Here is a 57,671-nt window from a genome sequence, read left to right as displayed (position 1 = left end):
ACCATGTGCCGGCCCCAGCAGCGCTCGGAGGAGTGGCCGAAGGGCAGGTAGCCGGGGGCGGTGTCGGGATCGAGGGTCTCCCAGCGCTCCGGACGGAACGTGTCCGGGTCCTCCCACAGCTTCGGGTCCCGGTGCGAGAGGAGCGGCAGCAGCAGGACGTCGTCGCCCGCGCCGATGCGCTCGTCGATCCCGGGGTACTCGGGAGAGGCGTTGCGCAGGATGTTCCAGGACGGCGGCAGCAGCCGCATGGCCTCGTACAGGATGTGCCGGTTCGGCGTCTCGGGGTCGAACGGCGAGCCGAGCCACAGCGCGTTCGCGACCAGGGTGGAGACCGTGAAGCACACCGGGGCCGCCGCTCGCCGGTACATGCCCATCGCGTAGCGGCGATCCTGGTACCCCTTCGCGTCGGCGGTCAGGCCCGCGATCGCGGTCAGCGGGGTTCCCCGCCACCCGACCCGCCCCGGGAGCGCGGCGCCCGCCGCGATGACGGTCCAGGTGAGCTTCGGCGTCAGTTCGAGGTTGCGGCTCATCAGGACCCGCAGGCGGTACGGGTCCTGGCCGAGGATCAGGTCCCGCAGGAACAGATGCCCTCGCAGCGGCCAGACCCCCGACAGTTCGACGTCCTCGGGGCGGGGGCGGGTCCGCTTCAGGGCCTCGCGCACATCGGCGCCGATGGTGCGGATCACCGAACCGGCCTCGCTGCGCGGGATCGAGCGCCCGTGCAGCGGTTTGAACGTGGGCCGCTCCACCTCCGTGGCCCGGCGGGCGGCGAGAATCCGGTCGGCCACGTCGTGTCCGGCGATCCCGATGGTGTCGGGTTCGAGCCGGAAGAGGTCCTGGCCGAGGTGGTCCCGGAACAGGGCGGCGAGTCGTGGGTGGAACACCGTGGCGCGCATGCGGGTCTCCAGGAAGGCCGAGCGGGGCAGGCGGCATCGTCCCCGCCTCGCGGCGGGGACGACCTGGCGGCCTAGTACCAGAAGTACCAGGCGCTGGCCTTCAGGCTCTTCTGCGCGGACACCTTGTTACGAATGGCGAAGAGAAGCTTCATCATTGCACCCCCTTTCCGGGTGGAGATGTCACGCACTTCCTCTCGTGAAGGTCGTGCGTGGTTCGCCCGACGAAAGTACACGAGAAAGAGGGGTGAATGGTAGGGGCACCTTCCGGCCCGGGCGATTCACCCCTTCCGGCCCCCGGCCGCACGACCGATGGACCGAACACGTCGTCCATCAGGACCGGTTGGGGATGGTGGCCGCCCCGGCGCGCCCGCGCTCCGCGGATCGCGTAAAGCACCTGTTCGGAGCCGGTGATTTCATTTCGGTGACGAGCGGAGGTGTAAGGGAATTTCCAGCGGGGTAGAACCAGAATTTCACCCGGTCGCTTTCTCCCCGGCCGAAGAACGCGTTCCCCGGACGTCGTTCGCTTCGCGTTCGCCGCGGATACGGATATGTCGGGGCGGCCGGATTTCCGCGTGTCGCGGCGCCGGGGTGCGCCTCGGGGGAGCGCCGCCGAGCGCACTGGGCGGGCGCCCGTGGCCCGGCACGCCCGCGGGATCACCCGGCCACCGGGGCCGTCCGGACCATCGTCCAGGACACGGGCGGGAGTTCCACGGACAGGCCCTTCGGGCCGGCCGAGTGCCGGGTGCTGGAGCGCGGCTCCACCCGGCGCGGCGCCGCCTTGGAGTTGGTCGCCAGCAGGTCCCGGCCGCCCAGCACGACGTGTTCCACGACGGTGTGCTCCTCGCCGGCCATCGCCAACCGCAAGGTGGCGGCCTGGCTCTCGTCCCGGTTCACGGCGAAGACCGTCGTCTCGCCGGTCTCGGCGTCCCGGGTCGCGGTCACGTCGACCGCCGCCACGTCGCCGAGGGTCTCGGAGTGCAGCACCGGCGAGTTCGGCTCGACGCGCAGCACCTCGCCACGCGCGTGCCGGGCGGTGAGGGCGAAGGGGTGGAAGATGGTCTGCCGCCAGGCGCCGGCGTCGGGTTCGGTGCGGATCGGCGCGATGACGTTGACGAGTTGGGCGAGGCAGGCGATGGTCACCCGGTCGCTGTGCCGCAGCAGGCTCATCAGCAGGTTGCCCAGGACGACGGCGTCCTCGACGGTGTACTCGTCCTCGATCAGCCGGGGCGCCCGCGCCCAGTCGAGACGGTCCTGGCCGGCGAACCGGCTCTCGTACCAGAGGTTCCACTCGTCGAAGGAGAGCTTCAGCCTGCGCCGGGAGCGCTTCTTGGCCGCGATGTGGTCGCAGGTGGCGACGACGCCGTCGATGAAGTCGTCCATCACCTGCGCGGAGGCCAGGAAGCCGACCCGGTCCTCGCCGTGCTGCTCGAAGTAGGCGTGCAGCGAGATGGAGTCGACGACGTCGAACGCCTCGTCCAGGACGTCGGCCTCCCAGGACCCGAAGGTCGGCATCCGCTCGTTGGAGCTGCCGCAGGCGACGAGTTCGATGGACGGGTCGATCCGCCGCATGGCCTTGCCGGTCTCGGCGGCCAGCCGGCCGTACTCGGTGCCGGTCTTCCGGCCGATCTGCCAGGGGCCGTCCATCTCGTTGCCCAGGCACCAGGTCCTGATGCGGTGCGGGTCGCGCACGCCGTGCGCGATGCGCAGGTCGGAGTAGCGGGTGCCGGCCGGGAAGTTGGCGTATTCGAGCAGGTTGCAGGCGTCCTCGACGCCGCGGGTGCCGAGGTTGACGGCCATGATCGGTTCGACGCCGGCCTGCCTCGCCCACGACATGAACTCGTTGAGCCCGAAGGTGTTGGGCTCCAGCGAGCGCCAGGCCAGGTCGAGGGCGACCGGGCGGTCCTCGCGGGGGCCGACGCCGTCCTCCCAGCGGTAGCCGGAGACGAAGTTGCCGCCGGGGTAGCGGACGGCGCTCACGCCGAGTTCGCGGGTCAGCTCGATGACATCGGCCCGCAGGCCCTCGACGTCGGCTTCGGGGTGGCCGGGCTCGTACACGCCGCCGTAGACGCAGCGGCCCATGTGCTCGACGAACGACCCGAACAGCCGCGGGGGCACCGGCGCGATGACGAAGGCGGGGTCGAGGGTGGCAGTGCAGGTCAGCACACCGGTCTCCGGTTTCTCTGCGAACGGTCTGAAGTCGAGCGGGGGAGTCGGGCGCCTTGGGATGCGGGCGCCTGAGCGTCGGGGACCTGGGATACGGGCATCTGGGATCGCGCGCCTGGGATCGGGCACTTGGGCGGGAGTCGCTTGATGCCGGCGGTCGCCGCGCCCTGAGCCGGTGCCGCCCGCTCAGCCGGGATGGCTTCCGCAGGACTCGCGGATCACGAGTTCGAACGGCAGCACCGTGTGGACCGGGTCGGGCGCCGTCCCGTCCACGAGGTCGAAGAGGATCGCCGCGGCCTTGCGGCCCAGCGACTCGGCCGGGACGCGGACGGTGGTGATCCCGGGTGTGGTGAGCCGGGAGACGCCGAAGTCGTCGTATCCGGCCAGGGCGATGTCCTCCGGGATGCGCAGCCCGCGGGAGCGGATCTCCAGCATCGCGCCGTAGGCCATCTCGTCGTTGGCGGCGAAGATCGCCTGGACGTCGGACATGCTGTCCAGCACCTGCCGCGCGGCGAGCGTCCCCGACTCCTCGCTGAAGTCGCCCACGGCGAGGGTGTGGGTGCACGGCCGCCGCGACGCGGCGAGCGTGGCGCGGAAGCCCTCGTAACGGTCCACCGCGGTCTGGTGGTCGAGCGGGCCGCTGATGTAGCCGATCCGGGTCAGCCCGTGGTCCTCCACGAGGTGGTGGGCGACCGCCGCGGCGCCCGCGATCTCGTCGATGCCGACGCTCGCCGCGTGCGGCAGGCGCACGAACCGCCCGATCAGCACCACCGGCAACGCGGCGTCCACCATGCGGTTGACGTTGGGGTCGCCGATCGAGGCCGAGGCGACGATCGCGCCCGACGCCGCCTGCGAGCGCAGCACCCGCTCGTAGGCCGCGACGCCGTGGGACTCGTCGGGGTTGGTCGACACCATCAGCGCGGCGTCGTGGGCGTTGGCCTCGGCGGTGACCCCCACCAGCAGATGCATGAAGTAGGGGTGGCCGAAGACATGCCGGCCGGTCTGGGGCACGACGACCGCGATCGACGTCGAACGGCCCGCGCGCAGCGCCCGCCCCGCGGAGTTCGGGACGTAGCCGAGCTTCGCCGCGGCGGCCCTGACGGCATCCTTGGTCGCCGCGCTGATCCGCGGATGGTCCGCGAGCGCCATGGACGCGGCGCTCTGCGAGATCCCGACGGCCGTCGCGACGTCCTTGAGCGTGACGGTGCCGCGCCTGCCGGCCGGCGCCGAGCGTCCGCGGCTCCGGCCGCCGCCGTCACCACCTCCGGCCGGCGGGTCGGCGTCGTCCCTCTTCTCCGGGCCGCCCCGCCCCAGCGGGACGGCCTCGCTGTCCTCGCGTCGGTCACCGCGGCTGCGGTCGCGTTCGGCCGCCGTCATCCCGCCACCCCGGAGGGGTCAATGCGGTTGAAGCGCGTCATGCGGTGCTCCCAGGGGTGTGCTTCAACGATTCAGCACCCCGGACGCTAAGTGGCCGTGAACATCGCGTCAAGAGTCGTCCGCGAGATCATCGGACAACAGGGGCGCCTGGCCCAGGGGTTGACGGGCTCGACGCGCCACCTCTAGCTTCGACTGCGCTGAATCGTATGAGCATCGCGCACGGGGTATCCGCACCAGGTGACGCACGGCGCTTCCCACCGGGCGCCCGCGCACCGCCATCCGCGACATCACCCGACGGAGAAAGGTCGACGATGACCGCTCACGCTCACCGACCACATCTGCGGCACGCGCTGAGACGCCTGCGCGGCGTCCTTCTCTCGATGGGCGCGACCATGGTCCTGGCCCTCGGCCTGCTGGTCGGCGTCACCGGTCCCGCGCACGCCGCCACGGACCAGCCCTGCGACATCTACGGCAACGCCGGAACCCCCTGCGTCGGCGCCTTCAGCACCGTCCGCGCGCTCTACGGCTCCTACAGCGGCAACCTCTACCAGGTCACCCGGGTGCAGGACGGCGCGACGCTCGACATCGGCCTGCTCGCCCCCGGCGGCATCGCCGACGCCGGGCCGCAGAACGTCTTCTGCGCCGCCGGCCCGTGCGTCATCTCCAAGATCTACGACCAGTCGCCGCGGCACAACGACCTGACCATCGCGGGCGCCGGCACCGCGGGCGCCGCCAACTCCGGTGCGATGGCGGACGCGTTGCACGTCACCGTGGGCGGCCACTCGGTGTACGGCGTCTACGTGCCGCCGGGCGTCGGGTACCGCCACGCCGTCGGGTCGGGGGTCGCCACCGGGGGCCAGCCCGAGGGCATGTACATGGTGGCCAGCGGCACCCACACCATCCACGACTGCTGCTTCGACTTCGGCAATGTCGAGGCGGCCGAGGACGACACCGGCGCCGGCCACATGGACGCGCTCAACATCTCCCCGGCGAGGGCCTGCGACCCGTGCCAGGGCAACGGGCCCTGGGTGCAGGCCGACCTGGAGAACGGCATCTACCAGGCCGACACCAACGCCCACAGCGTCAACGGCGGCAACTCCAGCCCGTTCGTCACGGCCGTGCTGAAGAACAACGGCCAGACGAGCTTCGCGCTCAAGGGCGGCGACTCCCGGTCGGGCGCCCTCACCACCTGGTGGAACGGCGCCCTGCCACCCGGCTACGCGCCCATGCAGCAGGAGGGCTCCATCGTCATGGGCACCGGCGGCGACAACAGCAACCGCGCCGGCGGCTCCTTCTTCGAAGGCGTGATGACCTCCGGCTACCCGTCGGACGCCGCGGACGACGCCGTGCAGGCGAACATCGTGTCGGCCGGCTACGCGGGCGACACCGCGGGGGTGGCACCGGCCACGATCGCCGGACCCGGCGGCACCTGTGTGGACGTCACCGGCGACGACGTCGCGGGCCGGTCCGCGGCCGTCCAGCTCTGGGGCTGCCAGAGCGCCGCCGCCGACCAGCACTGGACCCACGACGCCGACGGCTCGCTGCGCACGCTCGGCCGCTGCCTGGACATCGTCGGCAACAGCACCGCCCAGAACGCCCAGGTCCAGCTCTACGACTGCAACGGGGTCGGCGGGCAGAAGTGGGTGCAGCGCGCCGACGGCTCGCTCTTCAACCCGCAGTCCGGGCGCTGCCTGGACTCCCCGAACGACGCCACCGCCAACGGCACCCGCCTGCAGATCCACGACTGCAACGGCACCGACGCCCAGCGGTTCACGGTCAACGGCGGAGCGCCGGTCAACGCCCCCGGCGGAAAGTGCGTGGACATCGACGGCGACGACAACGGCGGCAACCTCAGCGCCGCGCAACTGTGGGACTGCCAGCCCTACGCGCTGGACCAGCACTGGGTGCACGCCGCCGACGGCTCGCTGCGCACCCTCGGCCGCTGCCTCGACATCGACGGCAACGGCACCGCCCAGGACACCCAGGTGGAGCTCTACGACTGCGACGGCGTCGGCGGCCAGGTCTGGCAGCAGCAGTCCGACGGCTCGCTGCTCAACCCGCAGTCCGGCCGCTGCCTGGACGACCCGAACGGTGCCGGCGCCAACGGCACCCGCCTGCAGATCCACGACTGCAACGGCACCGCCGCCCAGAAGTTCGCGCTGAACTGACCCGCTCCGGCCGACCCCGGTGGTGCGGAGGCGACAGGCCCTCCGCACCACCGGTTCGGCGCCCCCGGCGCGTCAGCCGTTGCCGGTGAGACCGCGGAGATCGGCCCGGTCGCGGGTGTTGAAGTTCTCCACCGACGCCTTCGCGGTCGCGGGGTCCTTGAGCCACTCGTTGTAGGCGCGCCGCTGTCCGGCGGTGGCGTTCGCGACGAGGTGGCCGTCGCCGGTGAGGAACGGCTTGCCGTGGCTGTACTCGTTCGCGTACTTCCGGGGGTCGCCGACGTGGGGGTTGTCCACGTAGGCGTGGTGGGCGGCGTCCTGCCAGTCGTCCTGCCAGGTGGTGCTCGTCGGCGGCGAGCCGATGTCCGCGTGCTTGCCCGTGGTCGTGATCAGTTTGATGAGTTCGTCCTCGCCCTTGCTCAGCGCCGCCTTGCCGATCGTGGCGGCCGCCTCGCCGGGGTCCAGCGCGACGTCGACTCCGGTGTGCACGGCGAAGGCGAAGGCGTCGGACAGGTGATCCGCCCACGCCTTCTGCTTCGCCGCCGTGTCGGCGGACAGCTGTTTGCTGACCGCCCGGGCTTCGTAGTCGAAGACGCCGTCGATGGTGCCGGCGCCGTTCTCGTGGATCGGGTTGTCCGGGTCGTTGTCGGCCATCTCCTGCGCCTGCTTGCGGCCGAACGCGAGCACCCGTCCGGCGGAGGTGCCGTCCTGCATGGCCTGGTCGATGAACGCCGCCCACGCGGCACCGTCGGCGTCGACGTGCCCCGGGCCCTGGACCGGCGCCGGGTCGGTCAGGCTCGCCTGGAGGTCCGGCCAGTACGCCTCGATGATGTCGGCGTAGACCGCGCAGTACTCCGATGACGGGTGGGCGTCGGGGTGACGGGCGTAGTAGGTGACGAACGCCGTGGTGTTGGCCGCGGAGGTCTTCGGGTCCACGCCGGGCGCGGGCAGCGTGCCGGCGCGCAGCACCGCGGCGAACGCCTTGGACTCCGCCGGGTTGATGGTGGCGTTGCCCTGGCCGCTCGGCCCGATGAGCCCGGGCAGTTCCTTGGCGTGGTCGTGCACGAACGCGGTGGCCGCGACGGGGTCGGCGGCGAGCGCGGGCCACACGTACCTGCCCAGTTGCCCGGAGTTGTCGCTCAGCGCGTCGTCGCCGAGGCTGACCAGCACCGCGGGCGGGAAGTTCGCGAAGCGGAGCAGCGGCGCCAGCTCGGACGGAATCGCGCCGAGCTCGTTCTTCAGCGACGCGCCGCCGCGCAGGGCGGTGGCCAGGAAGTCGGCCATCAGGGCCTGCCCGGCGTCGGGGTTGCCCTCTTCGTAGAGGTGGTCATCGGTGACGAGTTTCATGGCGGCCTTCGTGCCGAGCGCGTCCAACGCGGCTTTGCAGTAGTCCGGGTCCGTGTCGTGTGCCCGCACGAGTTCGAGGTACCGCGCGGCGCTGATCTTCCCGTCCTTGTACGCCTTGGCGTCCTTCCTCGCCGCGTTCACCGCCGCGGCCTGCGTGGCGAACCCGTCGAGGTCGGCGCCGGCGGCGGTCGCCGCCAGCCCCTTCCCGCCGCCCAGTTCCTTCGCCTGCCTGGCGGCATCCGCGGCCAGGCTGTGCCGGCGCCGCAGCATCGGCAACTGCCCCCGGGCCCAGGACAGATGGCGGTTGATCGCGGTCAGTCGGGACGTGTCGAGGCTCATGCCCCGCGCCGTCGTCATCCACTTGTCCACCAGCGGCTGCGCGCTGGTGTGGCCGCCGGCGGCCGTACGGCGGTCGATCGAGTTGATCAGGTCCCACAGTCGCGCGGGGTCGAGCCCGCTGAAGTCCCCGTCCGGATCTTGGTGGCCCATGGCCGTGCCCCCGTGTGCTCGTCGTCCGCCGCCGCGCGTTTCCCGCGGTCGTGCGCCCCGTTGTGTGCACGAGGATGGGCGCGTGCGTTCACGGGTGAACAGGGATTTTCCGCACCGGGAAAACGGCACGTGGTTCGCGCGGCCGGAGCGGGCCGGCCGGGCGTCGGCGTGGGAGTGGGCGCCCGCGGTGCGGAGTCGCGCACGTTCGCCGACCCGATGATGGCCGACCTGCGGCAGCGCGCTGAACCCGGCCGGGCCGCCGGACCCACCAGACGCGCCGGGCCCGCCAGAATCAACGTATCGGCGATAAAAATCGACGGAGTGTAGACTTTTGGGGTGGAGGGCGATCCGGCTCCCCGCGAACCCTTCCTGGAGAAGCGATGCAGCAGCGGAACTGGCTCATCACCGGCGTCAGTACGGGCCTCGGGCGGTTCTTCGCCCAGGCCGCCCTGGCCGCCGGGCACACCGTCGTCGGCACGGTCCGCTCGGAGCAGGACCTGCGGGCTTTCGAAGCACTCGACCCCGAGCGCGCGCACGGCCGCGTCCTGGACGTGACGGACGACGAGGCCGTCCCGCGTGTCATCACGGAGGTGGAGCAGGCCGTCGGCCCCCTGGACGTCGTCATCGCCAACGCCGGATACGGCCTGGAGGGCACCTTGGAGGAGACCCCGCTGCCCGAGGTGCGGCGGCAGTTCGAGGTCAACGTGTTCGGAGCGGTGGCCACCTTGCGGGCGGCGCTGCCCCACATGCGCCGGCGCCGCCGCGGGCACCTGATGGCCGTCACCTCCATGGGCGGGCTGATGGCGGTGCCCGGCATGTCCGCCTACTGCGGCAGCAAGTTCGCCCTGGAGGGCATCCTCGAAGCACTGGGCAAGGAGGTCGCACAGTTCGGCATCCACGTGACGGCGATCGAGCCCGGCTCCTTCCGCACCGACTGGGCCGGGCGCTCCATGACCCGCGTCGCGCGCTCCATCGAGGACTACGACGAACTGTTCGCCCCCATCCGCGCGGCACGGCAGAAGGCCAGCGGGAACCAGCTGGGCGATCCGGCCAAGGCCGGGGACGCCGTCGTGCACATCACGTCGGTGGAGCACCCGCCGGCCCACCTCGTGCTGGGCTCGGACGCGCTGCGCCTGGTGGCCGCCGCGCGCACGGCCGTGGACGAGGACATCCGTACCTGGGAGACCCTCTCCCGTACGACCGACTTCGCCGAGGGCGCTCAGCTGTGACGCCCGGGCACGACCCCGCGCGCGGCCGGCGCACCGCCGAACGCAAGGGCGACCTGCGGGAGCGGGCCATCCTGGACACCTGCGAGGCGCTGCTGGCGAGCAAGGGCTACGACGCCATGACCGTCGGCGACATCGCCCAGGGGGCCGGGATCACCCGCGGCGCCCTGTACTTCTACTTCGGCTCCAAGCAGGAAGTGGTCACCGCGCTGGTGGCCCGGACCGTGGAGCACCTGTGGGAACGCTCCCGGGCCACCGCGAAGGCCGACGACCCGCGCCGGGCCGTCGACGCGGCCATGCGGCGCACCGTCGAGCTGTGGAACGAGCACGGCCTGGTGATGCGCACGGCGATCGACCTGTCGCTGACCGTCCCGGAGATCGGCGAACTGTGGAGCCGTACCGCCGACTTGTTCATCGCGGCCATCACCGCGGTCCTGGAACGCGCCGGCGTCCAGGCCGGCAGCGGACCGGAACAGGCACCGGCGATGGCGCGCGCCCTGTGCTGGATGATCGAGCGGACCTTCTACCACGCCTCGCAGGAGTCCCGCGGGGCGTTGGGCGAGGCATCCGCGACCTGCGCGCACATCTGGCTGACCAGCGCCGGCCTGCCCGGCTGACGTTGTGGGTGAGTTGGACGGGCCGGCAGACCGCACGCCCCGAACGCGCCGCTTCGGTACTCGCCGTCGTGGGGGGCGGCCGGGCGGGCACGTGGGGGCCGGCGGGTGACGGGCGGTCGCCGGACGGCCCGGCTCACCTGGGGTTCACCTGGGCGTCGGTCGGAGCCGTTACCGTCACCCGCCATGGACAACCAGCGCAATGGCTTGACGGCGGACATCACTCGCCGCGGACTCATCGTGGGCGCGGTGGCCGCCGGGCTCGCCGCGACCGGCGGCACGGCGGTCGCCGACTCCGGGCGGCGGACAGGTGGCGGGCCGGTCGGGACGGTGCCCGGCCCCCCGGCCCCGGCCGCGGACCTCACGAAGTTCAAAGCACCCACGTACCAGTTGACGGTGGACGGGGAGTCGGTCGTGAGCGACCGGGTGGACCGCCCGGTCGCTCCCGGGATCGTACTCACCTCCTTCGACACCTTCGGCCGTACCGGCTGGCTGCGGGTGCACGTGCTCAACGCCGACCTGGGCGAGGCGTCCGTCGGCGTGGACCTGATCGCGGGCGAGGTGAGCCAGGCGCGCCCGCTGGCCCAGGCGACCGACGCGCAGCACGCCGTCGCCGCGGTCAACGGCGACTACTTCGACATCACCGAGACCTACGCGGCCGAGGGCCCGGAGATCCAGAACGGGCAGCTGCGCAAGGGTACTTCGCAGGCGTCGACGGTCGCCACCGTCGGCGCCGACCGGGTCGCGCGGCTCGCCGACCTGATGATCACCGGCACCGCCACGGTGGCCGGCGTCCGGCGCCCGCTGGCGGCGCTGAACTCCGCGGGCGTGCCCGCCGACGGCATCTGCGTGTTCACCCCGCTGTGGGGGACCGCGGACCGCACCCTGATCCAGGGCGCCGGTCCGTACACCGAACTCGTGGTGGCCGGCGGCAAGGTGACCGCGGTCCACCCGCAGATCACCGCGACGGCGGTGCCGGACGGCGGGCTGATCGTGCTCGGCCGCGGCGCCGCGGCCACCGCGCTCGCCGCGACCGGGATCGGGGACTCCGTCGACGTGGCGTTCGCGCCGCAGAGCGACGCGCCCGGCGCGCTGCACATGGCGCTGGGCAGCGGGGCGGTGCTGGCCACCGGCGGCAAGCCGGTCGACTTCCCGCCGAGCACCGGCAACGACGAGGCCAAGCCGCGTACGGCCGCCGGCTGGCCGGAAGGCGGCCACCGGCTGCTGCTGGTCGCCGTCGACGGCTCCGCCAACTTCTCCGCCGGGCTCAGCTTCGATGACATGGCCGCGCTGATGGTACGGCTCGGCGCCCACGAGGCGTTCATGTTGGACGGCGGCGGCTCCACCGAACTGGTCGCCCGCCGCCCCGGCGACGGCACCGTCAGCGTCGTCAACACCCCGTCGGACGGCAGCGAGCGGCCGGTGCCCGACGGCGTCGGCCTGTTCGGCCGCAAGGGTTCGGGTCGGCTGCGGGGGCTGGACGTGCGTCCGCAGGCCGACCGGGTGGTGCCGGGCCTGACCCTGGACGTCGCCGTCGCCGGCTACGACGAGAGCTGGGCGCCGGCCGCGGCCGACGCGCACCGGGTGTCCTGGAGCGCGCAACCGGGTTCGCTGGGCAAGGCGGACGACGGGGTCTTCCGCGCCCGGCAGCCCGGCGCCGGGGTGCTGCGGGCCCGCTCCGGCTCCGCCGAGGGCGAGGTGGAGCTGCGGGTGGTCGGCGAGCTGCACCGGCTGGCGTTCAGCCGCAGCAGCGTCACCCTCGACGCCGGTGCGACGGTGAACGTGCAGCTCACCGGCGTGGACGCGGACGGCTTCGACGCGCCGGTGGCGCCCCGGGACGCGACCTTCGACTACGACCGGAGCCTGCTCACCGTGGCGGCAGGCGCGGGCGGCGGCCTCGACATCACCGGCAGCAAGGACGCGGCAGGCACGTCCACCACGCTCACCGCCACCGTGCAGGGCGTCACCGCGAAACTGCCCGTCACCGTCGGTCTGGTCAACGTGTCGCTGGCGGAGTTCGAGCCGGGCGAGGCGTGGACTGCGACCGCGGCGCGCGGCACGGCGTCGGTCTCCACCGTCGCCGCCCCCGACCGCCCCGGAGCCGCGGCCGGCAACCACGCGCTGCGGCTGACCTACGACTTCACCGGCCAGAGCGGCACCTCGGCGGCGTACGCGGTGGCCGGCGACGGCCCGCTCACGCTGCCCGCGGGCACCAAGAAGCTCGCGCTGTGGGTGAACGGCGACGGCCAGAACCACTGGCTGCGGGCGATGATCACCTCGCAGGGCACCACGAACGTGCCCTTCACCTTCGCCACCACCGTCGACTGGACCGGCTGGCGGCTGGTGACCGGCGACATGCCCGACGGCTTCTCCGACCCCGTCACCCTGCAGCGGCTCTACCTCGCCGAGACGCTGCAGACCAACAAGAACGCCGGCCAACTCGACTTCGACGTGCTGGACGCCCAGATCGGGCAGCAGCCGGACCGGACGGACCCGCCCCGGCCCGACCCGTACGTGGTCGAGCAGGGCGGGCTGCCGGACCGTCGCTGGACCTTCGCGATCCTGTCCGACCTGCACATCAGCGCGGCGGCCGGGCTCGACTCGTTCTCCGGGCGGCAGGCGGTCGCCGCCCTGGGTCAGGTCGTGGCGAGCAAGCCGGACTTCATCCTGATCAACGGTGACTTCGTCGACGACAACAACGTGGCCGACTTCGAACTCGCCGTCGGGCTGCTGAAGGACCACGTGCCCGGCAACCTCCCGGTGTACTGGACCCCCGGCAACCACGAGGCCGGCCTGTCGGCGACCGGCGGCCTGGACGCCTTCCTGTCCGTGACCGGCCGGCCCAACCGGCAGGTCATGGACCACAAGGGCACCCGCTTCATCCTGCTGGACTCACACACCGGCGACATGCGCACCTCCGACTGGGACCAGGTGCCGCTGCTGCAGGACGAGTTGGCGAAGGCCGCGAAGGACCCGTCGGTCAGGAGCGTCGTGCTCTCCTTCCACCACCCGCTCAAGGACCCGTCGGGGGCCGGCGCCTCGCAGCTGTCCGACCAGTTGGAGGCCGACCTGCTGCAGCGCTGGCTCGCGGACTTCCGCGAGCGGTCGGGCAAGCCGGTCGCCCTGTTCACCGGCCACGCGCACACCGCGGCGGTCACCCGCACCGACGGGGTGCTCGAAGTCACCACCCCGGCGGTCGGCAAGACCCCGTACAGCTCGCCCGACCAGGGCGGGTTCTTCGGCTGGATGCACATCGGCGTCGACCCGAGACCCGCCCGGGTACGAGCCGGGCAGCCCAGCCCGGAGACCCGCGAGTGGCTGCGGGCCGAGAGCAGGCCGCTGATCGACGGCATCGAGCTGTCCGCGCCGCCGCGGATCGCGGTGGGCGACTCGGCGGTGCTCGCCGCGACCGGCATCACCAGCGAGTTCGGCCTGCGGTTCCCGCTGCGCTTCCCCGCCAGCGTCACCTGGAGCGGCAGCCGCGGGCTGGTGATCGCCGGTTTCGCGGCCGACGCGAAGGCCGCCCGGCGGCGCGCGGGGACCGTCGCGGTGCTCGACCTGTCGTCGGCGACGCTCAGCGCGGTGCGCGCCGGCAAGGTCACCATCACGGTGGCCTCGGGCGGTCTGACCGCCTCCTCGACGGTCACGCTCGGCTGAGCACCGGCTCCCCGGCGTGCCGCGGTGCGCGGCACGCCGGGGGAGTCACCCTTCCACCCACGCGAGTCGGGCCCCCTGCGGGTGACGGCCGCGCGGGGCGCCGGCGCTTCCCGTCCCGTCGGCGGCCGGCGCCGTCCGTCGGTCGATGCCGTCCGGCGATCGGCCGTCCTCAGGCGCTCCTCAAGTGACCTCGCCGAGATCGTCGTTGAGCCGTGCCGCGGCCTCGACGCTCGACGGCCGGCCCGCGACTACCCGGGCCAAGTGCGCTTCGAGGAGCTCCAGTTGCCCGGGCCCCAGCTGCGCCGCCCAGCGTTCGCGCACCTCGTCGAAGAGCGAGGCGCCGAGCGTCATCATGGCGTGGCCGCGGTCGGTGACCCGCAGCCGTTTGAGGCGGCCGTCGCTCGGGTCGGGCTCGCGCGCGAGGTATCCGAGCTTCTCCAGCGCGCCGATCGTCCTGGCGGCGCCCTGCTTGGAGACCGAGAGCCGGCGGCCGAGTGCCGATGCCGTGTCGGCGCCCTCGTCGACGGCGCGCAGGGCGAACTCGTGCGAGGCGCGCACGCCCGGGTGCCCGCGGTGCGCCAGTTCGCCGTGCACGTCGTCCACCATCGACTGGAAGCCGCCGAGAAGCAGCAGCGCGAGGTCAGCGCCGGGTGAACGTGCCATGCGGGGAAGCATACGAGAGACGGATGTCGACAACCGTGTTGTCGACCGCTAGATTGACAACCATGTTGTCGATCCGATCCAGGAGAACGATGGACTCCCTCACCGGCGGCGCCACCATCCCGGGCGTCGCACACCACCACGTCAGCCTCAACGGAACCGAACTGCACTACGTCTCGGCCGGCACGACCGGCTCTCCCGTCCTGCTGGTCCACGGCTTCCCCGAGACCTGGTGGGTCTTCCGCAAGCTGATCCCCCTGCTCAGCGCGCACCACCGGGTGTTCGCCCCCGACCTTCGCGGCTTCGGCGACTCCGCCCCCGCGACCACGGCGCACGACAGTACGACCGCGGCCCAGGACCTCGGCGAACTCATCACCCGGCTCGACGTGGGCCCCGTCCACCTCACGGGCCAGGACGTCAGCGGCCCCACCACGTTCCGCGTCGCCGCCACACGCCCCGACCTCGTGCGCAGTTACGCCGCGATCGAGACCGGGCTGCCCGGGTACGGCGTCGAGAAGCTCGCCGACGTCGCCCACGGCGGCGCCTGGCACATCGGCGTGCTCGCCGCCCCGGGCATCCCCGACCTGCTGCTCGCCGGACGGGAACGGGCGTTCCTCGCGCAGTACGCGATCCCGTCGCTCTGCGGGACCCCCGACGCCTTCACCGACGGCGACATCGACGAACTCGCCCGCTCCTACGCGCGACCCGACGGGTTCAACGGCGCGGCCGGACTGTATCGCTCGATGCTCCGCGAAGGCGACGAGATCCGCCGGCTGGCGGCCCGGAAGCTCACCATGCCCGTGCTCGCCGCCGGCGGCAGATCGGGCGACTTCACCCCGGCGACCCTGCGTCAGGTCGCCGAGGACGTCAGCGCCCTCTCCCTCGACGGGATCGGCCACTACGCGGCGATGGAGGCCCCCGACCGGCTCGCCGAGGGCCTCCTGTCCTTCTACCGGAAACTCGACCGCCTCGGGTGACGCGCGAACCGGTCGGGGTCAGCGGTGGTCGTCGAGCCGGGCGCGGAGCAGGTTGGGGTCGGTGTGGGTGGTGTAGGCGGCGCTGAACACGTCGACCTGGTGGCCGTGCAGGGCGATCGAGGTGGGGTTCTGGAGTCCGTCGGCGGCGTCCAGGAGGACGGTGTGGGTGCCGTCGGGCTCGATGCGGACGACCTGGTCGGGTCCGTTGAGTGCGGCGAGTGCCTGGTCGCCGTGGCCGGTGAAGGTGAAGTCGTCGATGCCGACCAGGCCGGACGCCTTGACCTGCGGTGCTCCCGCGCGGTTGCCGGGCAGGATCGGGATGCGCAGCAGGGTGCCCTGGTCGAGGTTGGTCACCCACAGGGCGCCGTCGTGCACCTTCGCGCCGTTGGCGCCGAGGAAGTCGATCGGGGCGAGCGCGGGATCGGTGGACCACGGGGTGGGGGTGCCGCCGCTGGTCGGGACGGTCCACACGGTGCCGAGCGCCGAGTCGGTGATGTAGAGCCGATCGCCGCGGGGGTCCAGGGCCAGGCCGTTGGGCAGGCCGTCGGCGGGCAGTGCGGCGATGCGCTGCGGCGCGTGGCCGGGGCGTATCCGCCACAGCCCGGTCAGGTCGGCGGTGCCGGTCGCGTACAGCACGTAGAGGGTGCCGTCGGAGGTGCGGACGATGCCGGTGGTCAGGGGGAAGTTGAGGACGGGCGTGCCGGTTCCGCCGTCGGCGGGTGCGGGCAGCGTCGCCAGGACACGGGTGGTGCCCCGGGGGCTGATCTGGGCGACCTGGCGGGCGCCGGCGAAGGTGACGTCCGCGGTGCCGTCGGGCAGCAGGGCGACGTTCTCGGGCATCTGGCCCGCGTTCAGGTCGAAGTGGGTGGCGATCCGCACGTCGCTGAGCGGCTTCGCGGCCGGCGGTGTCGCGCCGGCCGGCCCGGCGCCGGTCAGGACGGTCGCGGCAAGGGCGGCCGCGGCCGTCACGACGGCGGACACGGTGATCTTGGTGCTTCGCTGGGACATGATTCCTTCACTCGTTCGGTGTGCTGAGAGGTGTTTCGGGCATGCGGGGGCCGCGGCTCGGCGCCGTGGCCAGGACGGGGGTTGCGGGAGAGGTCGGGTCAGGTGGCGGGGGTGCCGGCGTCGCGCACGGGCCGGGCCGGGCGGCGTTCCTCGGGTGCGGTGGCGTGGGCGAGCAGGGTCAGGGCCGTGGCGGAGGGGGAGCCCGGGGTGGCGGTGGCCACCACGAGGGCCGGACCGTCGCCTTGCGGGCTCTGCAGGGTCTGCTGGGTGACGGTCAGCGTTCCGACCAGGGGGTGGCGCATCGCGTAGTCGGCGACATCGCAGGCCACGATCCGGTGGTCGGCCCACATGGTGGCGAACTCCTCGCTGCGCATGGTCAGTTCGCCGATCAGCGCGGCCAGCAGCGGATCGTCGGGGTGGCGGCCGGCGGCCAGGCGCAGGTTGCCCACCACGGCCTTCGCCTTGGCGGGCCAGTCGGCGTACAGGTCGCGGGTGTGCGCGTCGAGGAACACCAGCCGGGCCATGTTCGGCCGCCGCGGCGGATCATCGGGGGCGGCCGGGTCGAGATGCCCGGCGAACAGCGCGTGGCCCTGGGCGTTCCAGGCCAGCACGTCGCTGCGGCGGCCGATGACGATGGCGGGGGTGTCCGCGATCGCCGCCAGCAGGGCGCGGGTCGCGCCGCTGACGCGTTCGGGCCGGGGCCGGGTCGCGGCCCGGCTCTTCCTGGGTGCGCGGGCCAGCGCGTGCAGATGGGCCCGCTCGGACTCGTCCAGCCGCAGGGCGCCCGCCAGCGCGTCCAGTACCTCGGGCGAGGCGTTGTGCGACTGGCCCTGCTCCAGCCGCGCGTAGTAGGGCGCGCTGATGCCCGCGAGCATCGCCAGCTCCTCGCGTCGCAGGCCCGGCACCCGGCGCCGTTCGCCGTAGGTCCGCAACCCGACGTCCTCGGGCTGCAACTGGCCCCGGCGTGCCTGCAGGAAGTCCGCGAGCTGCCCGTACTTGTCCATGCCCCCGAGTATGCGCACCGCCGGGCAACCGTGCCTCACCCTGCTGGGGTGAGGATGCGCAGGGTCGGGCTCACGCCAACCCCGGGCGCCGGGAGGAGCCGGTCGGGACCCTGCCCGGGGCTCAGGTCTGCAGGTAGGCCAGGACGGCCAGCACTCTCCGGTTGTTCTCCTCGGACTGCTGGAGCCCGAGCTTGCCGAAGATGCTGTTGCTGTGTTTGCTCACGGCCTTCTCGGTCACGAACATGCGCGCGGCGATGGCGGCGTTGGAGCGGCCCTCGGCCATCAAGGACAGCACCTCGCGCTCGCGGGGGGTCAGCGTGCGCAGCGGTTCGTCGTCCTCGTGCCGGGCCAGCAGCGAGGCGACCACGTCCGGGTCCATGACGGTGGCACCCGCGGCGACCTGGCGCACGGTGTCGATGAACCGGCCGACGTTCGACACCCGGTCCTTGAGCAGGTAGCCGACCGCGCCGGCCCGGTCGGACATCAACTCGCGGGCGTAGAGCTGCTCCACGTACTGCGAGAGCATCAGCACCGGCAGGCCGGGGACCCGCGCGCGGACGTCGATCACGGCGCGCAGTCCCTCGTCGGTGAAGGTCGGCGGCAGCCGCACGTCGACGACGGCCACGTCCGGGCGGTGGGTGTCCAGCGCCCGCACCAGGGACGGGCCGTTGTCGACCGCCTCGACGACGTCGAACCCGTAGGCGTCGAAGATCCGGATCAGCCCGTCGCGCAGCAGGGCCAGATCCTCGGCTATGACAACGCGCATGGCAGGGACATCCTCACGTCGGTGGGTCCGCCGACCGGACTGTCGACGCTCAGCGTCCCGTCGAACGCGCCCAGACGCCGTTCGATGCCCCGCAGCCCGGTCCCGCCCGCGAGGGAGGCGCCGCCGCGGCCGTCGTCGCTGACGACCATGCTCAGCAGGCCGCCGCCGGCACGGGTGTACTCGATGAAGACGGAGATGCGGCGCGCCCCCGCGTGCTTGATCGCGTTGGCCAGGGCCTCGGCGACCGTGAAGTAGGCGGCGGACTCCACCGCGGCGGGCAGCCGGCCGGGAATGCGGAGGGTGACCGTGGTCGGCACCGGATTGGCCAGGGCCAGCGCCTGGATCGCGCCGTCCAGGCCCCGGTCGGCGAGCACCGGCGGATGGATGCCGCGCACCAGATCCCGCAGTTCGACCAGGGCGGTCGAGGTCGACTCGCGGGCCTCGGACAGCAGCCGGGCCGCCGCCTGCGGATCGTCCGCCAGCAACTGCTCGGCCAGGCCGAGGCTCATCCCCAGCGCCGCCAGGCGGGCCTGGGCGCCGTCGTGCAGGTCCCGTTCGATCCGGCGCAGTTCGCCGGCCTGGGAGTCGACGGACTCCGCCCGCGAGGAGGCCAGTTGTGCCACCCGCGCCCGCAGTTCGGCCTGCTCGGTCGGGGCCAGCAAGGAGCGGATCAGCCACGCGTTCAGCCGGGCGAACGGCACCGCGACGGCGTACCAGAGCGCCAGCAGCACCACGCCGAGCGGGACCATGACGAACGATCCGGCGAGCGTCTGCACGTGGAAGAGCGGGCCCAACGGGGTGCGGAACACCTGAGCCGGGGTCACGGCGAAGACCAGCGGATACGTCAGGGAGAACAGCCCGGCCGCGAAGACCAGGAACGGACCGCCGGCGGTGAACCACCCGGCCACCGAGTCGACCGCCAGCCAGGCGCAGTCCCGCCAGGTCGCCGGGTCCCGCAGGATCGCCCGCAGCCGGGTCAGCCAGTTCCCCTCCGGGAGCGGTACGTACGGGCGGGCGACCGGCTTTCCGCCCCATCGCTCCGCCCACGTACGGTGCCGGTCGGCGAACCGGCGGACCAGCACCGTCGCCAGCAACGTCACCGGCAGGCCGGCACCCATCAGGACCAGGCAGGCCGCCATGCTCCACAGCAGCAGCAGGGCGAACGCCGCCGCCGAGGCCGGCAGCAGCGCCACCGACCAGCCGAGCAACTCCGTCCGGAGCGCGAGGCCCGCGCGAAAGCCACGCACGGAACGCGGATCGGGGCCCGGGGCGGGCGGTGAGGAGGGCTGCGGATCGGGCGCGGTCATGAGGGGCACATCCTGGCACACCAACCTGGTGCCGTCCGACGCCACCAAGCCCGTGCCGTCCGACGCCGCCGGCCGGCCGCGACCCGAGCAGCCGGCGTGCCGTCCTGCGGTGGCGCGGTTTGTCCGTCTTGATCATCGGCGAGCCTGCTGGCTAGGTTGGCCGGCATGACCGACCTGAGAGCCCTCCCCTGGCCGACCGCCCCGATCACCACCGAGCGGCTGGTGCTCCGCCAGACCGAGGCGCGGGACCGTGCGGGCGTCATCGAGCTGAACGCCTCGCCGGAGGTGGGCACTTACCTCGGCGGGCCGCAACCGCGTGACGAGCTCGAACGCATGGTGCCCGAGGTGCCCGGGCAGCGCCCCGGCTTCTTCGTGGCCGAACTCGACGGCGCGCTGATCGGCACGGTCCAGCTCGACCCGCACGACCGCGAGCGGGTGGGCGAGCACCGTGCGGAGGCCGGGGGGACCGAGCTCGGTTACCTGTTCCTGCCGGCGGCGTGGGGACGCGGGTACGCCACCGAGGCCTGCACCGCGGCGCTCGGCTGGTTCGCAGACGCGCTGCCCGGCGAGCCGGTGGTGCTCTACACCCAGACCGCCAACGCCCGCTCGATGCGCCTGGCCGCGAAGCTGGGGTTCACCGAGCGGGAGCGGTTCGAGAAGTACGACGCCGAGCAGTGGCTCGGCGTGTGGTCCCCGGTCGCACCGCCCGCGTGAGCCGGTGACCGGCGGCACGGCCGAGCGACGAGGAGCGGCGTCGCCGGCCGTGATCCGGAACTCCGGCGCGCCGGCCGGGAGTTGGGCTCACACGGCGGCGGGCTCGGGGTCGCGGTGGTCCGGGAAGAGGGTCGCCGCCACGTGCCGGGTGTCCGCGTACTCGACGACGGAGGTGATCCGGCCGTCGCGGACCGTGTAGATGCCGATGCAGCGGTTGTCGTAGGCGCCGCCGTACACGGTCCGCGCCTTCGCGGTCCACTCGGCGACCACGCGGTCGCCCTCGGCGATCGTGCCGACCAGCTCGATCCGCATCGTGCCGGGAACGAAGACCGTCCCCATGCCGCCCAGGAAGTCGTTGACGATCGCGTCGCGGCCCTGCCACACCTTCGAGGTCGGCAGATCGCCCGGGTAGTGCCAGGTCGCGTCCTCCGCGAAGCTCTCGCGGATGACGTCGGCGTCGCCGTCGCGGACGGCCTCGACGTAGCGGATGACGACGGCCCTGGGTTCGGTGATGGCCTTCATGAGGGGACTCCTTCGGCTGGTGGTACCGGACGTTGGGGATGCGGGGGCGGGCCTGCTCAAGATGATCAGGAGAGGGTGAGCACGGCCTTGCCGCGGATGCGGCGGTCGCGCAGGTCGGTGAGGGTGGTCGCGGTGTCGGTCCAGTCCGCGACGCGGCCGATCTCGGGGTGCAGGCGGCCCTCGGCGGTCAGCCGGACGAGCGCCGCCAGGTCGTCGCCGAGGGCGGTGTCCGCGTCGAGGTAGTGGAAGTGGCGGATGACGGCCGACTCGGGACCGTCGAAGAAGGCGAAGAAGTCGAGCGTCACCGGGGTCCGGCTGGCCTGCCCGAACCAGATGAGCGTGCCCCGCCTCGCGAGCCGCGCGAGGGCGACGGGAAGGGCGGCACCGCCGGTCGACTCCAGCACCAGGTCGTACGGTCCGCGTGCGTCGGCCGGGTGGTGGACGATCTCGGCCGCACCGAGTTCGGTGAGCCCGGCCCCGCGTTCCGCGTCCCGGGTCACGGCGGTGACCTCCGCCCCGGCGGCGGCCGCGAGTTCGGTCACGTAGTGCCCGACGCCCCCCGACGCGCCGGTCAGCAGCACGCGCCGCCCCAGCACGGGCCCGGCCGTACGCAGCAGCCGCAGCGCGGTGAGCCCGGCGAGCGGCAGCGCCGCGCCCTGGAGCGCGGAGACGCCGTCCGGCAGGACCGCGAGGGAGTGGGTCGGCACCGCGGCGAACTCCGCCCAGCCGCCCGCCATGGGGTGGCCGACGACGCGCGTGATGCCGGCCGGCCCGCTCCCGTCGGCGGCCGGCTGGACCACGAGCCCGGCGATGTCCTTGCCGGGCCGTTCGCCGGATCGTTCGGCGTCCACGGGCGCTTCCAGTTTGAACGTCTCACCCCGGTTGACCGAGAACGCCTCCACCCGCACCAGCGCCTCGTCGGCGCGCGGCGTGGGCTCGGGGACGTCGGCGAGTACGACCGGTTCGGCCGGATCTCCGGTCGGTACGAGCGCTTTCATGGTGTCTGCCTCCTTGGCTGCGGCTGAACACATCTCACCGCTCGCGCCGTGGGCCGGGCCAACAACGCGGCGCCCCGACCGACAACGCGCGGTTGTCGGATAAGGTCAGCGGCATGGACCTCGACCTCGCCCTGGTCCGTGCGTTCGTCGCGACCGCCGAGACGCTGCACTTCGGGCGCGCTGCCGAGCAGCTGAACACCAGCCAGCAGGCGCTGTCGAAACGCGTCGCGCGCCTGGAGTCGCTGCTCGCCGTCCGCCTCTTCGAACGGCAGGGCGGCACGCGGTTGACCGAAGCCGGCGAGCGGTTCGCGCCCGCCGCGCGGGAGGCCCTCGCGGCGGGGGAGCGTGCGATCGCCGCGGCGCTGGGCGCCGGGCCAGTGGTACGGATCGACGTGTGGGGCCATCTCTTCGCGCCGATGCGCACCGTCGCGCAGGCCGTGGAAGCGCTCGGTGCGGTGCGTTTGGAGCCCGGCCCGGCCCGTGACTGGCCGTCGGTCGCGGAGGCACTCCTGCGCGGTGACACCGACGTGGGTTTCGGCCGGGTGCACCCGCTGCCCGGCGGCCGCGACAAGGGACTGGCCCAGCGGCTCGTCCGCCTGGAACCGGTCGACGTGGTGGTCAGCGCGGACCACGCGCTGGCCGGCGCGGCCGAACTGCGCCCGGCCGACCTGCGCGACAGCACCCTGTGGTGCCCGGCCGAGCTGACCCGCCTGGACTTCCTGCGGCGCTTCGCCGACGAGTTCGGGCTCACCCGGCGCCAGGACGGCCCCAACCTGGGCCTGGACCACCTCGTCCAGCACGTACGCGGCGACGCCACGTGCTTCACGCTCTTCCCCAGCGACGCGCCGCTTCCCGACCACGCGGATCTGCGCTCGATCCCGCTCACCGCTCCGACCCCGCTGTACGCGTGGTCGCTCGCCTGGCGCGAGTCCCACCGCCACGCGCGGCTCGACGCCCTGCTGCGCGGTTTCACCGAAGCGGGGCGCACCCGGCGCTGGCTGGACTACGCCCCCGAGCGGGACTGGCTGCCGGACGCGGACCACGCGAAACTCGCGGTTCCGGCGGGGGCCTGACCCGCGCGGTCCGCCTCCCGAAGACCGCGGCGAGCCGCGCGGGCGAACGCGCCCAAGTGCCCGCGGATCGCGGGCATCCCTGGCCCCACGATCATCCCGCGGCGGGTTTCCGGCGTATCGAGATCGGCACACCGGTCGTTCCGCGCATCGGTGTTGCTACGGCCCCGGGAACCTCGCGCCCCAGGGCTCCTCCTCGATGAGCAACCCGTTGGCCAGGTAGCTGATGGTTCGGTACCAGCCGGTCAGCACGAGGAGTTCGAGCATTTGGGCGTACTCGTAGTGGACGCGCAGAGCATCCCAGGCGGGCTGCGAGAGCCGGGCCGTGTCGTGCAGTTCGTCGACGGCGTGGAGCAGTGCCGCGTGGTGCGGCTGCCACGCGGAAGACAGCGGGGTACGGCGCTCGGTGGTCGCCCGGAGCTGTTCCGGGCTGAGGCCGGCCCGCTGCGCGAGGGTCGCGGCGTGCACGCCCCACTCGTAGGCGCAGCCGCTGCGGGCGGTCACGCGGGCGATGACGATCTCGCGGTCGATGGCGGGGAGGAGGCCGTGGCCCAGCAGGCCGGCGCCCAGGGCGAACATGCGTGAGGCCAGTTCCGGGTTGCGGTGGAGCACCCGGAACAGGGTCAGCGGCTCGTGCGGCACGTCCGGAGGCATCCATCGGCGCAACGCCCGGTCGACGGAGGCGGGGTAGGGCGGGTTGAGGGGTTCGATGCGCGGCACGCGGCACCTCCTGCATCGATTTTCGCATCACTATGATGCTTCGAGAACCGAAGCGCAAGGAGTGGGCATGGAAGCCAGAGCACCGCGGCCGGGTGTACCGGTACGAGGGTCCGGGTCGGGGCGTCCGGTCATGGCCGTACTCGATTTGCTCGGACGACGCTGGACGATGCGCATCCTGTGGGAGCTGAGCCAGGCGCCGGCGGGCTTCCGCGAACTGCAACGCCGCTGCGAGCGGATGTCCTCCAGCGTGCTGAGCACGCGGCTCGACGAGCTGACCGGCGCCCTCCTGCTCACCGTGCGGGACGACGGCTACCACCTCACCCGGCTCGGGCAGGAACTCGTCGAGGCGCTGAGCCCGTTGGACGCCTGGAGCCGCCGGTGGGCGAGGGAGACGGGCGCCGCCACGCCAGGAGAACCCGGGCCGAAGTGATCGCGGAACGGCCGGTGCGAGCACGGTGCGGAGCGCGGCGTCGGAGCCGTCCCGGCAAGTCCCGCTCGCCGGCAGGCCGCCACTATGGGCGGCGGTGCGAGGGTGAACGCCCAGGCCCCGCGGCCTTCGACGCGCCCCCGCCCAACGCGTGCGAACTCGTCGCGCCTGTCCCGCACTTGACGCCGGCGTACGGGCTCAGCCTCGCGGTCCGCTCCACCCGGCGCAGGAGACGACCTCGAACCCCCGGCTGGGAAAGACGGCGTCCATGAAGAAGTCGTGCATCGCCGTGTCGCCGTCGGCGCAACCGTCGCGCAGCACGGTCACGCCGTAGCCGCGGTCTGCCGCGTCGTAGCAGGTCGCGGCCACCATCGCGCTGGTCGCGACGCCCGCGATCGCGAGCGTGTCGACGCCGCCGGCGCGGAGGACGAGGTCGAGGTCCGTGCCGGCGAACGCGCTGGCGCGCCGTTTCACCACGACGACGTCCTCCTCGGAGACCGGCAGGGCGATCCCGGTCCCGGCCGATCCCTCGTGGAAGGTGTCGCCGGCTTCGTGGAACGACCTGAACAGCGCGTTGCCCGGCGGCAGATCGGCCCCGTTGCCGCGGAGGGCGAAGTGCACGAACACCACGAGGGCGCCGGCCGCGCGGGCGCGCGGGATCAGTTCGGTGAGCGGCGGCACGACACGTCGGGCGAACGGGTAACTGCCGGTGATGCCCTGCTGGACGTCGCCGATGATCAGTGCGGTGGCCATGGCAGGCTCTCGTCCAGCCCTTCCGGGTAGCGCTCCGTGGTCAGCATGACGGTCGTGCCGGTGCGGCCCGATCATACGATGGCCGGCGGCGGCTGGGTGGAACGTTTCCCCGCTGCTCCTTCTCCGTTCGTCTTGCCCGGCTCCTCTCCCCACGCCCCGTCGGGCACAGGAGGGGCGCGTCGATGAGCACCTCGGCCCAGCGCACACCAGCACGGCCGCCCGGGGCGGGCCTGACGACGAGCCGGCAGCGCCAGGACCGGAGGGAGCCGGGCGGGGAGCCTGTCCGGCAACCCGGCGGAACGCGCTCTGCTCGCGGTGCAGTCCAGCGCGGGCAACCGGGCCGCGGCCGCGATGGTGCAGCGCGCCAGGAGCAGGGCGCGGAGGGGGAGGCGCCGGGGAGGGCGCCGGGGAACCGCAACGCGTCGGCCGGGGGGCAGGTTGTCGCGACCGGATCGCCGCCGTCCTCGACCGGCTGAAGAAGAACTTCGAACTCGTCGACACCTTCAACAACCCGGCGAAGACGGCCGTGTGGGTGAAGGAGATAGCGGAACAACTCTCCTCGGCGTGACCGCGGTGCCCGGCGTGACCGGGGTGCCCGGGGTGGTCAACGCGCCCACCTCTCCCACGAAGTGCCCCGACGGCCCGCCCGCGCACCGCCAGCGCGCGCTGCCGTCCGCCGCTGCCGGGCGTACGCCCAGGCCGTGTTCGCGGCAGACCGGCCAGACCAGCCGGAACCGGGCGGCCACCTCGTCCTGTACCTCCGCCGCGACCTCGACCAGGGCGTGTACGGGATCGTCTCCCGCCGAAGGGGCCAGGCCGTTGCCACTGCTCAGCAGCGTGCCGTCGCCCAGCGCGAGCAGCGCGCGCGGGCCGGCCTCGTCCGCCTGCACGAGGTGCAGGCCGTCGACGACCGTGCAGCCGGCGAAGTCCGCCGCCACTCTCCGCACCGCCCGTTCCAGGACGGGCAGCCGCTCGGGGGCGAGCGCGAACCCCGGGTCGAAGCCGCAGACCCGGAGCAGTTCCGCCGCCAACCGGGCCATCTCCGGCGCGGGGACCTGCGCCGGATCGCGCGTGACGAGCTCGCGGACGACCTCGGCGTCGTGCCCCCAGTCGAGCAGCAGGCAGGCCAGTTGTACGGCCTCGGCGTCCACCCGGGTGCCGGCCCGCAGGCCGCGGTGAATCCGGGCACTCCACTGCTCGACGCTCCGCAGGGCCGCTGCCGAGGAGTCGCCTTCTCCGACCACAGGTGGGCCCCCTTCGATGTGTTGCCGCCGCGAGAGCACTCCGTGCCCATCATCGGTCGTGACACGCGCGAGTGGTCGCTCTTCCGTTGCCGGAGACATCCTGGCAGGTCATGTCTGGTCTCGGCGTCTCGGCGTCTCGGCGTCGTGGCGCCGCCGGCGGTAGGTCTGCCTCCCCCTGCCGTGGGAGATCACGCTCGACAACCGGGGCCTCGGCCCGGAGCCGGCCGCCCCCGGCTCGTTCACCCTCGCCGACATGGTCGCCGACGTCGCGGGGCTGATCGAGCACCTCGGCGCCGGGCCGTGCCGGCTGGTCGGGCACTCGCTGGGCGCGATCATCGTCCAGGAACTCGTCGTCGCCCGGCCCGAACTCGTCGACCGGGCCGTCCTGATGGCCGGCAGCGGGCGCACGGACGCGCTGATCGCCGCCGGGACCGCGGCGGACCTCGCACTCGCCGACAGCGGTGTGCGGCTTCCGCCCAAGGTCGCGGCCCACCGCCACGCCCTCCAGAACCTCTCGCCCCGAACCCTGGAGGACGCCGGCCGGCTCACGGACTGGCTGAGCCTGTTCGAGCTCGCCCTCCTCGACACCGTCGCCGCCCGCGCGCAACTCGACCTCGCCCTGATCCCCGACCGGCTCGCCGCCTACCGCCGCGTCAGCCGCCCCTGCCTCGTCGTCGCCTTCGCCGACGACCTCGTCGTCCGCCCCCGCCTCACCCGCGAACTCGCCGCGGCCCTCCCCGGCTCCCGCTACGTCGAGATCACCGACTGCGGCCACATCGGCTACCTCGAACGCCCCGACGCGGTCAACGCGGAACTGCTCGGCTACCTCCCCGCGCCGTCCATGTGACCGTGCACGTCATGCCCTGCGAGCCGACGATGTCGACGCCCGGCGCCGTGCCCGCCGGCGAACCCGGGCCGAGGAGGCCAACACCCGCCCCGCGACGGCCCCTTCGACCGGTTGTGCTCACTTTGTACGGAAGGCTCCGGACGGTTGCGCCACCTTTCCCCCAAAGAATCTTTGAAAGGTCCACTGTGGCCAGTCCATCGTCTTGACTTATGTCTAGAGCCAGCTGAACATGTGTGCTGCGCCACTGGAGACGCCGCCTTTTGCCACAACACTGCGCAGAATCCGGCGATCTCCGACCGCGCCCGACGATGAGCGCGGCCGCGATCCGGCTCAACGCCACGGGCGGAATGGCACCATCACATTTCCGGAGGCATTTGTGCTGGTCTTACTCACACTCCGACGCCGGACGCGGCTGCTGATCGCGTTCCTGCTCGCGGTGGCGATCGCGGTGCCGGTGCTCGGCACGGCGACCCGCGCCGAGGCGGCTTCATCGGGGCCCTGCGACATCTACGCGTCCGGTGGCACGCCCTGTGAGGCGGCGTACAGCACCACCCGGGCGATGTTCTCCTCGTACGACGGCCCGCTGTACCAGATCCAGCGCGCCTCGGACAGCAGCACCCTGAACATCGGACTCGCGTCGGCCGGCGGTCTGGTCGCCTCGGCGCCGCAGGTCTCCTTCTGCTCCGGCACGACGTGCACCATCACCCAGCTGTACGACCAGACACCCAACGCCAACAACCTGCCCATCTCGCCGGGCAGTTCCTGCTCCGGCTGCTCGGGCGGGCTTTCCGGCCCCGGCCCGAACGGCTCGGACATCGGCGCGGACGCGATGGCGCTGCCGATCACCATCGGCGGCCAGGGCGCCTACGGCGTGCTGGTCAACAACATCGGTACCGGATACCGCAACAACGCCGCCAAGAACGTGCCCACCGGCTCGCAGCCGGAGGGCCTGTACATGCTCACGTCGTCGAACCTCACCAGCAGCAGCTGCTGCTTCGACTTCGGCTCGGCCGAGACCGACGACTCCGACGACGGCAACGCGACCATGAACGCGATCTACTACGGCTCCGCCTGCTGGACCGGCGGCTGCACCGGCTCCGGCCCCTGGGTCGGCGGCGACATCGAGAACGGCATGTACTTCAGCGCGGCCGGCCCCAACCCGTCGAACATCCCCAGCGAGACGGGCTCGTTCGTGACCGCCTGGGAGAAGAACAACGGCACGACGAACTTCACGCTGAAATACGGGAACGGGCAATCCGGCGGGCTGTCACAGGCGTATTCCGGCGCTCTACCCAACGGCTACAACCCGATGAAGGTGCAGCCCTCCATCGAGTTGGGCACCGGCGGCGACAACAGCCCCGAAGGCACCGGTGAGTTCTTCGAGGGCGCCGTCACCAAGGGCTTCCCGACCGACGCCACGGAGAACGCCGTGCAGGCCAACGTCACCGCGGCCGGCTACACGAACAACACCACCACGTTCCCGCCACCCACCCAGTCCGTGATCAGCCTCAAGGCCCACGCCAACGGCAAGTACGTCGACGCGGCGAACAGCACCACCTCGCTCATCGCCGACGCCACCTCGATCGGCACCAACGAGACCTTCGACCTGATCGCGAACAACAACAACACCGTGAACCTGAGGGCGCACTCCGACAACCAGTGGGTCACCGCCGAGAGCAAGGGCAGCTCGCCGCTGATCGCCAACCGCGGTGCGGCCGGCCCGTGGGAGACGTTCTACCTCCTGCACAACTCCGACGGCAGCGTCAGCTTCCGCGCCTACAACAACCAGCAGATCGTCACGGCCGAGGACGCCGGCGCCTCGGCGCTGATCGCCAACCGCACGGCGATCGGCCCCTGGGAGGAGTTCGACCTCGTCAACGACTGACACGGTCACCGCGAGGAACACGGCACCGGTCCCTGCCCCGGTCCCCGCCCCGGCAACCGGGCGGGGGCCGGGGCAAGTACCGTGGACCACGCATCCGGGGAAAGCTCTGGGCCGCGGGCCCGTGACGACGAGGGGGCCGCGCGACCGTGACGGACGCGTCGACGAAACCGCGGGCCGGCGCCACCGCGCCGGGGACCGGCAGGGCCGCGCGCGAACTCGCCTGGGGGCCCAGCCTGCTCATGGCCGCAGCGCTGGTGGCGCTGCTGTCGCTGACGTGGCTGCTGTCCGGGGACCTGGTCGCCCACGCCGATCCGTTCGCCGTCGCCGCCGGCCGCGCGGGCACCAGCTGTGTCGGGCTGTCGCTGCTCGCTGCGGCCCGCCGGACCACCAGACGCCCCGCGCTGGAGGTGGCGCGCGGCCGACCGCGCGCCGTCGCCGCCCTGGGCGCCCTGGGGGTCTTCGGCTACTCGATGGCCTCGGTCTGGGCCATCGGGCTGATCGGCGCCGCGACCACCAACGTCGTCCTCGCGCTCCTGCCCTGCGTGACGTTCGTGCTCGGCCTGTGGCTGTTCCGTGAACGCCCCGGCATGACCGCACTGGTGGGCACCTGCGTGGCCGCCGCGGCGGCGGTCGCCTACGGCCTCCTGGACCGGGGGAGCGGGTTCGGCATCAGGGGCGGCGTCACCCCTACCCGCGCGCTGATCGGAGTGCTGGCCGCCGTGGCCGCCATGGTCTCGATGGCGCTGTACGCGCACTTCTACGGCAAGCTCGCCCCCGACGTCTCCTCGGTGGTGGCCCTGCCGTCCGTGTTCGCGGCCGGGGCGGTGATGCTGCTACTGCCCGCGCTGGCCCGGAACTCCTTCGGCCATCTCACCCTCGTGCAGTGGGGGCAGATCCTGCTGCTCGGTTGCGGGGTGTACGTGCCGGCCTACGTGATCCAGCACGAACTGTTCCTGCGCCGGGGTGCGCTGTTCACCACCAGCGTCTCCCTGGCCGTCCCCTTCACCGTCCGGTTCTGCACGTGGGGCCTGGGGAAGGCGGCACGACCCAGCCTGCTCGCCACCGCGCTCCTCCTGACGTGCTGCGTCGGCGTCTTCCTCACCATGGCCAGGTCCGGCACCCGCTCTCCCCGGTCCTGAGGTACTCGGCCCTGACGCACCCGGCCCGGGCGCCGGCGGGTGGTTGACGCACCAGTGGCCCGCTCTCCGGCCGGAGAGCGGGCCACCGTTGCCCCTACGCCACGGTCAGCGCGTTCGGCCTCCCTCGGCGGGTGAGGGCTTCCCCACCCGGATCGTGAAGGTCCGGCGTGCGTCCGGGGTGCCGGGCGCGCCCTTGCCGGTGAGGGTGAACCTGGCGGTGGTGCCGGTGAGCGGGACGCCGGTGATGCCGCCGGTGTCGGGGTTGAGGTGCAGGCCGGCGGGCAGGGCGCCCGCGGTGACGGTGTAGCGGATGATCGAGGGCACGTTCGCGGCGGGCCGTGCCTCGTAGAGCTTCCCGGGCGTCATGCCCGGCAGGCTGGTGCTGGTGAAGCCCGGGGTGGGTACGGAGACCGTCCGGGGCGCGCCGACGGCGTTGCCGGAGGCGTCGAGCTGCTGGAGCGACCAGGAGCTGCCGGGCGTGACGACGCTCAGGTGCCAGTGCGTGGACTGGTCCCGGAACTGGGCGCGTTCGTCGTCGGTGAAGGCTCCGAGGTTGCGGGCCGTCTCCCACTGCTTGACCTCGTCGAGCAGGGCCGCCGTGTTCTGCCCGCCGTTGGTCAGGCTGGACACGGAGGTCTCGAATCCGGCGCCGGCGTTCAGGCCCGCGCCCCGTGCGAGGGTGTCCTCGACCGTGTGGATGCTTGCGCCCCCCGGCAGCGAGATCCAGCCGAGCATCCCGGGCAGGTAGTTGGCCTGGTAGTAGGCGTTGTTGATGAACACCTGGTTCATGCTGGTGGAGCCGACCTCGCCCCAGCTGGCCCGGGACAGCGCGTCCCAGACGTTCGAACCCTCGCGGCTGGTCTCGGAGATGAAGCCGTCCTTGGCCTTCAGCTGCGCGAAGGCCCCGTTGACCATGCGGGCCATGCCGTACTGGCCCCAGCCGCCCTCCGAGGCGGACTCCAGCCCGTCGAACGAGGTCGCGCTGATGCCGGTGGTGTTCCAGATGGTCGCGAACCGGGTGGCGGTGGCGTCGATGAGCTTCAGGTCGCCCAGGGCGCCGTCGTACGAGTTGTGCGGCACCCGGGCGGCGGTGGCGCCGGCGGCGTGGTCGGCGGCGGTCGAGGACCACTGGGCCCGGGTCAGCCCGGTCACCTGGCACTCGTCACCGACGGTGGTGAACCCCGTGTAGTTCACGAACTCGTGGTCGATCAGCAGGGACTTGCCCGCCAGACCGGCGGCCAGCGGCGCGCAGCTCGCCATGTACAGGGAGGTGTCGGTGGCGGCCAGCGGCCGGGTCAGCTCGGCGCTCTGGCCGAGTTGGAGATCGGGGCTGGGCACGGGCTGGACGTAGGGGTCGTCGGTGTCGATGAAGTTCGACAGGGTGTGCGCGCCGACCGCGACGCCGTCGGACGTGGAGGCGTGCACCAGCGCGGTCGCGCCGGCGTCGCTGCTGCCGAAGCTGGAGTTGAACTGGAAGTGCCCGGCGGACTGCCAGGGGCCGTCGGCCCCGGGCAGCGAGTAGACCGTGTCGATGCCGGCGGCCTTGGCGAACCGGTCGGCGTCCGCGACGTTGCCGGTGTTGAGGTCGGACAGCACCAGGATGGACTTGGAGGTCGCCTGCGCCGCCTTCTGCCACTGCCCGTCGATCGTCGGGTACGGCAGGTTCTGGCCCTTGGCGATCGTCGACAGCACGGTCGGCGCGAGATCCGGGGTGGTGCCGTACAGCGCGATCCGCGAGCCGACGATGCTGCCCTGAGCACCGGGCAGCGGCCCGACCGGAATCCCGTAGCCGGAGTCGTTCGTCCGCAGCCGCTGCTTGGTGTAGTCGAAGGTGAAGGCGCGCAGGAGGTTGCCCCAGGGGGTCTGGCCGCCGACGCTCCACTGCTCCAGCGGTGCCACCTGGAGGTCGGACGGGTTGTCCGACACCTCGTTCTCCCAGCCCATGCCGGTGTCCTCACGGGGCCAGCCGCCCTCGGTGCGGTCGTTGAGCACCTTCATCCCCGCCGTGAACCCGCTGTTGCTCGCCAGGCCCGCCGACTCGCCGAGCGAGCCGGTCAGCGTGGTCGCCAACGGGCCCCACAGCAGGGTCTGTACGTCGGCGCCGCGGGGCGCCTTGACCTTCGTGACGGTGAACGTGGAGTACGACGTCCGGTCGCTGACCGCCACATCGACCTCGGTGCCGGCCGCGGAGTTGCCGAACACCAGTGTGCCGCCGGAGCGCCGCAGGGAGGTCGGTTTCACCTGCCGCCCACCGACGACCAGGCTGACCAGGGGAGCGGAGCCGTGCCCCGCCACCAGGTAGTTCCGGCCGTCGCGGGAGTCGACCAGGCTGGTGACCGTGCCGGTGGCGTCCATCCCCACCCGCAGGTAGCCGGCGTCCACCAGGACATCGCCGGAGTGGTGCGAGCCGGTCGCCGCCGACACGGTCTGTATGCCGGCCGCCGCCGGCAGTCCGGTCAGCAGGCCCGCCACCGCGATCGCGGCGGTCAGGCGAGGGGTGAGTTTTCGTCTCAGGTCCATACAGGAGGGGTCCTTCCTCGGACGAGGATGCGTTCTTCACGGGTGTACGGGTGTACGGGTGTGGTGCGAGGAGTGGTGGTACGTCAGGGGGCCGCTACGGTCAGAGCTCGACGACCGTCCCGGCGTGCCGGGCCCGCTCGGCGGCGAAGACCACGCGGTGGCTGGCCAGGCTCGCCTCGATCCCGGAGACGATCAGCTCGGGCCGGCCGCCGTGGAGGGCGTCGATGTAGGCGTTGAACATGGCCGCGTCGCCCCCGGCGTGTCCTTCGGCCGCGGAGGAGCCGTCGAGGGAGGTGTCGATGACGGTGGTGCGCTCGGTGCGGAAGTCGTACACCTCGATGCGGCGGCCGTCCCCGGTGAGTTGCCCGCGGGTGCCGAAGATCTTCGTTTGGCGGTTCTCCATCGGGGTGAACGCGGTCAGGACGAAGGACGCGGTCACGGCGTTGTCGAACTCCAGGTTCACCACCTGGTGGTCCAGCACGTCGTTGTCGCTGTGGTAGACGCAGCGGCCGTACGGCCCGTCGGTCAGCGCCGCGGTGACGGCTTCCTCGGTCAGCTCCCCGGCGGTCGCGATGCGGGTGAAGTACTGCTTGGTGCCTCCCCGGCGCAGCCCGTCCCGGTAGAGCCGGGGCGCCGAGAAGGCGCATGAGGACTCCAGTGGGCAGGTGACACAGCGATCCGTGGCGCCTTCGGGGGCGGATTCGGGACGGAAGTGGGTGAGCGACCCGAACGACGACACCCGCCGGACCGGCCGGCCGACGACGTCGCACAGCCAGTCGATGTCGTGGCAGGACTTGGCCAGCAGCAGCGGCGCCGACTGGTCCTCACGGCGCCAGTTGCCGCGGACGAACGAGTGCGCGAAGTGGTAGTAGCCGACCGGCTCCAGGTGCTGCAGGGAGACGATGTCGCCGATCGCGCCGTCCCGCAGCAGCTTCTTCAGCGCCACGGAGTAGAGCGTGTACCGCATGACGTGGGCCAGGGCCAGCGCGGTGCCGTTGCGCTGTACGGCCTCGGCGATGGCGTCGCAGTCCTCCTGCGTGGTGGCCATCGGCTTCTCCAGCAGCAACTGGTAGCCGAGGTCGGCCAGGGCGACGGCCGCCTCGACGTGGTCGGCGTCCTGGATCGCGACGATCGCGACGTCGGCCAGCCGGGGCCGTTCCAGCACCTCGCGCCAGTCGGTGAAGCAGAACTCGTCGCTGACCGCGTGCCGTGCGGCGAACGCCCTGCGGACACTGTCGCGGGCTTCGGCGACGGCCACCACGCGGGCCCGCTCCGGACTCTTTGCCGCCAGGTCGGCGTAGGCCTCGCCGCGGGCTCCCGCGCCGAGGACGACCAGCGACAGCGGACGCCCGAGCGGCGCGGACAGGTCCCCCGTGACGAACGGTGCGGAGGCGGGTGCGCCGCTGGCGGGCAGGGCGGCAAGGTTCACAAGTACTCCTGTTGAGCGATCAGGTAGCGAGGCGGCGGGGACCGGGGGAAGCGGAGTCACCCCTTGGTCGCGCCGCCGGTCAGGCCCTTGACGAAGTGGCGCTGGAACGCCAGGTAGAAGACGAGGATCGGGATGGTGGCGAGGAACATCAGCGCGAAGACCGCGCCGAAGTCCGACTGGTGCTCCCCGATGGCCCGGTAGATGCCCACGGTGACGGTGGTGCCGTTCGCCGGGCCCATGATGATCAGCGGGTTGAGGAAGTCGTTCCAGATCCAGACGCCGAGGAAGATCAGGACGGACGCCGAGGCCGGGCGCAGCAGCGGGAACACGATCTTCCAGAACACGCGGAACGGCCCGGCGCCGTCGAGGGCCGCGGCCTCCTCCAGCTCGATCGGGATGGTCTTGACGAAGCCGGTGAAGACGAACACGCCGAACGGGACGTAGTAGCCGACGTTGACCAGCACCAGGCCCGGGATCGTGGTCATGAGCCCGAACCAGCGCAGCACTTCGGTCACCGGTTCGAGGATCACCGCGGGCGGGATCATCAGTCCGCACAGCAGGGTCGCCAGCACCCCCTTGGCCCAGGCTCCCTTGGCCCGGGCCAGGTAGTGCCCGAGCATGGCGGAGACGATCGTCAGGGCGGTGACGGAGATGGCGGTGACCTCGACGCTGTTGATGAGGCCGTACCAGAACAGGTGGTCCGGGCGGGACAGCACCTGGTGGATCGAGGAGAGCGTCGGCGGGATCGGCAGGCTCACCGGGTGAGCGGTGATGTCCGGGCCGTGCTTGAACACGTTGACCAGGACCACGTAGAGCGGCAGGAAGAACACCGCGGTGACGAAGAGCGCCACTATCGGCCGGAGCCACAAGGACCGCTGGGAGTTCACAGCGTGACCTCCCGCCGCTGGAGCACGCGGAGCGCGAGGACCGAGATCACCGCGATGATGGCGAGCATGACGGTGGCCATCGCCGCGCCGTACCCGATGTGGTTTCCGGTGAACGTGGTCTGCACGACCTCGAAGGCGACGGTGGAGGTGGTGCCGTTGCCCGGGCCGCCGTTGGTGATCACCTGGATCTGGTCGTACGCCTTGAACCCGCTGATCAGCAGCATGACCGTGTTGATGGTCAGCGCGGGCGCCAGCATCGGCCAGGTGACGTTCCTGAAGCGCGTCAAGGTGCCGGCGCCGTCGATGGAGGCGGCCTCGTGCAGTTCGGCCGGCACACCGGCCAGGCCGGCCAGGTAGACGACGACGCAGAAGCCGAGCATCTGCCAGGTGATGATGAACGCGACCGAGTACAGCGCGAGATCGGGGTCGGACAGCCAGCCGGGCGGGTGGTGCACCCCGAGCTTCTTCAGCATCGAGTTGAGCAGGCCGTCGTCGGTGAGGATCGCCTGCCAGATCACCGAGACCACGACCGAGGACAGCACGACCGGCGTGAAGAACACCGAGCGCAGGGCGTTGTAGAGCCAGCCGCGCCGGTCGAGCAACAGGGCGACGAGCAGCCCGAGGACGTTGGCCAGGACCGTGATGATGACGGTGACGACGACGGTGTTCTTCAACGCCCCGGTGAAGTCGGGGTCGGAGAACAGCCGGGTGTAGTTCCGCAGACCGACCCACCGGGTCGGCGGATTGGCCGGGTTGCGGTTGGTGAGGCTGGTGCCGATCGTCATGGCGATCGGCACCAGGACGAAGGCGAGGTAGACGACGAGTCCGGGGGCGCCGAAGGTCAGGAAGTGCCACACCTTGGAGCACCGGGCGAACCATCGCCGGGCCGGACCGGCACCCGGCGAGTCCCGGGTGTGCGCGCCCGGGGGCGCGAGTGTCGCGGTCATGTCTGTCTTCTCCTCGTTCCTGGGTCGTCGTGCGGGAGGGCGCGGGCTACTCGTCGGCCTTGGCCCATTCGGAGTCGAGGAACGCCCCGAACTCCCGCGCGGTCTTCTTGCCGTTGATCAGGTCGGCGACTCCGGCGGCGGCCTTGTCCGCGACACCGGCCGGCAGCGAGTTGTCGCCGGACTCGACGGAGAAGGCGTCGACGATCGCGTGCTGCTTCACCGCCTGCTGGTAGAGGTCGAGCGTGGCGGTGTAGACCGGGCCCATGCCGGCGGGCGGGGTGTAGTCCTTCAGCGCGATGATCGACCCGTCGGTCTTCACCGAGGCGTCCAGCGAGGTCTTGTCGAGCATGAATGCCAGCGCCCACTTCTGGGCGAGCGCGACGTCGGGGGCCTTGGAGGACACGGACATGCCGCCACCGGTGTAGGACGGCACGACCAGCGAGCCGTCATCGGAGGGCCAGGCGAACACACCCACGTCGAAGGGGGGCTTCTTCGCGTCCGCGGAGGCGGCGAACCACGAGCCCATCGGGTACATCGCGCCCTTGTTGTCGCGGAACGCCTGCTCGTCGTCGGCGTAGGAGCGGGACAGGCCCGCGCGATCGATGTAGCCCTTCTTCGCCAGGTCCGAGACCTTCTGCGCGGCCCTGGTGAACGCCGGATCGGTGAACTTGGCCTTGCCCTTGGTCTTTTGCGCCAGCCAGTCGGGCTCGGGCTTGTAGGTGTCGGTGGCCACCGCGCCGATCAGCGGGTACATGTCGGCCCAGGTGTCCTTGCCGCCGCCGCCCACCACCAGCGGGTTGATCCCCTTGGTCTTCAACTTCGCGCAGTCGTCCAGCAGGTCCTGGTACGTCTTCGGCGGGGCGGCGATCCCGGCGGCGGTGAAGTCGGACTTGTTGTAGTACACCAGCGGCGTCGGCTGGGTGTCGTACGGGAGCTGGTAGATCTTGCCGCCGATGGGGTTGGAGTGCGGCGACACGAAGTCGCTGAGCTGCCCGTCGCTCCACGAGGCGAGCTGGCCGGCCTGCGCGAAACCGTTCGGCGACACCCCGATCATGATGTCCGGCAACTGGCCGGAGGCCGCGAGCTGCTTGGCGTAGCCGACGCGGTCCACCGACGGGGCCACCAGCTTCTTGATGGTGACGCCGGGCACCTTCGCCGAGGCCCGGGCGATCGCGTCGTCCCAGTACTTGGCCGTCAGGTTCGGCGTCTCGAAGGTCAGGAAGGTCAGCGTGACCTTCCCCTTCCCGCCTCCACCTCCCGACGCCTTGCCGGAGCCGCCGGCCGCACAGCCGGACAGGAGTATCGCCGCCACCAGGCCCGAAGCGGCCAGCGGCATCAGCTTGCGTCTCACGGAAGTCTCCATCCGTCGGTGTTAGATAACAAGACTTGTTTAACAATTGAGTCGAGAAGATACTGGTCTCCTGCGCCTGCTTGTCAAGGGGTCGCGGCCAGGTTGATGACGTATGAATCGAGGCAGGGGTCAGATGCGAATCACGGGCGGGGACCCGTCGGCGCTGCGCAGGCGGAACCTGGCGGCGATGCTGAGCAGGATGTACGAGCACGGCGCGCAGACCGTCACCGAACTCGCCCGGTCCACCGGCCTGTCCCGGCCGACCTGCGAGGAAGGCGTGGCCGAACTGCTCGCCCAGGGCTGGGTCACCGAGGGCGCGGCGCCGGACCCGGCGGCCGCCCGCCAGCCGGGACGGCCGGCCAGGCGCTACGAGTTCCACGCCGACGCGGGCCGGGTGCTGGGCGTGGACGTCGGCGCGCACAAGATCCTCGCGATGGTGGCCGATCTGCGCGGGGCCGTGACCGTGGCCCGGCGGATCGACGTCGATCCCGACCTGCCCGCCCGCGGGCGGCTGGCGGCGATGGGCGACGCGGTCACCGCCTGTCTGGCCCGCGAACCCGTCGCCGATCGCAGCCCGCTGCTGGCAGCCGTGATCGCCTCCCCGGGGGTCGTGGACGCCCGGGGGCGGGTGGTCCTGTCCAACGCCATGCCGGAGTTGACGGGGCTGAACCTCGCGGACGAGCTCGCCCGGACGCTGGGTATCGGCAGCGTGGACGGGCCGATCCACGCCGAGAACGACATGCGCATGGCCGCACTGGCCGAGCAGTGGCGGGGCGTTGCCGACGGGGTGCCCGACCTCGTGTACATCCACGCGGGCCACCGCCTGGGCGCGGCCGTGCTCATCGACGGCAGGCCCTACCGCGGTCATCGGGGCGCCGCCGGGGAGATCGGCACCCTCGGCCTGCTGGACTGGGCGAACAGCTACCGCCGCCTTCTGGCCTACGCCCCCGGCGGCACGACAGGCGACGCGACGCTGCGGGTCTTCACGGATCTGCGCGAGGGCAACGCCCAGGCCCGGGAGCTGGTCGACCGCTTCGCCCGCGACCTGGCCACCGGAGTCGCCGTCATGTCGATGACCATCGACCCGACGCTGGTCGTCGTCGGCGGCGGCATCTCCCAGGCCGGCGACGACATCATCGAGCCGGTCAGCCGGCACCTGGCCGACCTGTGCCTGTTCCCGCCGGAGGTCCAGGCATCGAGCCTGGGCGACGAGTCGGTCGCGCTCGGCGCCCTGCGCTACGGCCTCCAGGACGTGGAGGGGCGGCTGTTCGGGGCGGACGGGGCGGAGCGGGCTTCCTCGTGACGGCCGGGTGCACGGAACGCGCGCACTGCTGAGTGAAGTTGATCGGTCTGCCGCCGTTCCGATCAAGCCAGCGCGCCGCGTTGCTTGCGCGAAACCTTGACGCCATGCGACCGGCTCCTTACTCTCGGGGCCGTCTGAGCGAATCTGATGGGTTTCGTTGGGTCCGGCGGGTGTACCGATCGGTCTCGCACACCATCGCACCTGACCAGCAGTCATCCACCGATGAGGACGCCGTCCTCCCAGGAGACATGCCATGCACACGCACACCGAGCGACGGAGATCGGGCGGTGGGGACCGCTTCGTGGCCGTCGCCGCCGTCCTGGCCCTGATCATGGCCGCCGCGGCAGTCCTGCTGGCCCCGGCCAGAGCCGGCGCGGCCGCGTTGCCGGACACCTCGATCGCGGTCAACGGCCAGGACACCGGACGCACCTTCGACGGGCTCGGCGCGATCAGCGGCGGCGGTGGCAACACCCGGCTGCTCACCGACTACCCGGCCGCGCAGCGCAACGCGATCCTGGACTACCTCTTCAAGCCCGGCTACGGCGCCAACCTGCAACTCCTGAAGGTCGAGACCAGCGGGGACGGGAACACCACCTCCGGCGCCGAGCAGACCGTCGAGGAGACCCGGGGAGTGATCAACTGCCAGGCGGGCTACGAGTTCTGGCTTGCCCAGCAGGCGGTGAAGCGCAACCCGCACATCAAGCTCTACGGGCTGACCTGGGCGGCGCCGGGCTGGGTCGGCTCCAGCATGTACACGCAGAACGGCATCCAGTACATCACCGACTGGCTGGGCTGCGCCAAGCAACGCGGCCTCACCTTCGCCTACATGGGCGGCTGGAACGAGAAGGGCGGCTGGACCGCGGCCTGGTGGAAGGATCTCCGGGCGGCGCTGGACGCGCACGGCTTCGCCGGGGTCAAGCTGGTGGCCGCGGACCAGGTCAGCTCGTTCTCCGACGTCAGCGGCGCCATGGCGCAGGACCCGGACTTCGCCAAGGCGGTCTCGGTCATCGGCGAGCACTACCCCTGCGGGTGGAACGGCCCCACGCCGATCTCGGACTACCCCGACGTGGAGACGTCCTGCCCCTCCTCGCCGGCCGCCCAGGCACTGAACACCCCGCTGTGGGCCGCTGAACAGGGCTCGATGAGCTACAACGCCGGCGGTCTGCCGATGGCCCGCGCCGACAACATCGACTACGTCGACGGCCGGATGACCGCGAGCATCAACTGGCCCGCCGTCGCCTCGGCCTACTCGGACGTCGGCTTCGCCGACCAGGGACTGGTCAGGGCCGACGAGCCGTGGACGGGCTCCTACGACGTCGGCCTGTCGACCTGGGTGACCGCGCACACCACGCAGTTCGCGCAGCCGGGCTGGCAGTACCTGGACGGCGCCAGCGGCTACCTCGGCGGCCGGAGCTCCGACGACGTCGGCAGCTACGTGACGTTGAAGTCGCCCGGCGGCAAGGACTGGAGTTCCGTCGTCGAGACGACCCGGGCCACCGGCCCCCAGACGGTGAAGCTCACCGTCAGCGGCGGCCTGTCCACCCGGCCCGTGCACGTGTGGAGCACCAACCTGGTCTCCAACGACCGTTCGCAGTGGTTCGCGCAGGACCGCACGCTCGTACCCGACGCGCACGGCACGGTCACGATGACCCTCCAGCCCGACCACCTCTACTCGTTCACCACCACGACCGGGCAGCACAAGGGAAGCGCCGCGGCGCCGGCGAGCAAGCCGCTCGCACTGCCCTACTCCGACTCGTTCACCACCGGGACCCGGGGCCAGCAGGCCCGCTACCTGGCCACCATGGAGGGCGCGTTCACCGTCGAGCCGTGTGCCGGCCGCGGCGGCAACTGCGTGCAGATGGACACCCCGACCAAGCCGCTCGAATGGCAGTCGAACATCCAGACCCCCTACCCGTACACGGTGGGCGGCGACGAAGCCTGGAGCAACTACCAGGTGTCCGCCGACGTGCGCAACGCCCAGCCGGGTTCGGTCGGGATTCTGGGCCGCCAGAGCAACCTCGGCGGCACGGAGGAGGACCCGTCGAAGGTGCACTACTACTCGCTCACGCTCAGCGACACCGGCGCCTGGTCGATCAACCTCGCGGACGGCTCGGGCAGCGCGGCACGGTCGCTGGCCGGCGGAACGCTGTCCTCGGCGGCCGGGCTGAACACCTGGCACAACCTGGCGCTCACCTTCGACGGCTCGCTGATCTACGCCTCCGTCGACGGCACCACCGTCGGCTCGGCCACGGACACCACCCTCGCCGCCGGGAAGGTCGGCCTGGTCGCCAGTGGCTATCTGGCAGGCGAGCAGTACGACAACCTCAAGGTCAGCACGCTGACCGACCTCGCGGTCCCGGTCGCGCTGCCGGCCGGCACGCACACCCCGGAAGCGGTGACGAACGTCGGCTACGACGCCACCGGCAGCGCGGTGAACCAGTGGCAGTACAGCGGCTCGTGGCAGTCCGGCGGCGGAAACACCTGGGACGACACCGCCGGTGACAAGGCGACGCTGACCTTCCAGGGGGACGGCGTCACCCTGCAGTCCATGGCCAACGCCAGCAACGGCATCGTCGACGTGTCGGTGGACGGCGGCTCGCCCACCGCGGTCGACCTCTACAGCGGCAACGGCGCTCTGGCCTCGGTGTTCACCCGCACCGGTCTCGACCCCGCCCAGCAGCACACGTTGACCGTGACCGTCACCGGCGGCAAGAACCCCGCGTCCGGCGGCAGTTTCGCCTCCGTGGCCGGCGCCCTGGTGAGCGTGCCCGGCAAACCGGCCGCCGCGCCGGTGCTCGTAAGGCCGGCCGACGCGTCCTCGGTCCACGCGGGCCGGATACGGATCGAGGGCACCGCCACCCCGGGCGAACTGGTCACCGTCTCGGTGTCCGGCAAGCCCGCCTGCGTGGACCAACCCGCCGACGGGCACGGGAACTGGCGCTGCGACACGCACCTCCAGCGCGGGTCCGCGGTACTCACCGCGGTCGGCGTCGACCCCGTGACGGGCCTGATGTCGGCGCCCACCGCCCCGGTCCACGTGCGCGCCACGTAGACCGGAGCGGCGCCCGGGCGCTCCCGCCGCGCCATTGACGTCGCAAATTCACCGGGCCTACCGTAGATGTCTAGACCACTGTGAGGCCGCCGGACGGGCTCGGCCCACCGTCCGGCGCACCCGCGGCACCTCCACGTCGAGCGCGCCCGCAACGCGCACGGCGACGTACTCCTCGATCACGGAACTCCTCGATCACCGCACCCCTCGCTCGATGGTCGCACCAGGCCCGCCCCGCCGGCTGACCCTGCCGGCGGGCGCGGCCCGCGAAGGCACAGCGCACTCAGGAGCAAGCCGGACAGCAGACCAAGGAGGATGACTCGTGCAGCACTCCCACGGATCGACCCGCGCCAGACGCACAGTGGTCGTGGCCGCCGCCGCCCTCGCGCTCGCGGCCACCGGCGCGTTGCCCGGAGTCCGGGGGACGGCGCACGCCGCCGCCGCCCCGAGCGCACCGCAGATCTTCCCCACCCCCCGCTCCGTCACCCCGCACACCGGCCACGTCACCATCACCTCTGCCGTGACCCTGATCGCCGGGCCGTCCGCGGACACCTCGGCGATCAGCGCGACCGAGCAGGCCCTGCGCGCCGGGGGCGCCCGCACCTTCGCCCGCGCCGACCGCCCCGCGCGGCACGGCGGCCTCACGGTGTACGTCGGGGGCCCGGCCGAGACCCCCGGGTCCGCGGCAGCCCTGGCCGCCCTCAGGCTGCCGGGAACCGCCGGGCTGCCGGCCGAAGGCTACGAACTGGGCGTCGGGAACGGGTCGATCGTGCTGGCCGGAGCCGATCCCACCGGCACCTTCTACGCCGCGCAGACCCTCCGCCAGCTCGTGCGGCCCGACGGACGCGCTCCCCGCCGCACGCTGGACGGGCTCGCCGTGCGGGACTGGCCGTCCACCCCCTTGCGGGGCGTCATCGAGGGCTTCTACGGCACGCCGTGGTCGGACCCGGCCCGCCTGGACCAGCTCGACTACCTCGCCGCGCACAAGATGAACATCTACGTGTACTCGCCCAAGGACGACCCCTACCTGCGGGCGCAGTGGCGCGACCCGTACCCGGCCGACAAGCTCGCGGTGATCAAGAGCCTGTCCGACCGCGCCACCGCCGACCACGTGGCGTTCACCTACGCGCTTTCACCCGGCCTGTCCGTCTGCTACAGCTCCGACGCGGACGAGAAGGCGCTGGTGGCCAAGTTCCAGACGCTGTGGGACGTGGGTGTGCGCTCCTTCGCCGTCCCGCTGGACGACATCAGCTACACCAACTGGAACTGCGACGCCGACAAGACCAGGTTCGGCACCGGCGGCGGCGCGGCGGGCGCCGCGCAGTCGTACCTGCTCAACCGGGTGCAGCAGGACTTCATCGCCACCCACCCCGGCGCCGCAGCGCTGCAGATGGTGCCCACGGAGTACTACGACACCTCGCCCAGCCCCTACAAGACCGCCATCGCCCAGCAGTTGGACCCCGCCGTGCTGGTGGAGTGGACCGGCGAAGGCGTCGTCGCGCCCACCATCACGACCGCCCAGGCCCAGGAAGCCCGGCAGGTCTTCGGCCACAAGATCCTGGTCTGGGACAACTACCCGGTCAACGACTACGTCACCAACCGGCTGCTCCTCGCCCCCTACACCGGGCGCGAGCCGGGCGTGGCCGGCGCGGTGGCGGGGCTCACCTCGAACCCGATGATCCAGCCGTACGCGTCGAGGATCGCGCTGTTCACGATGGCGGACTACCTGTGGAACGCGGAGGCCTACGACCCGCAGACCTCGTGGAACGCGTCCCTCAGCGAGCTCGCCGGGGGAGACCCGAGGACCGCCGCCGCCCTGCGGGCCTTCGCCGACCTGAACTACACCTCGGCGCTGACCGGCGGTCAGGCACCCGAACTGAGCGCCGCGATCAAGCAGTTCTGGACCGCCTGGCCGACCGACCCGGCCAAGGCCGCCCGCACCCTGAGCCCCCGCCTGGCCGCCGTCGCCGCAGCCCCCGCGTACCTGCGGGCACATCTGCCGCACAGCGAACAGGGCTTCCTCACCGACGCCGCGCCGTGGCTCGACTCCACGGCCGACTGGGGAACGGCCACGCTCACCGCCCTGGACATGCTGCAACGGCAGCAGGCGGGCGACGCGGCCCACGCGTGGGCCGACCGGCAGGCGCTGCCCGCGCTGGTCGCGGCGGCCTCCGCACACGGCGTCCTGGTCGGGGACACCGTGGTGGACACCTTCGTCACCGACGCCGAGAACCGGTACGACGCCGCGCTCGGCGTCGTGCACACCCGTTCCACGGCGACCACCTCCCTGGGCACCTACAACGGCAACAACCCCGCGAACTACACCGACGGCGACCCCGACACCTTCTTCTGGTCGGACGCGGCCCCGTCGGTCGGTGACTACGTCGGTGTCGACCTGGGCTCGGCGCGGCCGATCAGCACCGTCGACATCCTCATGGGCAAGGCGACGAGTGCGGAGGACTACATCCACCAGGGGACCCTGGAGTACTCCTCCGACGGCACCACCTGGAAGTCGCTGGGCGACTTCAGCAACACCGCCGAGGTGAAGGCCGAAGCCCCCGCCGGGACCACCGCCCGCTACGTGCGGCTGCGCAACACCGCGGCGCAGGACAACTGGGTGGTGGTACGGGAGTTCACGGTCGGCTCACCGCTGACGGCGGTCACCGCTTCCGGGACCCCGGCCCCGGCGGCGGACTCGTCGCTTGCCGCCGCGGTGGACGGCGACCTGACCACCGCCTACCACGCCGGCGCCGTCCCCGCCTCCGGCGACGCGCTCGTCGTGACGCTGCCGGCGGCGAAGGCACTGGACTCGGTGCTGGTCCTGCAGCCCGGCACCGGCCGCGCCCGGGCCCTGGTGCAGGTCCACGACGGCACCACATGGCGGACGATCGGCGCGCTGACCGGGCCGTACACCCGCCTGCCCGCGCACGGCGTCGCGACCGACACCGTCCGCCTGCTGTGGACGGCCGGCAGCCCGGCCCCGGTGGTCTCCGAGATCGTGGCGAGCGCCGCCGGCTGATCATCGGCCTCCGCGGATGAGCGAACGGACGGGCCCGCTCACGAGCACGGTGAGCGGGCCCGTCCTCGCCGTCCGGGCGTGTGCGTGGCCGGTACGGAGCCCCGCCGGTCGCCCGCCACCCGAGCGGCCCATCCCCGCGCGCGAGTGAGGGGCGCCGTGGTGGGTACTGGGGAGGAGGGGGATCACAGGAGCGAGAGGGGTTGCCGTGCACGACCAGATGGTGCAGCTGGCTCTGACCACGAACGCCCGGGAGGACATCACCTGGTACGCGATCATCGCGGTGATCTTCATCATCGGCGTGATCTTCGCGATCCGGAGCAACTGATCTGATCTTTCCCGTCCCGCGAACCGCCCCGCGAACCGTCCCGGCGGAGCGTGTGCGCGTGCCGGCCCGCCCCCGCAGTGCGGGAGCGGGCCGGCACGTTCCGGGCGGGGCGGTCCTCAGCGGCCCGTCGGGTGGCCGGTGGGCCGGGCCGCGACCGTCAGCGTGACGGGCAGCGGCGCGACCGCGTGCAGCGCGTCGCTCTCGAATCCGAGCGACCCGGCCACGGTCCCGGGGCGGTCGCCGGTCAGCCGTACGGTCACGGTGACCGAGCGCCCGGCCGGGACGGTGACGGTGTCGCGGCTCAGCGAGAGCCACGGCAGGTGGACGGGTCCGGCCTGGTCGTAGCCGGTGAGCCGGTAGGCGCCGGTCAGGGAGTCGTCCGCGGTGACCCCGCCGACCGAGTAGAGCCCGGTCGCCCCGGCGCCGTAGTACTGCGGCCCCGGCAGGTCCGGCAACTGGGCCCACCAGTCGGCGGCCGGGTCGTAGGCGAAGGCCCGGGCACTGGCGGCCTGGCCGTCCTCGACGATGCCGCCCGCGACGACCAGTTCGCCGTTCGCCGTGGCGGCCGTCGCGCACTGCGCGTCGACGGGGAGCGCGGCGACACGGTGCCAGCGGTTCGCGGCGGGGTCGTACCCGAAGGCGTCCGTGGTGGAGCCACCCGCGGTGACGCCGCCCGCGCAGTACAGGCGCCCGCCGGTCGCGCCGCACTGCGTGTTCATGATGTTCTCGGGGTAGTCGGCCGCCTTGCTCCACGTGTCGGTCGCGGGGTCGTAGACCGCGACGACGGCGGTGGCGTCCGCGTCGGTGGTGAGCCCGCCCACCTCGTAGATCCTGCCGTCGAGCACGGCGGTGGCACCGGCGATCGTGTAAGGGTCGGGCGCGGCCTCGGTCCAGCTGTCGGTGGCCGGGTCGTAGACCTGGGTCGCCGGCTGGACCGTGAGCAGGGGGCCGACACCGCCGGTGACGTAGAGCTTCCCGCCGACGAATCCGGACCCGGCCGCGGCCACGGCGTGGGGTGCGTCGGCCTTCCGCTGCCAGGCGCCGCTGCTCGGGTCGTAGGCGTAGAAGGTGTTGGTGACGTCCTCGGTCCCGGCGCCCAGGCCGGCGTAGACGACGCCCTGGTCGGTACCGGCGACGCCCTGCACGGACGGGGTCGGCAGGTCGGGCAGGCCGGTCCAGGCCGGCGCCGGGGCACCGGTCTGCGCGGCGGCCGGGGCCGCGGAGGTCCCGTGCGGGGCGGCGGTCTTCGTGCTGCCGACGCCGTGCCCGGCCCGGGCGGCCGCGGCCAAAACCTCGGCCAGCGGCCGGGCGGTGCCCTGCTTCAGCGGCACCGCCTGCTTGCTGGCGGGGGCCCCGGACGGCGCGGACGGCGTACCGGCCGAGGCGGCGCCGTCCGATGCGAACTGGTCGATGCGGACGGTCGCGGGGCCGTCCCCGGAGTTGGTGAGGGTCAGCTTCCTGGTCGCCGAGCCGTGCGGGCGCACGGTCGCGCTCAGGTCGCCGCTGACGGTGATCTCCCCGTTGGCCAGGGCGAGATCGACCCGGGTGACGCGGTCGGCGGCCAGCTTCACCGAGGCGCGCGCCTGGTCGTAGTAGACGAGCGAGCCGGTGACGGTGCGGTGACCGGTGGCCGGGGAGAACAGCCAGTAGAAGGCGTCGGAGCCGCCGCCGGGCCCCGCCCCCGCGGCCGCGGTGGCGCCCGCGGTGGTGCCCGCCACGGCGACGGCCACGCCGTCGAGCGGCCGGCCGGTCCGCGCGCTGGTCACGTCGCCGGCGACGAGCGTGCCCTTGTCGAGGTGCAGCCACGCCTGCGCGAGGGAGACGTCGGCGATGTCCCACCAGCCCACGGCGGAGGTGGTGTAGTGGAAGCGCAGCCGGACGGACCGGTCGTTCCCGGCGGCCGGCACCACGGCGTGCTGCGCGCCGGATTCGGTTCCGTCGCCGGTCCAGACGGTCTGCCAGGTCGCCCCGCCGTCCGCGGTGGAGTCGATGCTCGCCAGGCCGCCGGCCTGGACGGTGCGGAAGGTCAGCAGCAGGGACTTGCCCGCCGGCTGCGCCGTCGCGGGGGTCACCAGGGTGGAGTCGGTGTCGCCGCCGGACATCGCGGACGCGAAGCCGAGCGTGGGGTCGGCCGTCCAACTGGACGGGTCGGGGGCGTGGAAGGTCCAGGGATCGCCCTTGGCGCTGGTGGTGCTCCAGCCCGCCGGGATGGTTCCGGTGGCGAACTTCTCGGTGGCGGACGTGGCCGTCTTCTGGGTGTAGCCGGGGGCCGAGCCGTCGGACGCGAGCAGTTGCGCGTCGAGCCCGATGTCGTGCACGACGTTCCCGGAGCCGACCTGCACCTGCACGTCGCGTTGGGTGTAGCCGGGAATCGCGGAGGCCACGTGCAGGGTGTAGCTGCCGTTCGCCGGGACGTCCACGGAGTAGGCGCCGGTGTAGAAGTCGCTGCTGAAGGGCGCCGCCTCGGAGCCGTCGTCCAGAGCGAGGGTCGCGCCCAGCGGCCAGCCGTGGCCCGAGGCGTCGGTGACCTTGCCGCTGAGCGTGACCATCGCCCGGCGGGCCAGCACGAAGTCGCCGGCCGTGGTCGTGCCGGTGGTGACGGTGGCGGCGTGCGAGACGGAGGTCCAGCCGAACTCGGCCGCGGTGACGGTGTAGTCGCCGACCGGCAGCGGGAGGCTGTACGTGCCGTCGCTGCGGGTCGTGGTGCGGCCGGACGCCGCCCCCGTCGCGGTCACCCGCACTCCGCCGACGGGCGCGCCCGCCTCGTCGGTGACCTTGCCGGCGACCGTACCGAAGTCGGTCGCGGCGAAGGCGGTGGTGCCGTCGGGGGTGCCGAGCCCGGTCGGGCCGTCGTAACCCGGGCCCGCCGTGCACAGGTAGGCCGTGGTGCAGGTGCCGTTGGAGCCGGAGGTGACGTCGTTGAGCGCACCGGGCCGCGCGTACGGGAAGGTGTTCGGCCGGCCGTGGTCGGCTATCGGCCCGGCCAGCGCGTAGACGGATGCGATGACGGGGGCCGCGACGCTCGTGCCGCCGTACTGCGCCCAGCCGTCGCCGCTGCTGCCGTAGGTGTCGTAGACGGCCACGCCGGTGTGCGGGTCGGCGACGGCGGAGACGTCCGCGACGGCCCGGTTGCCGCAGCCGGTGTCGGTCTGGAAGGACGGCTTGGGCACGTAGGCGGAGCAGCCGGAGCCCGCGCCCGACCACGCCGTCTCGGTCCAGCCCTTCGCGGTGCCGGCGTCCTTGGTCAGCGCGGTGCCGCCGACGGCGGTGACCTCAGGGGCCGCCGCCGGGAACTGGACGCCGTATCCGTCGTCACCGGAGCTGGCGACGACGGCCACGCCCGGGTGGTCGTAGTGGGCGTCGGCGAACGCGGCCTCGGTCCCGTCCTCCGAGCCGCCGTAGCTGTTGGAGATGTACGTGGCGCCGAGCGCGGCTGCCTCGTCCACGGCCGCGGCGAGGTCCGCGAGGGAGGCCGAGTCGGCCTCGACCAGGAGGATGTCCGCCTCCGGGGCGACGGCCGACACCATGTCCAGGTCGAGCGAGATCTCGGTCGCCCAGCCCGCGTCGGGGGTCGGGTAGCTGTTCTGCGAGCCGCGCTGGTCGACCTTGGTGAACTGGCCGGGCTGGAGCGCGGGCAGGCCGAACTGCGTGCGGTAGACGGCCAGGTCGGCCGCCGCGGTCGGGGCGTCGTAGGCGTCCACGATGGCGATGGTCGCGCCCCGGCCGCCGTCCGCCGGGAGGTGGTACGCGCTGAGCAGGTCGCCGGGGCCGTAGCCGGAGGGCGCGACCGCCGCGGCCTTGACGCCGGTGCCCGCGGCGGTGCCGTCGACCCGCTTGGCGAAGCAGCGGGCCACGCCCTTCGCCTTGGGGGCCGCGCAGGACGACGTGACGGCGCCGGTGCGCTTGGGCGCGCGCGAGCCGGGGGCGGTGGACGTGTGGACGGTCGTGCCGGAGGGCTTGCCCGCGGGCTTGCCGGCCGGGGCTTTCGCCGCAGTGGCCGTTGCGGCCGGAGCCGCTGCCGGCGCCGCGGGTTGCGGCGCTGCGGCCTCGGCCGTACCGAGGGGGCCCGCGGCGGCCACCGCGAGGGCGGCGGCGAGGAGGACGCCGAGGGCGCCCGCGGCTCGTCGTCGCCGGGTTCGTCCGGGCGGGGGGCCGCCCACGTCGTGGGGGAGGGAGGGAATTCGCACCTTGCCACCAATGTGGTCGGGGCGGCCGGGTACGCCGCCGGGTCGATTCGTGAGGGGTGAGAAACCGGGCAGTCGGGGTCAGGTCGCGGCAGCGATGCTTCTCGCCGGAGATCACGCAGGTCAAGAGCGCTCTACGCCAGTGTCGTAAAGTGCTATGGCAGCAGCGGGAATTGCTGTCACACTCGGCGGATGCTCAACGTCCTCGGTCTGACCGCCGCCGAACAGGCCCTCTACGAGCTGCTGTTGACCCGGCCCTCGGTCACCGAGGCCGAACTCGGGCCACCGCCGGAAGCCGCCGGAGCCGAGGCAGGTGCCGGAACCGGGGCCAGCGCCGGAGCCGGAACCGAGGCAGCCTCCGGTGCCGCGCCGGGCACCGCGGTACGCGCCAGACTGCGCCGGCTGGAGCAACTCGGCCTGGTCGCCCGGCTGCCCGAGGACCCGCCGCGCTACGTCGTCGCCCCGCCGGGCGACGCCCTGGACGAGGTGCTCTTCGCGCGGGACCGCGAACTGGCCGCCGCCCGGCGCCGGGTGGCCGAACTCACCGCGCGCGCCGCCCGTCCGCCGACCGTCACCGACCCCCTCGACCTGGTCGAGATCGCCCACGGCCCCGAGGCGGTGACGCGGTGGCACGAGCGGCTCCAGCGCGGCGCCCGCAAGGAGATCAGGGCCTTCGACTCGCCGCCGTACATCAACGACCACCACGCCAACCCGCTGGAGTTGGAGCAGCTGCGGCGCGGCATCCGCTACCGCGCGATCTACGACCGGCGCGCCCTCGGCCTTCCCGGCGGGGTCGCGTTCCTCGACGACTTCACCTCGGCGGGCGAGATCGCCCGGGTCGTCACCGACGTGCCCATCAAGCTCGTGCTGAGCGACGAGCCGCTGGCGATGCTGCCGCTGCGCGAGGCGGCCGCCCGCGGGGACTGGCTGATCGTGCACGGCTCCGTGCTCTACGACGGGCTGTCCGCGCTGTTCGAGACCTACTGGGAGCGTGCCCTCCCGCTCCGGTTCGCCACCGGCCCGGGCGACGGGCCGCAGGACGGCCCCTCCCCGCTCGACCGGGCCCTGCTGACCCTGCTCACGGCGGGCCACACCGAGGACGTCATCGCCGAACACCTCGGCTGGCACAAGCAGACCGTCCGCCGCCACCTGGCCGACCTGATGCGCCGCCTCGACGCCACCTCGCGCTTCCAGGCCGGCTACCAGGCGGTGCGCCGGGGCTGGCTGCGCCCGGACCACGAGGCTCCCGGGGGCGCCGCCGATGCCGGGCACTGACGACCGCCGCGGGTTCGCCGCCCCCGAACCGGAGGGGGCCGCCGGGCAGTTGCGCGCCCTCGGCGTCGGGGCGGCCGAGGAAGCGGCGTACGAACTGCTGCTCGTCCACCCCGCCGCCGAACTGGCCGCCTTCTGGGACCGCCCCGAGGATCTGGGCGCGACGCTGGCGGCGCTCGAACGTCAGGGCCTGGCCGCGCGCGAACCGGGGCCCGTCCCGCGCTACCGGCCCGCGCCCCCGGCCATCGCGCTGGGCAGGCTCGTCGCGGAACGCGAGCAGCGGCTGCGCGAGGCCCGCGAGCACCTGGCCGAGTTGACCGACCGTTACCACCGGCGCCAGATCGCCGCGCCGGACCCGGAGGTGGTCGTCGAGGTCGTCACCGGCCGCGACGCCGTACTCCAGCGCACCGCCCAGGTCCAGTGGCGGGCCCGCGAGCAGATCCGCTGCCTGGACGACGCGCCGGGGGCCCGCGGCGCCCTCGCCGACGATCTGCGGCTGCTCGGGCTCGGCGTCGACCTCCGGGCGATCTACGGCAGTTCGGCGATGGAACGGGCCGACGCGCTCAGCGAGGTCGAGCGACTGGCCGCCGCCGGGCAGCGCGTCCGGGTGCTGCCCGCCGTGCCGATGCGGCTGTACCTGGTGGACCGGGAGGTCGCCGTGGTGCCGCTGCGCGGTGCCGCCCGCGCGGCCGGGCGCCGCGACGACGCGCGCGCCGGGCTCGACGCCGTGGTCATCGTGCACCCCTCGATGCTGCTGGACGCCCTGTCCGGCCTCTTCGAGAGCCTGTGGGACCGAGCCCTGCCCCTGCCGCTCACCTTCGGCGAACCGGCGCAGGCGGCGCGGATGGCGCAGGCGGCGCAGACGTCGGGAGCCGCGGAGACAGCGGCGACGGGGGCGGCGGCGACGACGGCGCCGGACACGGCGGCCCCCGAGGACGGCAGGCTGCTCTCGCTGCTGCTGGCCGGCCTCACCGACAAGGCGAGCGCCCGCCAACTCGGCGTGAGCCAGCGCACCGTCCAGCGCCGGGTCGCCGCTCTCCTCGACTCCCTCGGCGCCCGCACCCGCTTCCAGGCCGGCGCCCGGTTCGCCCTCCACGGCCCCGACCCGGGCACGCCCCCTCCCTCGGCCCGTCCGGGAACCGCACCCGGGCCCTGACGCGACGGGGCGTCACCGGGCAGGGTGGGCCTCGGCGTTCCGGCTCACCCGCGGACGGTGGCGGCGCCGGCGTCGTCGGATGCGGCGTCGACCGCGTCGTAGTCGCTCTTGGAGGTGTTCGCGAGCGGTACGTCGAAGCGGGTGGTGGCGGCCATCCACTTGGCGAAGACGGTGTCACCGCGGGCGGTGAGCGCCTCGTACAGGCGCAGGCTCAGGTCGCGGCGCACCTGGTCGTAGGCCGGCACCTCGTGCACGTTGGTCAGCTCGTGCGGGTCCCTGCGCAGGTCGTAGAGCTCGTTGACGGACTCGGGGTTGACCACCAGCTTGAAATCCGGGGTGCGCAGCATGCGCTGCTGGTGGTGGAAGTGGTGGCCGTGGAACTCCGCCACCAGGTCGGTGCGCCAGTCAGCGGCCTCCTGCGCGTGCACCAGCGGCAGCAGGCTGCTGCCGTCGACGGCGGCCGAGGGATCGAGGCCGGCCAGGTCGAGGATCGTGGCGGTGCAGTCGGTCAGGGTGGTGAAGCGGTCGTCGACCCGGCCGGCGGGGGCGCCGGGGACGCGGAGCAGGCCGGGGATGCGGTAGATGTCGTCGTACATCGCCGGGCCCTTGTCGTTGAGGCGGTGGGCGCCGGTGAACTCGCCGTGGTCGGCGGTGAAGAAGACGGCCGTGCGGTCGGTCTGGCCCAGCTCGTCGAGGACGTCCAGCACCCGGCCGATCTCGGCGTCGATCATCGAGACGTAACCCCAGTACACCGCGATCAGTTTGCGCCACTCGTCGGGGGAGAAGCTGTCCGCCGACCAGTAGGTGCTGTACTGCTGCTGGACCGGCGGCTTGCCCTGGAAGTTCTCCGCGAACGAGTCCGGCAGCTCGACCACGGCGGGGTCGATCAGGTCGTAGTACTCGTCGGGGATGAGGTACGGCAGATGAGGGCCGTAGAAGTGCAGGGAGAGGTGGAAGGGCCGGCCGGTGGCGGCGTAGCCGCGCAGCATCTCGATGGCGCGGTCGGCGAGGAAGTGTTCGAAGGTCGCCTCCACCGGCTGGTCGAGGCGCGCGGCGAGGAGGTGGCCGGGGCGGTCGCCCGGCAGGGTGCCGCGTATGCGGTCGCGGATGCTGACCGGGGGCAGGCCGCGTGCGGCGAGCCAGTCCTGGTACTCGCTGTTCAGCACCGGGTTGATGGCACCGGGCAGGTACGGCCCGTCGAACCCGAAGTCGGCGGGCCGGCGCGTCTCCCCGACGTGCCACTTGCCGACCTGCCCGACCTGGTAGCCCGCGCCGCGCAGGGCCTGCGAGAAGGTGAACTCGTCCTCGGCGAGGTCGGTGCGGTAGCCGATGTTCCACTCGTCGTTCGCCAGCAGGCGGTGCCGGAACGGCGATTTGCCGGTCAGCAGGCTGGCGCGCGCCGGGGTGCAGATGGCGGTCGGGGTGAAGGCGTGGGTGAAGCGGGTGCCGCCGGCGGCGAGACGGTCCAGGTTCGGGGTGCGCGCGTGGGGGTTCCCGTACGCGCCGATGCTGTCGATGCGGTGCTGATCTGTCATCAGGAAGAGGATGTTGCGGGCCTGTCGGGGCGTGTCCATCAGTGCTCCTGGGGTGGAATGCGGCCCCCGGCGTCGTCGCGGGGCGCGGTGCGGTAGGGGTGGTAGCCCTCGAGGATCGGCGAGTTGTGGTAGACGAGGGCGAGGGCGCCGGTGACGGCGGCGGTGTCGCCGGCCCGGGCGCGGCCCACCTGCACGCTCTCGCGCATGGCCGGCAGCAGGTGGGCGTCGAGGGCCGCGGTGAAGGCCCGCTCCGCCTCCGGCGGGGCGTACGCCAGCATCCCGCCGAGGACGACGCGGGAGATGTCCATGGTCGTCACGGCGGCGCCGACGGCGCGGCCGCAGAGTTCGGCGGCCCGGGTCAGCTCCTCGGCGAGCGCGGGGTCCGCGGCCAGTTCGGAGAAGGGCCGTCCGGCCCGCTTGACGCGGGCGCGGCGCAGCAGCACCGGCAGCGCGGTGTACGTCTCCAGGCAGCCCCGGGCGCCGCAGCGGCAGGCGGGCCCCTCCGGGTCGATCCGTACATGGCCGACTTCGCCGGCCGCGCCGGTCGCGCCGCGGTAGAGGCGGCCGCCGATCACGATGCCCGCGCCGACGCCCTCGCCGAGGTGGAAGTAGAGCAGGGAGCCGGTGACGAGGTCGGTGCCCCAGCCGGTCTCGGCGAGCGCGGCCAGACGCAGGTTGTTGTCGACGTGCACCGGCGCGTTGAACTCCGCGGTGAGGCGGTCGGCCGCCACCCGCCAGGCGGCGTCGGGGGCGGACTGCCCCACCGGTCCCGCGACACCCATGCCGATGCCGGTGAGATGGGTCGGTTCGATGCCGTGCTCCTGGTACAGGCACCGCACCTCCTCTATGGCGATCCGCGCCCGGTCGAGCCAGTTGAGGGCCGGCCGGTGGCTGCGTACCGCGGTGCCGACGATCTGCTGCTGCGCGTCGGCGACGGCGACCGCGGTGGACGCGATCTGGAAGGCCACGCCGATGGAGCGGACGCTGCCCTGGGACAGGACGACGAGCCGGGTGGGGCGGCCGGGCCCGGCCCGGCGCTCCTCGGCCGCGGGCCGGTCCACGACCACCCCGTCGGCGAGGAGTTCGGCGACGATGCTGGAGACGGTGGCGCGCGACAGACCCGTGCGCGCGATGATCGCGGCCCGGCTGATCGGCCCGGAACGCAGCAGGGCGAGGACCTGCTCAGTGTTCAGGCGCCGCACAGATCCCTTCATATTTTGTCAATCTCCTCGACACAATCCAGGGGGACGGAGCGGGTCTCACCGTACACAGATGCCTGGTGATCGCAAGTTCGCGACTCACCGTGAAATTAATTATGTCCAAGTTGTAGACAGAAAAAAACGGGTCCCGCACGCTGTTCCGCACGGCGAACCACCGAGCGCAGGGACAGGGGACAGGTCATGGTCATGGGCCGAATGGACACCGGGTCCGGGAGAGGCGCCGGGTCCGGCAACGGCACCGGGTCCGGGGGAGGCACCGCCCTTTCGGCGCCGCCGGCGCGGTCGGCGGTCCTCGCGGTCGGGCTGGCCGGCAGCGCCGTCGGGCTCATCTACGGATACGACACCGGCGCACTCGCCGGAGCCCTGCTCTCCCTGAAGCGCGACTTCGGTCTGAGCACCCACATGCAGGAGACGGTCACGTCCGCGGTCGGGGCCGGCTCCGTCATCGGCGCGGTCCTGGCGAAGTCGGCCTGCGACCGGCTGGGACGGCGCCGCACCATGTACGCGGTCTGCATCGGGTATGTGGTCTTCTCCGCGCTGTCCGGTCTCGCCCCCGACCTGGCCACCCTCCTCGTGGCCCGCCTGCTGCTCGGCGTCGCCATCGGCGGTTCCGTGGTCGCGGCGCCCGTGTTCGTCGGCGAGTCCTCCCCCCTGCACCTGCGCGGCCGGTTGCTGGTCTGCTACCAACTCGCCACCACCGTGGGCATCGCCGCGTCGTACTTCGCCGACCTCGGGCTGGCGAACGGCGGCCAGAACGACTGGCGGTGGATGCTGGGCATCTCGGCGCTGCCCGCCGCCGTCGTCACCATCCTCGTGGCCCGCCTGCCGGAGACCGGCCACTGGTACCTGATGCACGGCCGCGCCGAGGAGGCCGCGGTGTCCCTCGCGCGGACCCGCAGCGCCGACGAGGTGCCGGCGGAGTTGGAGCGGATACGCGCCTCGCTGGCGGCCGGGAAGCCCGGCACCGTACGCGAGTTGCTGCGCCCGCCCTACCGGCGCGCGGGCCTGTTCGTGGTCGGGCTCGGCTTCTTCGTCCAGGTCACCGGGATCGCCGCGATCGTCGCCTACAGCCCCCTCATCTACAAGAAGGTCGGGTTCACCAGCGACCACGCCGCGATCATGGTCACCGCGATGGTGCAACTCGCGGCGATGCTCGGCGAAGTGCTGGCACTGGTCCTGGTGGAGCGGGCCGGCCGCCGCCCCACCCTGCTGACCGGCATCACCTTGATGGCCGTGGCCAACGCGGTGCTGATCGCCGCCTTCGCCTGGGGGGTCGGCCGTGGCGCGACCGAGGTGATCGCGGTGACCGGCGTGGTCCTGTTCCGGATCGGCTACTCGGCCGGGTTCGGCGCCATGGTCTGGGTCTACGCCTCCGAGGCGCTGCCCGCGCGGCTGCGCTCCACCGGTGCCTCCCTGCTGCTCACCGTCGACCTGCTCACCAACCTCATCATCACGCTCACCTTCCTGTCCCTGCTCACCTCGCTCGGCGGCGTCACGGCCTTCGGGCTCTTCCTCGCGCTGTGCCTGGCAGCCGCCGTCTTCGCGCTGCGGTTCGCCCCGGAGACCCGCGGCCGGACCCTCGACGAGGTGGAGGGATTCTGGAAGCGCGGCGGCCGCTGGCAGGCCGACTGAGGCGCGGTCCGCTGAAACGTCGTCCGTGCCGCCGCCACCTCGACGGGCACCCCACCCCACCCCACCGTTCCGGAACCGAGGAGACCTCGCATGCACCGTCCGCAGCCGAGCCGCCGCAGTGTCGTCGGCATGTCCGCAGCCCTCGCCGCGAGCAGCACACTCGCCGGGCAACTTCTCAACGCGTCCGCGGCGTCGGCGAGTTCGCCCGGCCCGGCGCGTTCGGCAGCTTCGGCGCGTTCGGCCGTGGCGGGCTGCCGGGTCGGGCGCGGTGGGCGCGCGCAGGGGCACGTCGTGTGGTGGGCGGAGGCCGGCACCTCCCAGGCGGGTTCCCCGGCCGGTTCCTCGGCGAGTTCCCCGGTGGCCTTCGCGGCGGCCGAACTCGCGCGCTACCTCGGCCGCGTCATCGGGGGGAGCGTCCCGGTGGTCCGGCTCGCGAACCCCGCCGGCACGGCGCCGTACGGCCTCGCCTTCGTCCGCGGGCAGGTGCCCGCCGCGGACGTCCTGGCGGCCGCCTCCCGTGACGCCGAGGCCCTGAGTTCCCAGCCCGAGGACAGCTGGACCGTCACCACCGGCGCGGACTTCTCGGTGCTCACCGGAGCCGGCGAGCGGGCCTGTCTGTTCGCCGCGTACGGGCTGCTGCGCCAGACCGGTGTCGAGTTCTTCGCCCCGACCTTCTCCTTCTACCAGGGCGCGGCCGAGTCGGTGCCCCGCTCGCCCGACCTCGTCCTCGGCTCCGGCACCACGCACCGGTCGCCGCAGTGGGCGCTGCGCCGCAAGTACGTGGAGGAGGGCTGGAGCATCAACACCGGCGCCCTCGTCGCGCTGGTCGACTGGATGGCCAAGCAGGGCCTGAACACCCTGGTCTTCCCCTACGACTACGGCGGCTTCGGCTCGACCCGCTACGACGACTTCCGCACCGCCCTCGCCCCCGAGATCGCCCGCCGGGGCCTGGAGTTGGAGGTGGGCGGGCACGGCTACCAGTCGTTCCTGCCGCAGTCGACGTACCCGCAGTACTACACGTCCGGCACCAACGTCTTCGACGTGCAGAACGGCGCGGCCGTCGACCAGTACGTGCACAACGTGCTCGACTACCTCACCACCCGCCCGGAGATCGGCATCTTCGACTGCTGGCCGCCGGACAGTGCCGTCTGGCCGAAGGCCGCGCTCGCCGCGTACGGCACCGCCGGCAACGCCGAGACCGTGGTCGTCAACGCGGTCGTCGCCGCGCTGCGCGACGCGGCCCCCGGTGTGCGGGTGGAGCGGATCGCCTACGGCGCCGCCATCGACCCGCCCAACGGCGGCCACTCCTTCGACCCGGACGTCATCGTCGACTTCGCCCCCTACGGCCGCACCTACTCCGCCGCCCTCGACGACCCCTCCTCCACCACCAACGCGGGCTACCTCGCCCTGCTGCGGCAGTGGCGCGACGCCCACGAGGGGCCGCTCGCGGTGTACGACTACTCGCGCCGCTACCGCTGGCGGCAGCTGCCGGCCAACATCCTGCCGGTGCTGGCCCGGGACGCCGCCGTGTACCGCTCGCTCGGCCTGAGCGGAATCGGCTGCTACGCCGAGCCCGCCAACTGGCTGTCCGCCGAGGCCGTCCACCTCTTCGCGGCACACAGCGCCTGGGACCCGGCGCTGGACGACGGGCAGTTCCTCGGCGCCTACCTCCCGGCCCGGTTCGGTGCGTCGGCCGCCGCCATGGCCGACTACTTCGCCCGGACGACCGCCGACCCCGATCAGCTCGGCTCCGCGGCAACGTCCTTCCGGGACAACTACACCGCCGCGCGCGCCGACCTGGACAGCGCGCGCGGGGCCGCACCCGCGGGCAGCCCGCAGCGGTTCGTGCTGGACCGCCTGGACCAGG

The 57,671-nt window shown here is 72.7% G+C and carries 41 protein-coding genes (2 of these 41 running past the window's edge); 18 read left to right on the top strand and 23 right to left on the bottom strand.

Annotated elements, in window-relative coordinates; genetic code table 11:
- The 4 genes from OG370_RS03465 to OG370_RS03455 all read right to left on the bottom strand — a co-directional run.
- A protein-coding gene (locus OG370_RS03465) for a cytochrome P450 (RefSeq protein WP_328460450.1) crosses the window boundary here: on the bottom strand, positions 1 to 896 show its 5' portion. 148 nt of this gene lie to the left of the window's left edge; the window shows 896 of its 1,044 coding nt (coding positions 1-896); the start codon lies at positions 894 to 896; its stop codon lies off the left edge, out of view.
- 71 nt (positions 897 to 967) lie between these two features.
- Positions 968 to 1,048 (bottom strand): tryptorubin family RiPP precursor, encoded by an 81-nt coding sequence (locus tag OG370_RS41400; protein ID WP_218161885.1) that lies wholly within the window; start codon positions 1,046 to 1,048, stop codon positions 968 to 970.
- Between the two features lie 502 nt (positions 1,049 to 1,550).
- The gene (gene arfA / locus OG370_RS03460) at positions 1,551 to 3,056 is read right to left on the bottom strand and encodes an arabinosylfuranosidase ArfA (protein ID WP_328473745.1); all 1,506 of its coding nucleotides are present in this window, start codon (positions 3,054 to 3,056) and stop codon (positions 1,551 to 1,553) included.
- Positions 3,057 to 3,245: 189 nt separating this feature from the next.
- On the bottom strand, positions 3,246 to 4,436 hold the full coding sequence (locus tag OG370_RS03455) for a LacI family DNA-binding transcriptional regulator (RefSeq protein ID WP_328460448.1): 1,191 nt from the start codon (positions 4,434 to 4,436) through the stop codon (positions 3,246 to 3,248).
- 311 nt (positions 4,437 to 4,747) lie between these two features.
- On the opposite strand from OG370_RS03455, the gene OG370_RS03450 reads away from it, so the two are divergent.
- A complete protein-coding gene (locus tag OG370_RS03450) occupies positions 4,748 to 6,604 on the top strand; it encodes an arabinofuranosidase catalytic domain-containing protein (protein WP_328460446.1) in 1,857 nt (618 codons plus the stop codon).
- A gap of 72 nt (positions 6,605 to 6,676) precedes the next feature.
- Here the strand turns inward: OG370_RS03450 and OG370_RS03445 are convergent, their stop codons facing one another.
- Positions 6,677 to 8,437 carry a hypothetical protein gene (locus tag OG370_RS03445; RefSeq protein ID WP_328460444.1) on the bottom strand — a complete coding sequence of 587 codons (1,761 nt, stop codon included), beginning with the start codon at positions 8,435 to 8,437 and terminating at the stop codon, positions 6,677 to 6,679.
- A gap of 380 nt (positions 8,438 to 8,817) precedes the next feature.
- Between OG370_RS03445 and OG370_RS03440 the strand changes: the two genes are divergently transcribed.
- The 3 genes from OG370_RS03440 to OG370_RS03430 all read left to right on the top strand — a co-directional run bounded on the left by OG370_RS03440 (position 8,818) and on the right by OG370_RS03430 (position 13,934).
- Positions 8,818 to 9,666 carry an oxidoreductase gene (locus OG370_RS03440; RefSeq protein WP_328460442.1) on the top strand — a complete coding sequence of 283 codons (849 nt, stop codon included), beginning with the start codon at positions 8,818 to 8,820 and terminating at the stop codon, positions 9,664 to 9,666.
- The gene (locus OG370_RS03435; RefSeq protein WP_328460440.1) at positions 9,663 to 10,280 is read left to right on the top strand and encodes a TetR/AcrR family transcriptional regulator; all 618 of its coding nucleotides are present in this window, start codon (positions 9,663 to 9,665) and stop codon (positions 10,278 to 10,280) included. The genes OG370_RS03440 and OG370_RS03435 overlap by 4 nt, the downstream gene beginning before the upstream one ends.
- A 183-nt stretch (positions 10,281 to 10,463) precedes the next feature.
- Positions 10,464 to 13,934 carry a phosphodiester glycosidase family protein gene (locus tag OG370_RS03430; protein ID WP_328460438.1) on the top strand — a complete coding sequence of 1,157 codons (3,471 nt, stop codon included), beginning with the start codon at positions 10,464 to 10,466 and terminating at the stop codon, positions 13,932 to 13,934.
- 180 nt (positions 13,935 to 14,114) lie between these two features.
- Here the strand turns inward: OG370_RS03430 and OG370_RS03425 are convergent, their stop codons facing one another.
- Positions 14,115 to 14,597: a MarR family winged helix-turn-helix transcriptional regulator gene (locus OG370_RS03425; RefSeq protein WP_328460436.1), complete on the bottom strand. Its 483-nt coding sequence runs from the start codon at positions 14,595 to 14,597 to the stop codon at positions 14,115 to 14,117.
- An 89-nt stretch (positions 14,598 to 14,686) separates the two neighbouring features.
- On the opposite strand from OG370_RS03425, the gene OG370_RS03420 reads away from it, so the two are divergent.
- Positions 14,687 to 15,571 (top strand): alpha/beta fold hydrolase, encoded by an 885-nt coding sequence (locus tag OG370_RS03420; RefSeq protein WP_328460434.1) that lies wholly within the window; start codon positions 14,687 to 14,689, stop codon positions 15,569 to 15,571.
- An 18-nt stretch (positions 15,572 to 15,589) separates the two neighbouring features.
- On the opposite strand, the gene OG370_RS03415 is transcribed toward OG370_RS03420, so the two are convergent.
- The 4 genes from OG370_RS03415 to OG370_RS03400 all read right to left on the bottom strand — a co-directional run bounded on the left by OG370_RS03415 (position 15,590) and on the right by OG370_RS03400 (position 19,656).
- Positions 15,590 to 16,579 carry a hypothetical protein gene (locus OG370_RS03415; protein ID WP_328460432.1) on the bottom strand — a complete coding sequence of 330 codons (990 nt, stop codon included), beginning with the start codon at positions 16,577 to 16,579 and terminating at the stop codon, positions 15,590 to 15,592.
- A gap of 98 nt (positions 16,580 to 16,677) precedes the next feature.
- Positions 16,678 to 17,583, bottom strand: a complete 906-nt coding sequence (locus OG370_RS03410; protein WP_328460430.1) for a helix-turn-helix domain-containing protein — start codon at positions 17,581 to 17,583, stop codon at positions 16,678 to 16,680.
- Positions 17,584 to 17,704: 121 nt separating this feature from the next.
- Complete coding sequence (locus tag OG370_RS03405; protein ID WP_328460428.1) at positions 17,705 to 18,349, bottom strand: response regulator transcription factor; 645 nt, start codon at positions 18,347 to 18,349, stop codon at positions 17,705 to 17,707.
- Positions 18,334 to 19,656, bottom strand: coding sequence for a sensor histidine kinase (locus OG370_RS03400; protein WP_328460426.1), 1,323 nt, complete (start codon positions 19,654 to 19,656; stop codon positions 18,334 to 18,336). Before OG370_RS03400 ends, OG370_RS03405 begins: the two co-directional genes overlap by 16 nt.
- Before the next feature lie 165 nt (positions 19,657 to 19,821).
- Here OG370_RS03400 and OG370_RS03395 point away from each other — a divergent pair, with 165 nt between their 5' ends.
- Positions 19,822 to 20,370, top strand: a complete 549-nt coding sequence (locus OG370_RS03395) for a GNAT family N-acetyltransferase (RefSeq protein WP_328460424.1) — start codon at positions 19,822 to 19,824, stop codon at positions 20,368 to 20,370.
- 87 nt (positions 20,371 to 20,457) lie between these two features.
- On the opposite strand, the gene OG370_RS03390 is transcribed toward OG370_RS03395, so the two are convergent.
- Positions 20,458 to 20,892 (bottom strand): nuclear transport factor 2 family protein, encoded by a 435-nt coding sequence (locus OG370_RS03390; RefSeq protein WP_328460422.1) that lies wholly within the window; start codon positions 20,890 to 20,892, stop codon positions 20,458 to 20,460.
- Positions 20,893 to 20,957: 65 nt separating this feature from the next.
- Positions 20,958 to 21,890, bottom strand: coding sequence for a zinc-binding dehydrogenase (locus OG370_RS03385; RefSeq protein ID WP_328460420.1), 933 nt, complete (start codon positions 21,888 to 21,890; stop codon positions 20,958 to 20,960).
- Between the two features lie 113 nt (positions 21,891 to 22,003).
- Here OG370_RS03385 and OG370_RS03380 point away from each other — a divergent pair, with 113 nt between their 5' ends.
- A complete protein-coding gene (locus OG370_RS03380) occupies positions 22,004 to 22,963 on the top strand; it encodes a LysR family transcriptional regulator (protein ID WP_328460418.1) in 960 nt (319 codons plus the stop codon).
- Between the two features lie 156 nt (positions 22,964 to 23,119).
- On the opposite strand, the gene OG370_RS03375 is transcribed toward OG370_RS03380, so the two are convergent.
- Positions 23,120 to 23,680: a carboxymuconolactone decarboxylase family protein gene (locus OG370_RS03375; protein ID WP_328460416.1), complete on the bottom strand. Its 561-nt coding sequence runs from the start codon at positions 23,678 to 23,680 to the stop codon at positions 23,120 to 23,122.
- A 67-nt stretch (positions 23,681 to 23,747) separates the two neighbouring features.
- On the opposite strand from OG370_RS03375, the gene OG370_RS03370 reads away from it, so the two are divergent.
- The gene (locus OG370_RS03370; RefSeq protein WP_328460414.1) at positions 23,748 to 24,110 is read left to right on the top strand and encodes a winged helix-turn-helix transcriptional regulator; all 363 of its coding nucleotides are present in this window, start codon (positions 23,748 to 23,750) and stop codon (positions 24,108 to 24,110) included.
- 195 nt (positions 24,111 to 24,305) lie between these two features.
- Here the strand turns inward: OG370_RS03370 and OG370_RS03365 are convergent, their stop codons facing one another.
- Positions 24,306 to 24,860: a cysteine hydrolase family protein gene (locus OG370_RS03365; protein ID WP_328460412.1), complete on the bottom strand. Its 555-nt coding sequence runs from the start codon at positions 24,858 to 24,860 to the stop codon at positions 24,306 to 24,308.
- A gap of 503 nt (positions 24,861 to 25,363) precedes the next feature.
- The gene (locus OG370_RS03360) at positions 25,364 to 26,104 is read right to left on the bottom strand and encodes a hypothetical protein (protein WP_328460410.1); all 741 of its coding nucleotides are present in this window, start codon (positions 26,102 to 26,104) and stop codon (positions 25,364 to 25,366) included.
- A 175-nt stretch (positions 26,105 to 26,279) separates the two neighbouring features.
- Here OG370_RS03360 and OG370_RS03355 point away from each other — a divergent pair, with 175 nt between their 5' ends.
- From OG370_RS03355 to OG370_RS03345, 3 genes are all read left to right on the top strand, one after another.
- Positions 26,280 to 26,951, top strand: coding sequence for an alpha/beta fold hydrolase (locus OG370_RS03355; protein WP_328473743.1), 672 nt, complete (start codon positions 26,280 to 26,282; stop codon positions 26,949 to 26,951).
- A 376-nt stretch (positions 26,952 to 27,327) separates the two neighbouring features.
- Positions 27,328 to 28,836 (top strand): arabinofuranosidase catalytic domain-containing protein, encoded by a 1,509-nt coding sequence (locus tag OG370_RS03350; protein WP_328460408.1) that lies wholly within the window; start codon positions 27,328 to 27,330, stop codon positions 28,834 to 28,836.
- Positions 28,837 to 28,982: 146 nt separating this feature from the next.
- Positions 28,983 to 29,975: a DMT family transporter gene (locus OG370_RS03345; RefSeq protein ID WP_328460407.1), complete on the top strand. Its 993-nt coding sequence runs from the start codon at positions 28,983 to 28,985 to the stop codon at positions 29,973 to 29,975.
- A 105-nt stretch (positions 29,976 to 30,080) separates the two neighbouring features.
- Here OG370_RS03345 and OG370_RS03340 read toward each other — a convergent pair whose 3' ends face one another.
- From OG370_RS03340 to OG370_RS03320, 5 genes are all read right to left on the bottom strand, one after another.
- Positions 30,081 to 32,495, bottom strand: coding sequence for an Ig domain-containing protein (locus OG370_RS03340; RefSeq protein WP_328460405.1), 2,415 nt, complete (start codon positions 32,493 to 32,495; stop codon positions 30,081 to 30,083).
- Between the two features lie 100 nt (positions 32,496 to 32,595).
- Complete coding sequence (locus OG370_RS03335) at positions 32,596 to 33,924, bottom strand: Gfo/Idh/MocA family protein (RefSeq protein ID WP_328460403.1); 1,329 nt, start codon at positions 33,922 to 33,924, stop codon at positions 32,596 to 32,598.
- A 56-nt stretch (positions 33,925 to 33,980) separates the two neighbouring features.
- Positions 33,981 to 34,811: a carbohydrate ABC transporter permease gene (locus OG370_RS03330; protein ID WP_328460401.1), complete on the bottom strand. Its 831-nt coding sequence runs from the start codon at positions 34,809 to 34,811 to the stop codon at positions 33,981 to 33,983.
- Complete coding sequence (locus tag OG370_RS03325; protein WP_328460399.1) at positions 34,808 to 35,758, bottom strand: carbohydrate ABC transporter permease; 951 nt, start codon at positions 35,756 to 35,758, stop codon at positions 34,808 to 34,810. Before OG370_RS03325 ends, OG370_RS03330 begins: the two co-directional genes overlap by 4 nt.
- Positions 35,759 to 35,804: 46 nt before the next feature.
- Positions 35,805 to 37,109 carry an ABC transporter substrate-binding protein gene (locus OG370_RS03320; RefSeq protein WP_328460397.1) on the bottom strand — a complete coding sequence of 435 codons (1,305 nt, stop codon included), beginning with the start codon at positions 37,107 to 37,109 and terminating at the stop codon, positions 35,805 to 35,807.
- 133 nt (positions 37,110 to 37,242) lie between these two features.
- On the opposite strand from OG370_RS03320, the gene OG370_RS03315 reads away from it, so the two are divergent.
- The 3 genes from OG370_RS03315 to OG370_RS03305 all read left to right on the top strand — a co-directional run bounded on the left by OG370_RS03315 (position 37,243) and on the right by OG370_RS03305 (position 44,480).
- A complete protein-coding gene (locus OG370_RS03315; RefSeq protein ID WP_328460395.1) occupies positions 37,243 to 38,412 on the top strand; it encodes an ROK family transcriptional regulator in 1,170 nt (389 codons plus the stop codon).
- 253 nt (positions 38,413 to 38,665) lie between these two features.
- A complete protein-coding gene (locus OG370_RS03310; protein ID WP_328460393.1) occupies positions 38,666 to 41,464 on the top strand; it encodes a galactosylceramidase in 2,799 nt (932 codons plus the stop codon).
- Between the two features lie 319 nt (positions 41,465 to 41,783).
- On the top strand, positions 41,784 to 44,480 hold the full coding sequence (locus OG370_RS03305) for a beta-N-acetylglucosaminidase domain-containing protein (RefSeq protein WP_328460391.1): 2,697 nt from the start codon (positions 41,784 to 41,786) through the stop codon (positions 44,478 to 44,480).
- Positions 44,481 to 44,921: 441 nt separating this feature from the next.
- On the opposite strand, the gene OG370_RS03300 is transcribed toward OG370_RS03305, so the two are convergent.
- The gene (locus OG370_RS03300) at positions 44,922 to 48,992 is read right to left on the bottom strand and encodes a carboxypeptidase regulatory-like domain-containing protein (RefSeq protein ID WP_328460389.1); all 4,071 of its coding nucleotides are present in this window, start codon (positions 48,990 to 48,992) and stop codon (positions 44,922 to 44,924) included.
- 189 nt (positions 48,993 to 49,181) lie between these two features.
- On the opposite strand from OG370_RS03300, the gene OG370_RS03295 reads away from it, so the two are divergent.
- Both OG370_RS03295 and OG370_RS03290 read left to right on the top strand, forming a co-directional pair.
- Positions 49,182 to 50,264, top strand: a complete 1,083-nt coding sequence (locus OG370_RS03295; protein ID WP_328460387.1) for a LuxR C-terminal-related transcriptional regulator — start codon at positions 49,182 to 49,184, stop codon at positions 50,262 to 50,264.
- Positions 50,251 to 51,417, top strand: coding sequence for a hypothetical protein (locus tag OG370_RS03290; RefSeq protein WP_328460385.1), 1,167 nt, complete (start codon positions 50,251 to 50,253; stop codon positions 51,415 to 51,417). The genes OG370_RS03295 and OG370_RS03290 overlap by 14 nt, the downstream gene beginning before the upstream one ends.
- Positions 51,418 to 51,461: 44 nt before the next feature.
- Here the strand turns inward: OG370_RS03290 and OG370_RS03285 are convergent, their stop codons facing one another.
- Both OG370_RS03285 and OG370_RS03280 read right to left on the bottom strand, forming a co-directional pair.
- Positions 51,462 to 52,991 (bottom strand): sulfatase-like hydrolase/transferase, encoded by a 1,530-nt coding sequence (locus tag OG370_RS03285; RefSeq protein ID WP_328460383.1) that lies wholly within the window; start codon positions 52,989 to 52,991, stop codon positions 51,462 to 51,464.
- The gene (locus OG370_RS03280) at positions 52,991 to 54,166 is read right to left on the bottom strand and encodes an ROK family transcriptional regulator (protein ID WP_328460381.1); all 1,176 of its coding nucleotides are present in this window, start codon (positions 54,164 to 54,166) and stop codon (positions 52,991 to 52,993) included. The genes OG370_RS03285 and OG370_RS03280 overlap by 1 nt, the downstream gene beginning before the upstream one ends.
- A gap of 192 nt (positions 54,167 to 54,358) precedes the next feature.
- Here OG370_RS03280 and OG370_RS03275 point away from each other — a divergent pair, with 192 nt between their 5' ends.
- Both OG370_RS03275 and OG370_RS03270 read left to right on the top strand, forming a co-directional pair.
- Positions 54,359 to 55,804, top strand: coding sequence for a sugar porter family MFS transporter (locus tag OG370_RS03275; protein ID WP_328460379.1), 1,446 nt, complete (start codon positions 54,359 to 54,361; stop codon positions 55,802 to 55,804).
- A gap of 90 nt (positions 55,805 to 55,894) precedes the next feature.
- Positions 55,895 to 57,671 carry the 5' portion of a DUF4838 domain-containing protein gene (locus OG370_RS03270; RefSeq protein ID WP_328460377.1) on the top strand. 506 nt of this gene lie beyond the right edge of the window, so only the first 1,777 of its 2,283 coding nucleotides appear in the window; its start codon is at positions 55,895 to 55,897; its stop codon lies off the right edge, out of view.

The organism is Streptomyces sp. NBC_00448 (genome assembly GCF_036014115.1).
Classification (GTDB): Bacteria; Actinomycetota; Actinomycetes; order Streptomycetales; family Streptomycetaceae; genus Actinacidiphila.
The sequence above is the reverse complement of the archived record's forward strand: the minus strand, read 5'-3'. Positions and strand labels throughout refer to the sequence as shown.

Excerpts from the sequence above, each read along its gene's own strand:
- OG370_RS03440 (WP_328460442.1), top strand. The coding sequence starts at position 8,818 with ATGCAGCAGCGGAACTGGCTCATCACCGGCGTCAGTACGGGCCTCGGG.
- OG370_RS03380 (WP_328460418.1), top strand. The coding sequence starts at position 22,004 with ATGGACCTCGACCTCGCCCTGGTCCGTGCGTTCGTCGCGACCGCCGAG.
- OG370_RS03455 (WP_328460448.1), bottom strand. The coding sequence starts at position 4,436 with ATGACGGCGGCCGAACGCGACCGCAGCCGCGGTGACCGACGCGAGGAC.
- OG370_RS03395 (WP_328460424.1), top strand. The coding sequence starts at position 19,822 with ATGACCGACCTGAGAGCCCTCCCCTGGCCGACCGCCCCGATCACCACC.
- OG370_RS03410 (WP_328460430.1), bottom strand. The coding sequence starts at position 17,583 with ATGGACAAGTACGGGCAGCTCGCGGACTTCCTGCAGGCACGCCGGGGC.
- OG370_RS03400 (WP_328460426.1), bottom strand. The coding sequence starts at position 19,656 with ATGACCGCGCCCGATCCGCAGCCCTCCTCACCGCCCGCCCCGGGCCCC.
- OG370_RS03385 (WP_328460420.1), bottom strand. The coding sequence starts at position 21,890 with ATGAAAGCGCTCGTACCGACCGGAGATCCGGCCGAACCGGTCGTACTC.
- OG370_RS03450 (WP_328460446.1), top strand. The coding sequence starts at position 4,748 with ATGACCGCTCACGCTCACCGACCACATCTGCGGCACGCGCTGAGACGC.
- OG370_RS03285 (WP_328460383.1), bottom strand. The coding sequence starts at position 52,991 with ATGGACACGCCCCGACAGGCCCGCAACATCCTCTTCCTGATGACAGAT.
- OG370_RS03295 (WP_328460387.1), top strand. The coding sequence starts at position 49,182 with ATGCTCAACGTCCTCGGTCTGACCGCCGCCGAACAGGCCCTCTACGAG.
- OG370_RS03430 (WP_328460438.1), top strand. The coding sequence starts at position 10,464 with ATGGACAACCAGCGCAATGGCTTGACGGCGGACATCACTCGCCGCGGA.
- OG370_RS03315 (WP_328460395.1), top strand. The coding sequence starts at position 37,243 with ATGCGAATCACGGGCGGGGACCCGTCGGCGCTGCGCAGGCGGAACCTG.
- OG370_RS03445 (WP_328460444.1), bottom strand. The coding sequence starts at position 8,437 with ATGGGCCACCAAGATCCGGACGGGGACTTCAGCGGGCTCGACCCCGCG.
- OG370_RS03325 (WP_328460399.1), bottom strand. The coding sequence starts at position 35,758 with ATGACCGCGACACTCGCGCCCCCGGGCGCGCACACCCGGGACTCGCCG.
- OG370_RS41400 (WP_218161885.1), bottom strand. The coding sequence starts at position 1,048 with ATGAAGCTTCTCTTCGCCATTCGTAACAAGGTGTCCGCGCAGAAGAGC.
- OG370_RS03290 (WP_328460385.1), top strand. The coding sequence starts at position 50,251 with ATGCCGGGCACTGACGACCGCCGCGGGTTCGCCGCCCCCGAACCGGAG.
- OG370_RS03340 (WP_328460405.1), bottom strand. The coding sequence starts at position 32,495 with ATGGACCTGAGACGAAAACTCACCCCTCGCCTGACCGCCGCGATCGCG.
- OG370_RS03390 (WP_328460422.1), bottom strand. The coding sequence starts at position 20,892 with ATGAAGGCCATCACCGAACCCAGGGCCGTCGTCATCCGCTACGTCGAG.
- OG370_RS03310 (WP_328460393.1), top strand. The coding sequence starts at position 38,666 with ATGCACACGCACACCGAGCGACGGAGATCGGGCGGTGGGGACCGCTTC.
- OG370_RS03415 (WP_328460432.1), bottom strand. The coding sequence starts at position 16,579 with ATGTCCCAGCGAAGCACCAAGATCACCGTGTCCGCCGTCGTGACGGCC.
- OG370_RS03425 (WP_328460436.1), bottom strand. The coding sequence starts at position 14,597 with ATGGCACGTTCACCCGGCGCTGACCTCGCGCTGCTGCTTCTCGGCGGC.
- OG370_RS03365 (WP_328460412.1), bottom strand. The coding sequence starts at position 24,860 with ATGGCCACCGCACTGATCATCGGCGACGTCCAGCAGGGCATCACCGGC.
- OG370_RS03370 (WP_328460414.1), top strand. The coding sequence starts at position 23,748 with ATGGAAGCCAGAGCACCGCGGCCGGGTGTACCGGTACGAGGGTCCGGG.
- OG370_RS03405 (WP_328460428.1), bottom strand. The coding sequence starts at position 18,349 with ATGCGCGTTGTCATAGCCGAGGATCTGGCCCTGCTGCGCGACGGGCTG.
- OG370_RS03275 (WP_328460379.1), top strand. The coding sequence starts at position 54,359 with ATGGGCCGAATGGACACCGGGTCCGGGAGAGGCGCCGGGTCCGGCAAC.
- OG370_RS03280 (WP_328460381.1), bottom strand. The coding sequence starts at position 54,166 with ATGAAGGGATCTGTGCGGCGCCTGAACACTGAGCAGGTCCTCGCCCTG.
- OG370_RS03420 (WP_328460434.1), top strand. The coding sequence starts at position 14,687 with ATGGACTCCCTCACCGGCGGCGCCACCATCCCGGGCGTCGCACACCAC.